This window comes from Sphaerotilus uruguayifluvii (genome assembly GCF_013294065.1).
GTDB classification, from domain to species: domain Bacteria; phylum Pseudomonadota; class Gammaproteobacteria; order Burkholderiales; family Burkholderiaceae_C; genus Sphaerotilus; species Sphaerotilus uruguayifluvii.
The window spans coordinates 76,274-123,553 of record NZ_JABSNM010000013.1; the positions used below are offsets into that span (position 1 = coordinate 76,274).

The 47,280-nt window shown below is 69.6% G+C and carries 44 protein-coding genes and 2 tRNA genes (1 of these 46 running past the window's edge); 26 read left to right on the forward strand and 20 right to left on the reverse strand.

Annotation, left to right across the window (positions count from 1 at the left end; genetic code table 11):
- Together HNQ01_RS14725 and HNQ01_RS14730 are read left to right on the forward strand one after the other, a co-directional pair.
- Positions 1-548, forward strand: partial view of a toll/interleukin-1 receptor domain-containing protein gene (locus HNQ01_RS14725; protein WP_173806206.1) — the 3' portion only. The gene continues 247 nt to the left of window position 1, outside the view; only the last 548 of its 795 coding nucleotides appear in the window; its start codon lies beyond the left edge, outside the window; the stop codon is at positions 546-548.
- Positions 549-725: 177 nt separating this feature from the next.
- On the forward strand, positions 726-1,304 hold the full coding sequence (locus tag HNQ01_RS14730; protein ID WP_173806207.1) for a hypothetical protein: 579 nt from the start codon (positions 726-728) through the stop codon (positions 1,302-1,304).
- A 78-nt stretch (positions 1,305-1,382) separates the two neighbouring features.
- On the opposite strand, the gene HNQ01_RS14735 is transcribed toward HNQ01_RS14730, so the two are convergent.
- On the reverse strand, positions 1,383-1,682 hold the full coding sequence (locus HNQ01_RS14735; protein ID WP_173806208.1) for a hypothetical protein: 300 nt from the start codon (positions 1,680-1,682) through the stop codon (positions 1,383-1,385).
- Between the two features lie 477 nt (positions 1,683-2,159).
- Here HNQ01_RS14735 and HNQ01_RS14740 point away from each other — a divergent pair, with 477 nt between their 5' ends.
- The 5 genes from HNQ01_RS14740 to HNQ01_RS14760 all read left to right on the forward strand — a co-directional run bounded on the left by HNQ01_RS14740 (position 2,160) and on the right by HNQ01_RS14760 (position 4,145).
- Positions 2,160-2,357 carry an MFS transporter gene (locus tag HNQ01_RS14740; protein ID WP_173806209.1) on the forward strand — a complete coding sequence of 66 codons (198 nt, stop codon included), beginning with the start codon at positions 2,160-2,162 and terminating at the stop codon, positions 2,355-2,357.
- Positions 2,358-2,411: 54 nt separating this feature from the next.
- A complete protein-coding gene (locus HNQ01_RS14745; protein ID WP_173806210.1) occupies positions 2,412-2,804 on the forward strand; it encodes a VOC family protein in 393 nt (130 codons plus the stop codon).
- Between the two features lie 19 nt (positions 2,805-2,823).
- Positions 2,824-3,237 carry a hypothetical protein gene (locus HNQ01_RS14750; protein WP_173806211.1) on the forward strand — a complete coding sequence of 138 codons (414 nt, stop codon included), beginning with the start codon at positions 2,824-2,826 and terminating at the stop codon, positions 3,235-3,237.
- A 47-nt stretch (positions 3,238-3,284) separates the two neighbouring features.
- A complete protein-coding gene (locus HNQ01_RS14755) occupies positions 3,285-3,827 on the forward strand; it encodes a hypothetical protein (protein ID WP_173806212.1) in 543 nt (180 codons plus the stop codon).
- A gap of 180 nt (positions 3,828-4,007) precedes the next feature.
- A complete protein-coding gene (locus tag HNQ01_RS14760; protein WP_173806213.1) occupies positions 4,008-4,145 on the forward strand; it encodes a hypothetical protein in 138 nt (45 codons plus the stop codon).
- A 102-nt stretch (positions 4,146-4,247) separates the two neighbouring features.
- On the opposite strand, the gene HNQ01_RS14765 is transcribed toward HNQ01_RS14760, so the two are convergent.
- The 4 genes from HNQ01_RS14765 to HNQ01_RS14780 form a co-directional block, all read right to left on the reverse strand.
- Entirely contained in the window at positions 4,248-7,355 is a 3,108-nt protein-coding gene (locus HNQ01_RS14765; RefSeq protein ID WP_173806214.1) for an efflux RND transporter permease subunit, read from the reverse strand.
- Positions 7,352-8,545 carry an efflux RND transporter periplasmic adaptor subunit gene (locus HNQ01_RS14770; RefSeq protein ID WP_173806215.1) on the reverse strand — a complete coding sequence of 398 codons (1,194 nt, stop codon included), beginning with the start codon at positions 8,543-8,545 and terminating at the stop codon, positions 7,352-7,354. Before HNQ01_RS14770 ends, HNQ01_RS14765 begins: the two co-directional genes overlap by 4 nt.
- Positions 8,546-8,643: 98 nt before the next feature.
- The gene (locus HNQ01_RS14775) at positions 8,644-10,320 is read right to left on the reverse strand and encodes a TRAP transporter large permease (RefSeq protein ID WP_173806250.1); all 1,677 of its coding nucleotides are present in this window, start codon (positions 10,318-10,320) and stop codon (positions 8,644-8,646) included.
- On the reverse strand, positions 10,320-10,922 hold the full coding sequence (locus HNQ01_RS14780; protein ID WP_173806216.1) for a TRAP transporter small permease subunit: 603 nt from the start codon (positions 10,920-10,922) through the stop codon (positions 10,320-10,322). The genes HNQ01_RS14775 and HNQ01_RS14780 overlap by 1 nt, the downstream gene beginning before the upstream one ends.
- A 305-nt stretch (positions 10,923-11,227) precedes the next feature.
- Here HNQ01_RS14780 and HNQ01_RS14785 point away from each other — a divergent pair, with 305 nt between their 5' ends.
- Entirely contained in the window at positions 11,228-11,695 is a 468-nt protein-coding gene (locus HNQ01_RS14785) for a YbjN domain-containing protein (protein ID WP_173806217.1), read from the forward strand.
- 22 nt (positions 11,696-11,717) lie between these two features.
- On the opposite strand, the gene HNQ01_RS14790 is transcribed toward HNQ01_RS14785, so the two are convergent.
- From HNQ01_RS14790 to pedF, 8 genes are all read right to left on the reverse strand, one after another.
- Positions 11,718-12,347: a response regulator transcription factor gene (locus HNQ01_RS14790; RefSeq protein ID WP_286180834.1), complete on the reverse strand. Its 630-nt coding sequence runs from the start codon at positions 12,345-12,347 to the stop codon at positions 11,718-11,720.
- Positions 12,310-13,809, reverse strand: a complete 1,500-nt coding sequence (locus HNQ01_RS14795) for a cache domain-containing protein (protein ID WP_173806219.1) — start codon at positions 13,807-13,809, stop codon at positions 12,310-12,312. Before HNQ01_RS14795 ends, HNQ01_RS14790 begins: the two co-directional genes overlap by 38 nt.
- 6 nt (positions 13,810-13,815) lie before the next feature.
- Complete coding sequence (locus HNQ01_RS14800) at positions 13,816-14,163, reverse strand: protein tyrosine phosphatase family protein (protein WP_173806220.1); 348 nt, start codon at positions 14,161-14,163, stop codon at positions 13,816-13,818.
- Between the two features lie 71 nt (positions 14,164-14,234).
- Positions 14,235-14,681, reverse strand: a complete 447-nt coding sequence (locus tag HNQ01_RS14805; RefSeq protein WP_173806221.1) for a GatB/YqeY domain-containing protein — start codon at positions 14,679-14,681, stop codon at positions 14,235-14,237.
- A gap of 105 nt (positions 14,682-14,786) precedes the next feature.
- A complete protein-coding gene (gene rpsU, locus HNQ01_RS14810; protein WP_037482088.1) occupies positions 14,787-14,999 on the reverse strand; it encodes a 30S ribosomal protein S21 in 213 nt (70 codons plus the stop codon).
- Between the two features lie 191 nt (positions 15,000-15,190).
- Entirely contained in the window at positions 15,191-16,423 is a 1,233-nt protein-coding gene (locus HNQ01_RS14815; RefSeq protein ID WP_173806222.1) for a BaiN/RdsA family NAD(P)/FAD-dependent oxidoreductase, read from the reverse strand.
- A 49-nt stretch (positions 16,424-16,472) separates the two neighbouring features.
- On the reverse strand, positions 16,473-17,360 hold the full coding sequence (locus tag HNQ01_RS14820; RefSeq protein WP_286180835.1) for a transporter substrate-binding domain-containing protein: 888 nt from the start codon (positions 17,358-17,360) through the stop codon (positions 16,473-16,475).
- A gap of 120 nt (positions 17,361-17,480) precedes the next feature.
- Positions 17,481-17,957: a cytochrome c-550 PedF gene (pedF, locus tag HNQ01_RS14825; RefSeq protein WP_173806223.1), complete on the reverse strand. Its 477-nt coding sequence runs from the start codon at positions 17,955-17,957 to the stop codon at positions 17,481-17,483.
- 334 nt (positions 17,958-18,291) lie between these two features.
- Here pedF and HNQ01_RS14830 point away from each other — a divergent pair, with 334 nt between their 5' ends.
- On the forward strand, positions 18,292-20,532 hold the full coding sequence (locus tag HNQ01_RS14830; RefSeq protein ID WP_173806224.1) for a sigma-54-dependent Fis family transcriptional regulator: 2,241 nt from the start codon (positions 18,292-18,294) through the stop codon (positions 20,530-20,532).
- Between the two features lie 16 nt (positions 20,533-20,548).
- Here the strand turns inward: HNQ01_RS14830 and HNQ01_RS14835 are convergent, their stop codons facing one another.
- Positions 20,549-21,496 carry a hypothetical protein gene (locus tag HNQ01_RS14835; RefSeq protein WP_173806225.1) on the reverse strand — a complete coding sequence of 316 codons (948 nt, stop codon included), beginning with the start codon at positions 21,494-21,496 and terminating at the stop codon, positions 20,549-20,551.
- A gap of 357 nt (positions 21,497-21,853) precedes the next feature.
- Here HNQ01_RS14835 and HNQ01_RS14840 point away from each other — a divergent pair, with 357 nt between their 5' ends.
- The 10 genes from HNQ01_RS14840 to HNQ01_RS14885 all read left to right on the forward strand — a co-directional run bounded on the left by HNQ01_RS14840 (position 21,854) and on the right by HNQ01_RS14885 (position 30,203).
- Positions 21,854-22,699 carry an MBL fold metallo-hydrolase gene (locus HNQ01_RS14840; protein ID WP_173806226.1) on the forward strand — a complete coding sequence of 282 codons (846 nt, stop codon included), beginning with the start codon at positions 21,854-21,856 and terminating at the stop codon, positions 22,697-22,699.
- 133 nt (positions 22,700-22,832) lie between these two features.
- Positions 22,833-23,546 carry an ABC transporter ATP-binding protein gene (locus tag HNQ01_RS14845; RefSeq protein WP_173806227.1) on the forward strand — a complete coding sequence of 238 codons (714 nt, stop codon included), beginning with the start codon at positions 22,833-22,835 and terminating at the stop codon, positions 23,544-23,546.
- Between the two features lie 41 nt (positions 23,547-23,587).
- Complete coding sequence (locus tag HNQ01_RS14850; RefSeq protein WP_173806228.1) at positions 23,588-24,580, forward strand: PQQ-dependent catabolism-associated beta-propeller protein; 993 nt, start codon at positions 23,588-23,590, stop codon at positions 24,578-24,580.
- A gap of 14 nt (positions 24,581-24,594) precedes the next feature.
- A complete protein-coding gene (locus tag HNQ01_RS14855; protein ID WP_434801510.1) occupies positions 24,595-25,788 on the forward strand; it encodes a type 1 periplasmic-binding domain-containing protein in 1,194 nt (397 codons plus the stop codon).
- Positions 25,788-26,633, forward strand: coding sequence for an ABC transporter permease (locus HNQ01_RS14860; RefSeq protein ID WP_173806229.1), 846 nt, complete (start codon positions 25,788-25,790; stop codon positions 26,631-26,633). Before HNQ01_RS14855 ends, HNQ01_RS14860 begins: the two co-directional genes overlap by 1 nt.
- 1 nt (position 26,634) lies before the next feature.
- On the forward strand, positions 26,635-27,348 hold the full coding sequence (locus tag HNQ01_RS14865; RefSeq protein WP_173806230.1) for a MotA/TolQ/ExbB proton channel family protein: 714 nt from the start codon (positions 26,635-26,637) through the stop codon (positions 27,346-27,348).
- A gap of 1 nt (position 27,349) precedes the next feature.
- Positions 27,350-27,952, forward strand: coding sequence for a hypothetical protein (locus HNQ01_RS14870; RefSeq protein ID WP_173806231.1), 603 nt, complete (start codon positions 27,350-27,352; stop codon positions 27,950-27,952).
- A 1-nt stretch (position 27,953) separates the two neighbouring features.
- Positions 27,954-28,454 carry a hypothetical protein gene (locus tag HNQ01_RS14875; RefSeq protein ID WP_173806232.1) on the forward strand — a complete coding sequence of 167 codons (501 nt, stop codon included), beginning with the start codon at positions 27,954-27,956 and terminating at the stop codon, positions 28,452-28,454.
- A 1-nt stretch (position 28,455) separates the two neighbouring features.
- Positions 28,456-29,169, forward strand: coding sequence for a hypothetical protein (locus HNQ01_RS14880; RefSeq protein ID WP_173806233.1), 714 nt, complete (start codon positions 28,456-28,458; stop codon positions 29,167-29,169).
- A complete protein-coding gene (locus HNQ01_RS14885; protein ID WP_286180836.1) occupies positions 29,160-30,203 on the forward strand; it encodes a tripartite tricarboxylate transporter substrate binding protein in 1,044 nt (347 codons plus the stop codon). Before HNQ01_RS14880 ends, HNQ01_RS14885 begins: the two co-directional genes overlap by 10 nt.
- A gap of 25 nt (positions 30,204-30,228) precedes the next feature.
- Here the strand turns inward: HNQ01_RS14885 and HNQ01_RS14890 are convergent, their stop codons facing one another.
- The 5 genes from HNQ01_RS14890 to earP form a co-directional block, all read right to left on the reverse strand.
- The gene (locus tag HNQ01_RS14890; protein ID WP_173806234.1) at positions 30,229-30,636 is read right to left on the reverse strand and encodes a hypothetical protein; all 408 of its coding nucleotides are present in this window, start codon (positions 30,634-30,636) and stop codon (positions 30,229-30,231) included.
- A 284-nt stretch (positions 30,637-30,920) separates the two neighbouring features.
- The gene (locus HNQ01_RS14895; protein ID WP_173806235.1) at positions 30,921-31,265 is read right to left on the reverse strand and encodes a zinc ribbon domain-containing protein YjdM; all 345 of its coding nucleotides are present in this window, start codon (positions 31,263-31,265) and stop codon (positions 30,921-30,923) included.
- Positions 31,266-31,320: 55 nt separating this feature from the next.
- Positions 31,321-34,461 (reverse strand): DEAD/DEAH box helicase, encoded by a 3,141-nt coding sequence (locus tag HNQ01_RS14900; RefSeq protein ID WP_173806236.1) that lies wholly within the window; start codon positions 34,459-34,461, stop codon positions 31,321-31,323.
- Positions 34,462-34,549: 88 nt separating this feature from the next.
- Entirely contained in the window at positions 34,550-35,104 is a 555-nt protein-coding gene (gene efp / locus HNQ01_RS14905) for an elongation factor P (RefSeq protein ID WP_173806237.1), read from the reverse strand.
- 127 nt (positions 35,105-35,231) lie between these two features.
- Positions 35,232-36,467 (reverse strand): elongation factor P maturation arginine rhamnosyltransferase EarP, encoded by a 1,236-nt coding sequence (gene earP, locus HNQ01_RS14910; RefSeq protein WP_173806238.1) that lies wholly within the window; start codon positions 36,465-36,467, stop codon positions 35,232-35,234.
- Positions 36,468-36,500: 33 nt separating this feature from the next.
- Here earP and uvrC point away from each other — a divergent pair, with 33 nt between their 5' ends.
- From uvrC to HNQ01_RS14940, 6 genes are all read left to right on the forward strand, one after another.
- A complete protein-coding gene (gene uvrC, locus HNQ01_RS14915) occupies positions 36,501-38,591 on the forward strand; it encodes an excinuclease ABC subunit UvrC (protein ID WP_173806239.1) in 2,091 nt (696 codons plus the stop codon).
- 55 nt (positions 38,592-38,646) lie between these two features.
- Positions 38,647-39,213 carry a CDP-diacylglycerol--glycerol-3-phosphate 3-phosphatidyltransferase gene (gene pgsA, locus HNQ01_RS14920; RefSeq protein WP_173806240.1) on the forward strand — a complete coding sequence of 189 codons (567 nt, stop codon included), beginning with the start codon at positions 38,647-38,649 and terminating at the stop codon, positions 39,211-39,213.
- Positions 39,214-39,282: 69 nt separating this feature from the next.
- A tRNA-Val gene (locus tag HNQ01_RS14925) sits at positions 39,283-39,358 on the forward strand.
- A gap of 96 nt (positions 39,359-39,454) precedes the next feature.
- Positions 39,455-41,395, forward strand: a complete 1,941-nt coding sequence (locus HNQ01_RS14930; RefSeq protein WP_173806241.1) for a SurA N-terminal domain-containing protein — start codon at positions 39,455-39,457, stop codon at positions 41,393-41,395.
- A gap of 87 nt (positions 41,396-41,482) precedes the next feature.
- Positions 41,483-41,558, forward strand: a tRNA-His gene (locus HNQ01_RS14935).
- Between the two features lie 172 nt (positions 41,559-41,730).
- On the forward strand, positions 41,731-43,005 hold the full coding sequence (locus HNQ01_RS14940) for a tyrosine-type recombinase/integrase (RefSeq protein ID WP_173806242.1): 1,275 nt from the start codon (positions 41,731-41,733) through the stop codon (positions 43,003-43,005).
- A gap of 448 nt (positions 43,006-43,453) precedes the next feature.
- Here HNQ01_RS14940 and HNQ01_RS14945 read toward each other — a convergent pair whose 3' ends face one another.
- On the reverse strand, positions 43,454-46,228 hold the full coding sequence (locus tag HNQ01_RS14945; RefSeq protein WP_173806243.1) for a conjugal transfer protein TraG N-terminal domain-containing protein: 2,775 nt from the start codon (positions 46,226-46,228) through the stop codon (positions 43,454-43,456).
- A 246-nt stretch (positions 46,229-46,474) separates the two neighbouring features.
- On the opposite strand from HNQ01_RS14945, the gene HNQ01_RS14950 reads away from it, so the two are divergent.
- Positions 46,475-47,280, forward strand: an 806-nt coding sequence (locus tag HNQ01_RS14950) for a transposase zinc-binding domain-containing protein (protein WP_173806244.1), incomplete at its 3' end; no start/stop codon positions are given.

Below are 47,280 nucleotides of genomic sequence, written 5' to 3' on the forward strand. Positions count from 1 at the left end.
GGCCGAGCCCGGTCGCTCGGGTTCTATCAGTCACCTTGGGTGAGGTGAAGGCCGCCGAACTACCTCAGTACCTGCAGGCGGCAACCATCCTGAGCATCTCGGGCAACGCCGCCGCTGAAGTTCGCGCATCGGTCGACTCCCTACTTGGGGAGCTCAAGCGCCGTCGCCTTAGAAGGTACGCGATTGCTGCAGGCCTGATCGCACCCGCGGCGATCGCCATTCCCGCCGTGGGCATTGGCTGGCCGCCTTGGCTGCCCAGCAACAAGTGGTCGCATTTTACCTACGAGACTTTCTTCAAGGGACCAACGAGTTGGAGCGGAGAATTTCGGCGGGAGAGCAACGGACAGTGGCTGGAGTTCAATCGGGAACATCAGACCTCCCGTCGATGGAATGAAGGAACCTCTTCGACGCTCGGTCGTATTCGCCTAACTGACGGCAACGCGATCATTGAAATCGCTCCAAAGGAGAAGACTATCTACTACACCGATGTCGGCTCACCTGGGTATCCGCTTCTGAAGCCAATATACAGAATTCTCGACGGGGCATAGGTCACGCCCCCTGCGTGTCCGCGCTGCCACGAAGCGCCCTGCTGCCTAACAGGTCGTTCAACCGGACGCGCTACGGCAGCCGTCGCCTGGCCGCTCCGGGCCAGGTCGGTTATCGTCCCTCCGCGGCCAGGCGCCATCTGCCTCCGCACGCCGGTTAACTCTGCGTTAGGCGGCATGATGAACGGGGTAGCGAAAGTTGCGCGCGTGATTACTTGGGGCGTCTTCCTGCTCGTTTCACTGATCACTGCTGGGCTCAGCCTCGCACCTGAAGACGAACGCCACATTGCCGGAATGTTCCAAGCGGCATTGTTCTTCTCTGGTGTTCCAGTTGTGGCGGCTGCCGAGTTCCATATACAACGGTTCGAGTTAAGGCAAGGAGCCACACCCGGCAGCCTAGTGCTTGTGCTTGGTGCGCTACTTATGAGCTATCTAGCTATCTCCGTCATGGCGGCACACTCCGAGCCCACAATGGGCTGGGGGCTTCTGTTGAGTTGGCTATTCGTCTTCGTCGGTCTAGGCTCGTTGCGCCCAAGCGCACATCTTGAGCGGCGTCTCCTCTTGGGAAGTGCGGGGTTCATCAGTTTGGGCGCTGCTTTGCTCCTACTTCTCGGTCTTTGGCTTTGGCCCGAGTTCTACTACGGCTACCTAATGCAAAGAGGACACCTTGAATGGACACCGTATTTCATGTCGTTGCTCGGCTTCGTATTCTGGGTGGCACTATTGGCGTTTAATGTCCGGGTTAAGCGTGCCGCCTAACTGGTTGGTCAAGCTGACGCCAAAAGGCTCTGCCTTTTGGTGCCCTCCGCTTCGCTGCGGCGCAGCTTACCGCGGGCGTTAGGCCCCACATTGCGAACGAGAAGCGTCATCCTTGCTATCGCAGCCTGCGGCTTCGGCCTCTGTGCTGCGTTGCTGCTCGCGGACGCGCCCGCACCCGCCGAAACTGCAGGAGGCCAGGTACTGGGCAATTTCAGCGTCTCCGGCGCCGCTGATCCCCCAGCGAACTTCTCGGAGAAGGCGAATGCGTTTCGGGCAGGAGGTGCGCTCTACGTCGAAAAACTGGAGTTCTTCCACAATCCCGGTACGGTGCCCCCGGTCAAGCTGACGAAAGACGAAGGCGGCGTAGCCGTTGTTCATGTCTGGGCTCATCGACCCCTTGTCCAACTCGCAAGCACGAAATGTGAGTTCGCCAGAACCGTTCGCTTCGCAATTCCCACCACGTTGCTGGTCGGCGTTAAACGCGTACTCATCGTCAATCACGACACCGAGTCTCGACAGCTCCTATTTGAGAACGAGGAGTTGGCCAGTCTTCTACGGGAGCCGGAACCTGCCTCGGCCGCCGCTGCTTGGAAGGAGCCCTTGCCCGTGTCCGGCAATGGGTGTGGGGCCTAACCCTTCGCTCGAGCCGACCCGCTCCGGCAAGGCACCCTGGCCGCCAAGAGCCCTTTACTATGTTGCTCTCGTCGGCCAGGGCGCCTTGCCTCCACGGTCGGCTCAGCTCAAACGTTAGGCCTCGCGGGTGACATGGCGGCTAGCCGACAGTCCTAAGCGGCGACCTGGGGTCATCTGGCGGGCTGGACTTCGGTCCGACCGCGCTGATGGTGTCGGCGGCCTGTGGGCCGCTGCGTCGAGTATTTCGTCGACGAGACCTGGGTCGAGCACCTGCGCCGCCTGGAGCGCTTCACCGCCGCCGACGTGCAGCTGCGCGAGCGCCGGCTGGCCTTCCACGTCGGCGGGCAGCCCCCGCGCGTCAGGCGCTATGTGGGCGAGGCGCTCGAGGGCGGGCGCGCCGCGGCCTCGCTACACTCGTGAGCGCCTTCGGGCCTTTCACTGCCGATTCCGGCGCCTTCTTCAGGAGACAGGACGATGTTCAGCCATGTGATGGTCGGATCCAACGACATCGAGCGCTCGAAGCGCTTCTACGACGCGGTGCTCGGCGTGCTCGGGGCCGGCGAGGCGATGGAGAACCGCAACGCGGCCGGCCAGATGCGCCTGTTCTACCGCCACGGCGGCTCGAGCTTCTGCGTCACCGAGCCGATCGACGGCGAGCCGGCGACCTTCGCCAACGGCGGCACGATCGGCTTCAAGTGCGAGTCGCCCGAGCAGGTCACGCAGTTCCACGACGTGGCGGTCGCGCACGGCGGCACCTCGGTCGAGGATCCGCCGGGGCCGCGCCAGGGCGCGCTGGGCACGATGCATCTGGCCTACGTGCGCGATCCGGACGGCAACAAGCTCTGCGCGCTGCACCGGCCGAAGTGACCGGTCCCGGGGCCTGCCCGTGTCCCTGTCCGTGCGCCGCCTCGCCGTTGTGCTCGTCTGCCATCTGCTGTCGGGCTGGGCGCTGCTGGCGAGCCTGGCGCTGGCGGGCGGGCTGATGGTCATGGAGCGAAGGCAGCCGCTGGCGATGGGGGTCGGTGTGCTGGTGCTGCTGGCCTGGGTCTGCCATCTGTCGATGAGCCTGAGCTGGGTGCTGGACCGGCGCATGGGCCGCGGCGTCCCGGGGGTCGGCACGCTGGCCGCGCTGGGCAGCGCGCTGTCGTGGCCCTGGGTCTTTCCCTGGGATGCCCGCTCCGACGCGGGCGAGCTGCTGGCGGCCTCGGGCCTGGGGATCGTGCTGGCGCTGCCCAGCGTGCTGCTGGCGCTCTGGCTGCTGCGCTTTCACGTCCGGCGTCCCGGCAGGCTCGCGCGCTGAGCCACAATCGGCTCATTCCGCGGATTTCGCCTGCCTGTCGAGGAACCATGCTGCTGCCTGTCGTCCTGCGGCCTTGCCGCGCTCCGTCCTGGCTGACCGCCGCGCTGATGCTGGCGGGCGTGCTGTCGTCCCCGCTGTCGTCCGCGCAGGCGGCGCCGCTTCTGGAGCTGCATTTTTCCGGCACGCCTGTGCCGCCGCCGAAGGGCGTGCACGTCGACGACGAGGGGCCCTGCGGCCCGGTGGTGGTGCTGCGTGTCTCGGCCATGCCCCGCAAGGCGCCGTGGTTCGTCGCCGACGAGGTCCAGGAGCTCGATGCGGCCGGCCGGGTGCTGCGCAGCTGGCGGGTGCCGCTCGATCATGTGCCGGTCGCGCTCGACGGGGACGTGCTGTCGCTGAGCGTGTGGTCGCGCAAGGATTCGATGCTGACGGTGACGCCCGACGGGCGCCTGGGCGTCAGGAAGGGCGTGCCGCCCGGCGATCTGCCGGGCGGGCGCTGCCCCGGCGCCACCGGACAGGATGATCGCTGGTGCGTGCGCATCGGGCAGGGCGCGGACCGGCATGTGCTGGCGTATCCGCCGATCTGTTCCTGATCCGCTGCCCTGATCTGCCACGACTTCAGGCGCCAGAGTCGGTCGTGATGCATTTCGCGTGTGTTTGGAGCGACGGCTGCGAACGGTTGCAGCTTGATGCCCCGGCTCGTCCCTAGAATGCCCGATCCGTCCGGCGTGTCTGCCGGGCGGCTCACCCGCAAGCTCTCGAAGGAGATTCCGATGTCCCGTTTTGTTGCCGCCATCGCCGCCGTGCTGCTGGCCACCGGTGCCCTGTCGGCCCACGCCGCCACCAAGAAGCACCACCACAAGCCGGTCCACAAGGTGGCCAAGCACGCGCACAAGCATCACGTGAAGTGATGCGCCTGCACGGTCGGCCGGTCTCCGGCTGATCCTGCGCTCCCGGGGCGACCGCCGGGCGGACTCGAACATCGACTCCGTCTGCCGGTCGCCCCGGTGTCTTCAGGGCCGATGCGGCGTCGATGCGGCCGCCTCGTCGGAGACTGCTCCGCCGCGGCCGCGCCGCAGCAGCCGCGCGCCCAGCGCGAGCAGGTCGTCGACCCCGGTGAACACCACCGGGATCACCAGCAGGCTCAGGAAGGTCGAGGTGATCAGGCCGCCGATCACGACGATGGCCATCGGCGCGCGGAAGCTCGGGTCCACCCCCAGGCCCAGCGCGATCGGCATCATGCCCGCGCCCATCGCGATCGTCGTCATGATGATCGGGCGTGCGCGCTTGCGGCAGGCGTCGAGCACCGCCTCCAGCCGTCCCAGGCCGTGCTCCTTGCGCGCCAGCACCACATAGTCGACCAGCAGGATCGAGTTCTTGGTGGCGATGCCCATCAGCATGATCAGGCCGATCATCGAGGGCATCGACAGCGCCGTGTGCGTGACGAACAGCGCCAGGAAGGCGCCCGGAATCGACAGCACCAGCGCGGCCAGGATGGTCGCCGGCTGGATGAAGTCCTTCAGCAGCAGCACCAGCACGATGTAGATGCACAGCACGCCGGTGAGCATCGCCAGGCCGAAGCTCTCGAACAGCTCGGCCATCGCCTCGGCGTCGCCGACGGTGGTCTGCATCACGCCCGGCGGCAGGTTCTTCAGGCTGGGCAGCGCCAGCGCCTGGCGCTCGACCTCGCCGAGCGGCTGGCCGTTGAGCTCGATCTCGAAGTTGACGTTGCGCTGGCGGTCGTAGCGGTCGATCTGCGCCGGGCCGCTGGAGAGCTCCAGCGTGGCCACGCTCGACAGCCTCACCGGCCCGCGTGCACCGGGCACCGGCAGCCGGCCGAGCAGGTCGAGGTCGCTGCGGGCCTCGGCGGGCAGGCGCACGACGATCGGCACCTGGCGCTGCGAGAGGTTGAGCTTGGGCAGCGACTGGTCGTAGTCGCCGCGGGTGGCGACCCGCAGCGTGTCGGCGATCGCCGCGGTGGTCACGCCGAGGTCGGCCGCGCGCACCGGGTCGGGCCGCACCAGCAGCTCCGGGCGGACCAGGCTGGAGCTGGAGGTGACGTTGCCGATGCCGGGGAGCGTGCGCAGCTCGCGCTCGACCTGGCGCGCATGCGCGGCCAGCGTCTCGCCGTTCTCGCTGGCCAGCACCAGGATGTACTTGTCGTTGGAGCCGCCGAAGCCGACCTTGATGCGTGCGCCCGGCAGCGCCTCCAGCCGCTGGCGCAGCTCGGCCTCGATGGCCTGCTTGCTCAGGCCGCGGCGCTCGCTGCGGTGGGTCATGTTGACCGTCAGCACCGCCTTGCGCACCTCGGCCGCCCCCTGCGGCGCGAACGGGTCGGCGCCGGCCGCGCCGCCGCCGATGGCGGTGTAGATCATCTTCACCTGCGGATGCGCGCCCACCAGCGCGCGCGCGCGCTCGGCCGCGGCGGTCGTCTCGGCCAGCGTCGAGCCCGGCGGCAGCGTGATGCTGACCTGGGTCTGCGACAGGTCGTCGGGCGGGATGAAGCCGGTGGGCAGCAGCGGCACCAGCATGAAGGAGCCGACGAAGAAGGCCGCGGTGGCCAGCATCGTCAGGATGCGGTGCTTCAGGCACCAGGCGGCCATCTTCAGGTAGGCGCCCATCCAGCGCGGCGGCGTCTCGGCGTGCGCGACCGGGCGCAGCAGGTAGGCGGCCATCATCGGCGTGAGCATGCGCGCCACCACCAGCGAGAAGAACACCGCGATCGCCGCGGTCCAGCCGAACTGCACGAAGAACTTGCCCGCCACGCCGCTCATGAAGGCGGTCGGCAGGAAGACGGCGATCAGCGTGAAGGTCGTGGCGATCACCGCCAGGCCGATCTCGTCGGCCGCCTCCATCGCCGCCTCGAAGGGCGTCTTGCCCATCGCGAGGTGGCGCATGATGTTCTCGATCTCGACGATGGCGTCGTCGACCAGGATGCCCACCACCAGCGACAGGCTCAGCAGCGTCACCACGTTGACGGTGAAGCCCAGCAGGTGCATCAGCGCGAAGGTCGGGATGGCCGACAGCGGCAGCGCCACCGCCGAGACGAAGGTCGCGCGCCAGTCGCGCAGGAAGAACCACACCACGATCACCGCCAGCACCGCGCCCTCGTAGAGCAGGTGCATCGAGCCCTCGTAGCCTTCCTGGACCGGATCGACGAAGTTGAAGGCCTCGGTGACCTGGATGTCCGGATGCTCGGCGCGCAGCGCCTCGAGCCGCGCGCGCACGCCGCGCGCCACGTCGACCTCGCCGGCGCCCTTGCTGCGGGTGATCTCGAAGCCGACGACCGGGCGGCCGTCGAGCAGCGCGGCCGAGCGGCGCTCGGCCACCGTGTCGCTGACGCGCGCGATCTGGTCCAGGCGCACATGGCGGCCGTCGGAGAGCACGATGTCGAGCCGCGCCAGCTCGTCGGCGCTGCCCACCGTCGCGATGGTGCGCACCGCCTGCTCGGCGCCGCCAAGATCGCTGCGCCCGCCGGGGGCGTCCTGCTGGATCTGGCGCAGCTGGCGCGAGACGTCGGAGGCGGTCGCGCCCAGCGCCAGCAGCATTGCCGGGTCGAGCTCGATGCGCACCTCGCGGCTGACGCCGCCGACCCGCGAGACGGCGCCGACGCCGCGCACCGCCAGCATCTGCTTGGTGACGGTGTTGTCGACGAACCAGCTCAGCGCCTCGTCGTCCATGTGTCCGGACGAGACGGTGTAGGTCAGGATCGGCGAGCCGGCCAGGTCGACCTTCTGCACCACCGGGTCGCGCAGGTCGCCGGGCAGGTCCGAGCGCACCCGCGCGACCGCGTCGCGCACGTCGTCGACCGCCTCCTGCGTCGGCTTCTCGAGCCGGAACTCGGCGGTGATCGTGACGGCGCCGTCCTGGACCTGGGTGTAGAGGTGCTTGAGGCCCTTGAGCGTGGCCAGCGAGTTCTCGATCTTGCGCGCGACCTCGGTCTCGAGCTGCGCCGGCGCGGCGCCCGGCAGCGCGGCGCTGACGGTGACCGAGGGCAGGTCGATGTCGGGAAAGTTCTGCACCGTCATCGCCCGGAAGCCCATCAGGCCGGCGAGCGTCAGCAGCAGGAACAGCAGGATCGCGGGAATCGGGTTGCGGATCGACCAGGCGGAGACGTTCACTGGGCGGCTCCGGTGGCGGCGGCCGGGCCGGGCGCGGCGACGATCCTGACCCGGTCGCCGTCGGCCAGGAAGCCCGCCCCCTGGCCGACGACCCGGGCCTGCGCGTCGAGCCCGTCGAGGATCTCGACGCGGTCGCCGCTGCGCCGGCCGGTGCGCACGACCGTCTCGCGCACCCGCTCGTCGCTGCCGACCTGCATGACGATGCTGCGGCCCTCGCGCAGCAGCACCGCCGACTGCGGCAGCGTCAGCGCCTCGCTCTGGCCGAGCAGGAAGGTGCCGCGCGCCAGCATGCCCGGGCGCGCGGCCGTGGCCGTCTCGCCCGAGGCGGGCGCGCCTGCGCGCAGGTCGACATGGACCAGGCCCTGGCGGGTGGCCGGATCGACCGTCGGCGCGATCTGGCGCACCCGGCCCTCGAGCACGGTGGCGGTGCCCGCCGGCGTCAGCCGCACCGCGGTGCCGGGCGCGACCCGGGCCATGTCGGCGCCGGGCAGCTCGGCGCGCCATTCCAGCCGGCCCTGGCGGATCAGCCGGAAGAGCTCCTGCCCGGGCTGGACGACCGCGCCGAGCGTGGCCGCGCGCGCCGAGACGATGCCGTCGTCGGGCGCGAGGATGCGGGTCTGCGCCAGCCGCAGCTCGTCGGCCTGCAGCCGCGCCTTCAGCGCCTGCAGCCGCGCGCGTGCGGTGTTCTCGGCCGTCTGCGTCTGCTGCAGCTGCTGCGCGCTGACGGCGCCGCCGGCCTGCAGCGCGCGGTCGCGCTCGGCCTCGAGCCGCGCCTGCGCGAGCACCGCCTCGGCCTCGGCGATCGAGGCCTGCGTGGCGGCGCGGTCGGCCGCCAGCGTGTCCGACTGCAGCCGCGCCAGCAGCTGGCCGCGGCGCACCCGGTCGCCCACCTGCACGCCCAGCTCGACCAGGCGCAGGCCCTGGGCCTCCGCGCCGATCACCGCCTCCTGCCAGGGCGCGATCGCGCCGCTGGCCTCGAGCGTGCGCGCCATCGGCTCGCGCCGCGGCTGCACCGTGCTGACGCTCAGCGCCGCACGCGCGGCCGGGGCGGAGGCCGCCGGTGCGGCCAGGGCCGGCCTCGGCAGCGCCGCCGGCAGCAGCGCCAGGGCCAGCGCCAGCCGCAGCACGCGGCCGGGGCGCCGGACGACGACCTCGGGATCGAACGGAAAAGAAGAAGGGCGGGCACGCATTCCGTGAGCTTATCAACGAATGCGGGCCCGCCCGTGGCGGAGGTTTCCACCGGCCGGGGGATGGCCCCGGCCCTCATCACGGCCTCACGGCCTTGAGGTCACTTGGCGTCGGACGCCGCTTCCATGCCCTTGAAGGCGGCCATCGGATCGTCCTCGGCCTTGGGCGTGTCGGCCTGCATCTCGATCTGCACGTCGTCGACGTTGACCTCGGCCTTCTTGTCGAGGCCGCCCGAGACCAGGTTCGGGAAGGTGATGATCAGGCCGACCATGATGATCTGGATGAGCACGAAGGGCACCGAGCCCCAGTAGATCTGGCTCGTGGTGATCTTCTCGACCGTCTTGCCGGTGACGCGGTCCTTGTAGTCCTTGGTCGGCGCGACCGAGCGCAGGTAGAACAGCGCGAAGCCGAAGGGCGGATGCATGAAGGAGGTCTGCATGTTGACCGCCAGCAGCACGCCGAACCAGACCAGGTCGATGCCCAGCTTCTCGGCCACCGGGCCCAGCAGCGGGACCACGATGAAGGACAGCTCGAAGAAGTCCAGGAAGAAGGCCAGCACGAACACCAGGATGTTCACGACGATCAGGAAGCCGAGCTGGCCGCCGGGCAGGCTGGTGAGCAGGTGCTCGACCCACTTCGGACCGTCGACGCCCTGGAAGGTCAGGCTGAACACCGTCGAGCCCACCAGGATGAAGACCACGAAGCACGACAGCTTCATCGTCGAGTCCATGGCCTGGCGCAGCAGGTTCATGCTCAGGCGGCCGCGGCTGACGGCCATCAGCAGCGCACCCACGGCGCCCATCGCGCCGCCTTCGGTCGGCGTGGCGATGCCCAGGAAGATCGTGCCCAGCACCAGGAAGATCAGGCCCAGCGGCGGGATCAGCACGAAGGTGACGCGCTCGGCCATCTTCGACAGCAGGCCCAGCTTCATCGTCTTGTTGATCACCGACAGCACGAAGGCCACGCCGACGCCGACGCACATCGACAGCACGATGGTCTCGTCCAGCGGGGCGCTGTCCGGACGGGTCTTGGCGAAGCCGACGGCCAGCGCGACCGACAGCGCGGTCAGCGCGCCCAGCGAGGGCAGGCCCGAGGAGCCGTTGTCCTCGCGGATCGAGCGGGCCTCGGGCGGCAGCGCCGGCACCATGTGCGGACGCAGCACCGCCACCAGCACGATGAAGCCGACGTACAGGCCGGTCAGCACGAAGCCGGGAATGAAGGCGCCCTTGTACAGGTCGCCGACCGAGCGGCCGAGCTGGTCGGCCATGATGATCAGCACCAGCGAGGGCGGAATGATCTGCGCCAGCGTGCCCGACGCGGCGATCACGCCCGAGGCCACGCGCCGGTCGTAGCCGTAGCGCAGCATGATCGGCAGCGAGATCAGGCCCATCGAGATCACCGAGGCCGCGACGACGCCGGTGGTGGCGGCGAGCATGGCGCCGACGAAGATCACCGCGAAGGCCAGGCCGCCGCGCACCGGGCCGAAGAGCTGGCCGATGGTGTCGAGCAGATCCTCCGCCATCCCGGACCGCTCCAGGATCAGGCCCATGAAGGTGAAGAAGGGAATGGCCAGCAGCGTGTCGTTCTGCATGATGCCGAAGATGCGCAGCGGCAGCGCCTGCATCAGCGAGGCCGGCAGCAGCCCCATCTCGATGCCGACGAAGCTGAACAGCAGGCCGCAGGCGCCCAGCGAGAACGCGACGGAATAGCCGAGCAGCAGGAAGAGAATCAGCCCCAGGAACATCACCGGGGCCATGTTGGCCGACAGGAACTCGATCACTTGGCGTCTCCCTTCTTGGCGGCTTCGGCGGCCAGGATGGCTTCGGCCAGTTCTTCCTCGGCCGACTTGGCCTGCTTCTTCTCGGTCGGGTCCTCGATCAGTCCCTGCAGGAAGGCGAAGCGCTTGATCAGCTCCGACACGCCCTGCAGACCCAGCAGCGCGAAGCCGGCGGGCACCAGCGCGAACACCGGCCAGCGCACCAGGCCGCCGGCGTTGGACGACATCTCGTGCGTCTCGAAGGCCTTGATGACCAGCGGCGTGACCATCGCGATCACGGTGATCACCAGCGGGAACAGGAAGCAGACGATGCCGAAGATGTCGACCTTGATCTGCGTGCGCTTGGAGAAGCGGCCCAGGATCACGTCGATGCGCACATGTTCCTGGCGCAGCATGGTGTAGCCCGCGCCGAGCAGGAAGATCGCGGCGAACAGGTACCACTGGATCTCGAGCAGCGCGTTCGAGCTGGTGTTGAAGGCCTTGCGGACGATGGCGTTGCCGGCCGAGATCACGACGGTGATCAGGACCAGCCAGGCGACGCTGCGACCGACGCGTTCGGTGAACGCGTCGATCCATCTCGACAGTTGCAGTAGGGCAGTCAAGGGCTTGTCTCCGGAGAATGGAAAGGCGACGGCAATGGCGGGGGGAGGGCGGGCCGGACCTGCCGGGGAGGTCCGGCGCGCAGTGGTCCGACATTGGCGCGTATCACACTCGAAAACCCTGAGCCGGCCCATCGGGTGTTACGACTACGCGGCACTACGCAGTCCCGCGTGGCAGGGTTCACGAACCCTGCCGTGCCGTGCGGCCGTCGAGTGTCCGGGCGGCGCGCTCGGGCGTCTTTGATCTCTCATGAGGCCGTGGCATCATGCACATGACGGTATGAGTATTCGCAGGGATGGGAGAATCCATGAGGAAATTCGTGGTGGCTGGCCTGGCGGCTTTTGCCATGGCGGTGCCGGGCATGTCCGGAGCGGTCGAACTGGTGACCGCGAAATTCCCCCAGACGATCTTCCAGATCGCCCGGGGATATGGCAGCGCCGAGCTGAGCAAGGATGCTTCCGGCGATCCCAGGATCATCGGGCGCATCAACGGCATCAAGTACGGGATCTATTTCTACGGCTGCACCAACGGCGAGAACTGCGTCGACATCCAGTTCCTGTCTTCCTGGTCCGGCGCCAGCGTCTCCCAGTCGGACATGAACGACTGGAACCGGACGAGAAGGTTCGGCAAGGCCTATCTCGACCGGGAGGGCGACCCGGTGCTGGAAATGTCCGTGAACCTCGATCAGGGCGTGACGAAGGAAAATCTCGAGAAGACCTTCGAATGGTGGTCCCGGATCACCACGCAGTTCAAAAAGGACAAGCTCGGGCAGTGAGCTGCGGCGCGCGGCGCGGCGTTCAGCCCGCGGTGCGGCAGTGCTCGACCGCGTAGCGGATCAGCTCGGCCTGGCCCTCGATGCGCAGCTTGCGGCGGATGTTCTGGCGGTGCGTCTCGACGGTGCGCACGCTCAGGTCGTACTCGGCGGCGATCTGCTTGCTCGACAGCCCGCGCGCCAGGCAGGCGAGGATCTCGGCCTCGCGCTCGGACAGGATCGGGCGCGCGCTGTCGCTGCGCGCGGTCGGGCGCGACACGCTCGCGCTCAGGAAGGTGTCGCCGGCGGCGACCGCACGGATCGCGTCGGCGATGTCCGACGAGGGCGCGTCCTTCAGCACGTAGCCGCGTGCGCCGGCCTGCATCGCCTGGTGCACGTATTCCGGGTTGTCGTACATGCTCAGCACGATCACGTCGATCTCCGGCCAGCGCTCGCGGATCCGCGCGGTCAGCGCGATGCCGTTGACCTGCTTCATGCCGATGTCGGTCAGCACCAGCTGTGGCAGGCAGCGCTCGATCGCCTCGAGCGCGCTGTCGGCGTCGGCGGCCTCGCCGACGACCTGGAGGTCGGGCTGGCTGCTGATCAGCGTGCGCACGCCTTCGCGCACGAGCGGGTGGTCATCGACGATCAGGATTCGCATCGGGACGGCGGACATCGGTGGGGGACGGAAGGGACGCGGCGGACACGGCGGACGGCGCGGGCTGGGCCGGGGGCGGCGTCAGCCGGCGGATGGCGTCGGCGCCGATCTGCGCGACGACGCGCGTGGCGCCCGGGCGCGACTGTACCCGGAACTCGCCGCCGATCGACTCGATGCGCTCGCGCATGTTGAGCAGGCCGATGCCGCGGCGCGGATCGGCACGGATCGCGGCGGTGTCGAAGCCGTGGCCGTCGTCGCTGACCGTCAGCCGCACGTCGCCGCCGCGGTAGATCAGCCGCAGGTCGACCCGGCCGGCGCCGGCGTGCTTGTCGATGTTGGTCAGCGCCTCCTGCGTGATGCGGAACAGCACGGTGTTGACCGCCTCGGGCAGGTCCTGCTCGAGGCCGCCGATGCGCATGAAGAAGGCGAGCTGCGCATGCTCGGCGAACTCCTCGCCGAGGTGGCGCAGCGCGCTGGGCAGGCCCAGCGTGTCGAGCACCACCGGACGCAGCCGGTGCGAGATGTCGCGCACCTCGCCCAGCGCCTCGTCGATGCGACGGCGCGCACGCTCGAGCGAGCCGGGCACGCGGCCGTGCTCGCGGCGCAGCTGCTCCATCGTGCTGTCCATCAGCAGCTTGATCGACACCAGCGTCTGGCCGGTGCCGTCGTGCAGCTCGCGCGAGAGGTGGGCGCGCTCGTTCTCCTGCGACTGCACCACCTGGCGCGCCAGCAGCTGCAGCTGCGCGTCGGCGGCGCGGTACTCGCTGAGGTTCATCGCCAGCGCGCTGCCGCCCACCAGCACCAGCGCCAGCAGCGCGATGCCGGCGATCCAGCCGGTGGTCTTGTCGATGTTGGCGCGGCCCTCGCGCTCGAGCGCGTCGAGTGTGGCCTGCACGTCGTCGAGGTAGATGCCGGTGCCGACCATCCAGCCCCAGCGCTGCAGTCCGACGACATAGCCCAGCTTCGGCGCGACCTGGCGCGACGAGGGCTTGTTCCAGACGTAGCGGAAGTAGCCCTGGCCCTGGCGGGCCCGTGCGACCAGCTCCTGCACCACCGGCAGGCCGTCGCGGTCGCGGATGTCCCAGAGGTTCTGCCCGACCAGCTCGGGCTGGTGCGGCAGCACTAGGCAGCGCCCGCTGTAGTCGTAGACGAAGAAGTAGCCGTCGCCGCCGTCGTAGTCGAAGGCGGCCAGGATGCGCGCGGCCTCGGCCTGCGTGGCGGCGTCGTCGCGGCCGCTGTCGTAGAGCGGACGCACCATGTTCATCGCCATCTCGACGTGATGGCGCAGCTCGGCCTCCTTGCTGGCGAGGTAGGCCGACTCGACGAGCTGGCGCTCCTCGCGCGCGAGGTCCTGGGCCTGCGAGCGCACCGCCAGCGCGATCAGCGCGATGGCCGCCAGCAGCGGCAGCACCGCCAGCAGCAGGATGCGCCGGCGCAGCCGCCGCGGGCCGTGCGGCTCAGGCGCGGTGGCCGCGGGCATGGCGCATCAGGCCTGCGTGGCCTGGGCGTGCAGCTTGGCCGCGCGCGCGCCGCTGCGGCAGAAGGCCAGCAGCGGGCGCGGCAGCGTCGCCAGCAGCTCGGCGAAGCGGGCGATCTCCTCGGGGCTCTGGTAGCCGCCGGCCACCGGCAGGTGCACGTACTGCAGGCCCGCGGCGCGGGCGGCCGTCTCGATCTCGGCGCTGGTGGGCTGGTCCGGACCGTGCTCGAAGTCGGGGCGGTTGTTGACGACGCTGCGGAAGCCCGCCGCGGCCACTTCGGCCATCGCGGCCGGGGTGAGCTGCGGCGCGACGCAGAAGTCCTCGGTGACGCGCTGGATCGGCAGGGAAGTGCTCATCGGAAACCTCGCTTGGGGCGGGAGTGGGAAAAGAGGGCCGGGGCCGTCCGGCGCCGGCGCGAGCGGGCGGATCAGCCCGCCAGCGCGCGCTTGACCGCGGCCGACACCAGCGCCATGTCGGCCTTGCCGGCGAGCTGCTGCTTGACCGCGCCCATGACCTGGCCCATCGCGCCGGGACCGGTGGCGCCCAGGCCGGCGACGATGGCCTGCACGGCGGCGTCGATCTCCTCGGCGCTCAGGCGCTGCGGCAGGTAGACCTCCAGCACCTTCAGCTCGGCCGACTCCTTGTCGGCCAGGTCGGTGCGGCCGGCGGCCGTGAACTGACCGATCGAGTCCTTGCGCTGCTTGATCAGGCGGTCGACGACCGCGACGACGGCCGCGTCGTCCAGCGTGATCTGCTCGTCGACTTCCTTCTGCTTGACCGCGGCCAGCAGCAGGCGGATGGTGCCCAGGCGCTCGCTGTCCTTCGCGCGCATCGCATCCTTCATGTCGGCGGTGATCTGGTCCTTGAGGCTCATGGTGGGTTCCTTGATGGTCTGAAAACGACAAAACCCGCGACGGCGTCCCGCGCGGGTTCTGGCAGTGTCTGACGGGACGGGTCCGCGCGGGGCGGACCTTGTCGATCAGTACAGGCGCTTGGGCAGCTGCATCGAGCGCACGCGCTTGTAGTGGCGCTTGACGGCCGCGGCCTTCTTGCGCTTGCGCTCTGCGGTCGGCTTCTCGTAGAACTCGCGCGCGCGCAGCTCGGGCAGCAGGCCCAGCTTCTCGATCGTGCGCTTGAAGCGACGCAGGGCAACGTCGAACGGCTCGTTTTCCTTGACTCGGATGGTCGTCATGAACTGAAGGATCCTTCGGTTGTGTCCTCGGTGGCCGGCGCGGGGTTTTCCGGAAACCCAGATGTCGTCGACTCGATCGGACTTCTTTGCCAGCAAAGCCGCGGATTGTAGCCCAGGTTTTGCCGACAGTGGTGAATTCGTGAGTGTAGCAGCTGGAGGGCGCTCCGGCGCCGTCCGGAGCCGCTTTTCCGTCATCCGGCGCGCGCGCCGGCCTGCGTGGCCGCCATCGCGTCGGCGCAGGCCGCGGCGCTGGCCCAGGCCCACTGGAAGTTGTAGCCGCCGAGCCAGCCGGTCACGTCGACCACCTCGCCGATGAAGTGCAGGCCCGGCACCTGGCGGCTCTCGAGCGACTGCGAGCTCAGCTCGCGGGTGTCGACGCCGCCGGCCATGACCTCGGCCTTCTTCCAGCCGGCGTCGCCGGCGGGCTGCAGCGACCAGGCGCGCGCGCGCTGCGCCAGCGCCTGCAGGTCGCGGTCGCGGCATTCGGGCATCGGGCGGGCCGCGTCCAGGCCGGCGCCGGCCAGCCAGGCCTCGGCCAGCCGGGCGGGCAGCAGCGTGGCGAATTCGTTGCCGAGCTGGCGGCGCGATCCCTGCTTGGCCTGCATCAGCCGCGCGGCCAGGTCCAGCCCCGGCGTCAGGTCGATCTCGATCGGCTGGCCCGGCCGCCAGAAGCTGGAGATCTGCAGGATGCCGGGGCCGCTCAGGCCGCGGTGGGTGAAGAGCAGGTCTTCCAGGAAGGTGGTGCGCGCCTTGCCGGTGCCGCAGGAGATGCCGGCCGGCAGCGCGATGCCCGACAGGGCCGCGAACGGCGCCCAGGCCTGCGCGTCGAAGGTGAGCGGCACCAGCGCCGGCCGCGGCGCGATCACGCCCAGGCCGAACTGCTGCGCCACCTTCAGGCCGAAGTCGGTCGCGCCGATGGCCGGCACCGGCAGGCCGCCGGTGGCGATGACCAGGCGCGGCGCGGTCACCGGGCCGGCGTCGGTGTCGAGCTCGAAGCGGGGCGTCTCGCCCTCGGTGCGGCGGATGCCGTGCACGCCGCAGGGCTGGCGTCGGATGACGCCGCCGGCCTCGCCCTCGCGCAGCAGCATCGCGATGATGTCCTCGGCGCTGCGGTCGCAGAAGAGCTGGCCCTTGTGCTTCTCGTGGAAGGCGATGCGGTGGCGCTGCACCAGCGCGATGAAGTCGGCCGGCGTGTAGCGCGACAGCGCCGAGCGCGCGAAGCGCGGATTGTCGGAGAGGTAGTTGGCGGGACCGGCGTCGCGGTTGGTGAAGTTGCAGCGCCCGCCGCCGGAGATGCGGATCTTCTCGGCGACCCGGTCCGAGTGGTCGAGCAGCAGCACGCGCAGGCCCTGCTGGCCGGCGCGCGCCGCACAGAAAAGGCCGGCAGCGCCGGCCCCGACGATGATGGCGTCGAAATGTTCCATCGCGCGGATTATCCCGGAGCCGGGCCGCGCGACTGCGGGCGGACCCGGCTCAGACCGGGTGCCAGTCCAGGTTGGCCCGGGCGAACATCGCCTTGAGCGCGCCGCTCTCGGCCAGGCCGTTGACCGCGCCCTGGAGCGCCTGCGCCAGGTCGGTGGCGGACTTCTTCGTCGCCATGCCGACGGCCCAGCCGTCCTTCGGGGCCCGCGGCATCGGGATCGGCTCGATGGCGTAGCGGCTGTCGCCGCGCAGCACCGTCTCGAGCTCCGAGCGCAGGCCGGCCGCGGCCACGACCTCGCCGCGCTGCAGCATCTGCGCCGCGATCACGCCGTTGTCGATCTTGGTCGTCAGCGTGTCGCGCAGCATGCCCGACTCCGCGCCGATCATCAGCCAGCCGGCCAGCGACTGGCCCGGCACCGCGATCTTCTGGCCCTTGAGCGGCTCCAGGCTGTCGAGCACCGGCACCTTCGACAGGTCGCGTGCGACGACGACGCGCTCGCGCCAGTACGGGCCGAAGATGCTGACCTGCGGGTTCTCCTGCATCAGCGGGCGGTCGACCGGGACATGCAGCAGCACGTCGGCCGGGCCGTAGCCGAGGTAATGGCCCTTCCAGACCATGTTGCGCAGGTCGTCGTTCATGTTCTCGTCGGCCGTGAACGGCAGCAGCGAGACCTTCACGCCGAGCGACTGCGCCAGCGCGCGCGCCAGCTCGATCTCGATGCCCTGGCCACGGTCGTGGAAGGGCGGCAGCTCGTTGTACAGGCCGACGCTCAGGCGGCCGAGCGTGCGCACGCGCTCGAGCGCGCTGGGCGCGCCGTCCTGGGCCTGCGCGCCCTCGATGCCGAGCAGCGCGCCCAGGCCGAGCGCGGTGCCGCGACCGAGCAGGCCGCGGCGGCTCATCGGGGAGGAGGGCGTGGAGGGGGAACGGTTGGACGTCATGTCGATGTCTCCTGGATGTCCGGCCCGGTCCTGTCGTCCGTGGAGGACACGGACGACATCCGGCGAGGCCGTGATTGTGCTGCGACCGGCGTCCCGGGCCGGCAGGGGGCCCGAATCCGCTCAGTCGTTGATCGGCTTCTCGCGGCGGTTTTCCAGATAGGCCTTGATCGCCCAGAAGGCTTCCTGGGTCAGCATGCCCTCGAACGGCGGCATGTAGACGGCACCGTTGCGCACCTTGCCCTTGCGCACGCTGGTCAGGAAGTACTCGTCGATCTCGGCGACGCAGGCGGCACGGCGCTTGGCGTCAGCCACGCCGGCGCAGTCACCGTCGAGCTTGCGCAGGTCCGGGGCGATGCCGCCGGAGATCGCTTCCAGGCCGTGGCAGCGCGCGCAGTTCTGGTTGAAGGCCGAGGCGCCGATCGCGATCGCCTTGTCGTTCTTGCGGTACGGGTTGGTCGCACGCCATTCTTCGCCCAGCTGCGGCAGGCTCGAGGTGTCGACGGCCTGGGGCGTCACGTCGCCATGGGCCAGGGCCTGGCCGCCGAGGGTGGCGAAAGCAGCCAGGATCGCTGCGCGGAAGAGGTTGCCACGTGCCATTCGTGTCTCCGTTGGGTTCGGGATGCGGGGTCGCATCGGTTGTTCGGGTTGGGTTGGCATCGTTTCTGCAATCACTGTGCCAAGCCTGAAAACAGGCGTGGATGCGGTGGCAAAACCAGGGTCTGTCCGGAGCTGGAGCGTTCCGGGTGCTTCCGATTTGCGCGGCATCATGGTGATTTCCCGCGGTCTGTGACAAGTGAACGGGCGGCGTGTGCGAATTGATGACAACCCGGGGCCCGGTGCGCGCGCTGATCGCGAACACTTCGACCCTTCGGGGGAAGCGCGCGACAATGGCGTCTCGCGCCCACCCCAGAAAGACACACCAGGAGACAGCATGGCAGGTCCTTACACCCCCGCGTCGGCAGGCTTGCGCATGCGGGCGGGCAGCAGCGAACTGCGTCGTCCGATCGCGTCGGCGCTGCCGCTGGATCACGAGCATGTGAACACGATCGACCAGTCCCACCAGCGCTGTGCCGCCTTCGGGCTGACGCGCATCGAGCGGCTGGACTACTCGCCGCTGGGCCGCTCGGACCTGGGCGTGATCCGCGAGCGCAACCAGCGCCTGTACGCGCATGCGGCGCCGGTCATGGAGATGCTCTACGAGCAGATCGTCAACAGCGAGTCGATGGTGCTGCTGTGCGACGCCACCGGCACGATCATCCACTCGATCGGCGACTCGGACTTCATGTCGCGCGCGTCGAAGGTGGCGCTGCAGCCCGGCGTGAACTGGTCGGAGCAGTCCAAGGGCACCAACGCGGTCGGCACCGCGCTGATCGAGGAGTCGCCCACGCTCGTGCATGCCGACGAGCACTACATGCACGCCAACCACTTCCTGACCTGCTCGGCCGCGCCCATTCTCGATCCGCGCGGCAACATCCTGGGCGTGCTCGACGTGTCCGGCGACCAGCGCAGCTACCACCAGCACACGATGGGCCTGGTGAAGATGAGCGCGCGCATGATCGAGAACCACTGGCTGACCGACGACTACCGCAACGTCATGCGGCTGCACTTCCACAGCCGGGTCGAGTTCATCGGCACGCTGATGGAGGGCATCCTGGCGGTGAGCCAGGACGGCAAGCTCGTCGGCGCCAACCGCGGCGCGCTCGAGCAGCTCGGCCTGTCGGGCGCGGCGCTGCGCATGCACACGATCTCGTCGCTGTTCGGCACCACGGTGGCCGCGCTGGTCGACCGCTTCCGCTCGCCGCTGGCCACGCCGCAGCCGGTCGAGCTCTCCAGCGGCCGGCAGTTCCATGTCTACGCACGCTTCAACTGGCCGGTCTGGCACGGCATGGGCATGGGCGGCGACGCCGCGGTGGCCGCGCCGGCGGCCGCGGAGGGCGGACCGTCCGCGACCGAGACGGCCCCGGCCTCCCCGTCCGCCTCGGGCAGCGCCCCGTCCGGCAGCGCCGGCGAGGGGCTGGGAGGGGCCTCGCGTGGTGGCGAGGGCGGCAACGGCGGCGGCCTGGCCAGCCTGAGCCTGGGCGACACGCAGTTCGCCTCGCTGATCGACAAGATCCGCCGTGTCCTCAACCGCGACATCCCGATCCTGATCCTCGGCGAGACCGGCACCGGCAAGGAGCTGCTCGCCCGCGCGATCCACCAGGATTCCGAGCGTGCCCGCCAGCCCTTCGTCGCGGTCAACTGCGCCTCGATTCCCGAGACGCTGATCGAGGCCGAGCTGTTCGGCTACGAGGAGGGCGCCTTCACCGGAGCGCGCCGCAAGGGCGCGGTCGGCAAGATCGTGCAGGCCAACGGCGGCACGCTCTTCCTCGACGAGATCGGCGACATGCCGATCAGCCTGCAGGCGCACCTGCTGCGCGTGCTGCAGGAGCGCCAGGTCACCCCGCTGGGCAGCGCCAAGTCGGTCTCGGTCGACGTGATGCTGGTCTGCGCGACCCACCGCAACCTGCGCGAGATGATCGAGCAGAAGAGCTTCCGCGAGGACCTGTACTACCGCCTCAACGGCCTGGCGGTTCGGCTGCCGGCGCTGCGCGAGCGCTCCGACCTGATGGCGCTGGTCGAGCGCATTCTCGACCGCGAGAGCCCGGAGCGGCGCCTGCGCCTGAGTCCGGAGGTGGTGCGGCTGTTCCAGGGCTACCACTGGCCCGGCAACGTGCGCCAGCTCTTCAACGTGCTGCGCACCGCCTGCGTGATGGCCGCCGGCGAGGCGACGATCACCCGCGATCACCTGTCGGACGACTTCATCGAGGACGCCCGCCGCATCGCCCAGCAGCGCAGCGCGGCCGCCGCGGCCGCGCCGGTGGTGGCCGCCCCGCCGATGCGTGCGCCGCTGTTCGCGCCGGCCGAGGCGCCGTCGGAGCCGATGCGCATGCCGATGCCGGCGGCGCAGCCGGCCGAGCCGATGGCGGCGCTGCCGCCGCTGACGATGCCGCAGCCGGCGATGGCCGCGCCCGCCGAGGAGCTCGCGCTGTCGCTCGAGGACATCGAGCTGCGCACGATCCAGCAGGCGGTCGATGCGGCCGGCGGCAACATCTCGGTCGCCGCCAAGCGGCTGGGCATCAGCCGCAACACCATCTACCGCAAGCTGCGCTGGCGCAACGAGCCGCGCGGCTGATCGCGCAGCCGTCGGCTCAGCGCGGCGCCGGCGCGCCGGCCTCGAACCAGCGCTGCTCGGCCTCGCGCCAGGCCAGCTGCCAGTTCAGCGCATGGCGCGCGCCGCGCGCGAACCTCGGTGCCTGCGGCGCCGGGGGCGGGTCGGTCTCGAGCGTGCCGTCGGCCTGCGCCTGGCCGGCCTGGCGCTGCAGCGTCTCCAGATAGTCCAGGTGTTCGGCGACGCCCGCGTCGTCGAGCGGCTCGCCCTGCTCGGGCACCCAGGTCCAGCCCGGACCGGCCGCGGGCTCGCGCAGCGTCTGCAGTGCCTGCAGCGACGACTGCATCGACGCGATCCGGCTGTCGCGCAGGTCGGGCGCGCCATCGCTCCACAGCAGGCCGTGCGCGGCGCCGATCCGCTGCGCGGGCAGAAGCCACACCGTGACCGCGGTCTCGTCCGAGCGCCGCAGCCGCCGCCACTGCCACGGCCCGAGCTGGCCGGACTCGCCCTGCAGCAGCCGGTCGGGCAGCACGATCGGCTGGCGCGGCGCCTGCGCCGGGCGGCCGGTGCGCTCGGCCAGGCGCGCGATGCAGCGCGGGCAGCGCTCGCGCATCGCCGCGGCCACCTCCGCATGTGCCCAGCGCCGTGCCGCGGGCAGTCCGGCCTGGCCGAGCACCAGCTCCGGCCGCGGCCAGGGCGCGATCACGTCGCTGACCGTGCGTCCGGTCCGCCGCGCCAGCCGGCAGTCCAGGGCCCGCGCGAAGGCCGCGTCGGGGCCGCTGCCGAGCAGCCAGAGCCGAGGGCCGTCGCGCACCGCCAGCAGGTTCGAGATGCGGCCGTGGTTGTCCGGCGAGCTGTCGCCGGCCGCGCCCTCGATCCGCCAGACCTGCGGCGCCAGCCGGGTGATCGACGGCTCGGGCGAGATCGGCGAGCAGCGCGGCGCGGCCGCCGCGGCGTCGGCGGGCCGCGCCGGCAGCAGGGCCGCCATCACCGCCGCACCGAGGCAGGAACGCCACGTCGGGACCCGGCGGGCAGGGTGTTTCGCATCTGACAAACGCATTCGGGTTGCCCCTGTGCCACGGTGGTCATCGAGATGTCACGGAATGGAACACTCCGGTCCGCCTCGCCGACGCGGCGCGGCAGGGCGGCTTCCGGGCCGCTTCCGGTGACGGGATCGTGGTGCAAATCCGGATCGTCGCGGGTGGCCAGCGTCGCCCAGGCGACATGATGGAACCCGGATTCGAACCGGCATGGCTCTTGCAAAAGACGGTTGAAAAAGCGATCCCATCATGACCGAACTCGAAACCGACGACACCGCCCGTGTCGCCCTGATCCCGGAGATGCCATGAAGCTGGTCGTCCTCAGGGGGGGCAACGAGGCCATCCCGTTGAACCCGATCACGCGCAGCGGCGCGTCCTCGACCCGCGCGCCCGGCGCGCTGGCGATCTCCGGCGACCAGCAGCGCTGGGTGCTGGTCAACATCTCGCCCTCGGTGGCCGAGCAGCTCGGCTCCGACGCGCGGCTGCTGCGCCACCGCGGCCTGGCCGATGCGCCGGTGCGCGCGGTGGTGCTGACCGACGCGCAGGTCGACCATGTGACCGGGCTGCTGAGCCTGCGCGACGGCGCGCCGATCCATCTCTACGCCACGCCGGCGGTGTTCGAGGAGCTGACGCACACGCTGCCGGTGCTGCCGATGCTCGAGCACTACTGCGGCGTGCACTGGCATGTCATCCCGGTGGCGGGCGAGTCGCGCGAGGCGGTGTTCCGCGTCGAGGGCCAGCCGACGCTGGAGTTCACCGCGATCGCCACCGACGGGCCGCTGCCGCCGCATGCGGCCAGCCCGGCCGCGCCGATGGTCGGCGAGACGATCGCGCTGGCGGTGCGCGACGTCGTCACCGGCCAGCGCCTGATGTGCGCGCGCAGCCTGTTCGAGGCCGGCGCGGACGCGATCGAGTGGATGCAGCAGGCCGACTGCCTGCTGCTCGGCGACGACCAGGCCGACCTGCGCCTGGACGCGGCCGAGCAGATCGACGCCGGCCAGATGCTGCTGTCCGAGCTCGACCGCGTCGGCGCGCGGCGCAAGCTGCTGATGCCGATCCCGGAGACCGGCCTGAGCTCGGCCGTGCCCACCGGTCTGCTGGCGCGCCACGGCATCGAGCTGACCGCCGACCGCATGGAGATCGATCTCTGAGCGGCCCGGAGCGTTCCGGCCGGGAAGAATTCCTCAGTGAAAGCACGGGTGCGACAGTCGCGCGCCGGACCGGTACAAAGCGGCCCGAGATGACGACTTCCTTCCTGTTCCCTTCCGTTCCGGTGATTCCGACATGCTGCAGATCCAGGGCCTGATCAAGCGCTACGGCGAGCGCACCGCGCTGGCGGGCCTGACGCTGGTGCTGCCCGCCGGCCAGTTCGTGGCGCTGCTGGGGCCCAACGGCGCCGGCAAGTCGACGCTGTTCCAGGTGCTGACCGGCCTGTTCGTCGCCGACGAGGGCGAGGTGACGGTGGCCGGGCAGTCGCTGCGCCATGCGGCGGTGCGCGCGCTGGCCGACATCGGCGTGGTCTTCCAGCAGATGTCGCTGGATCTGGACCTCTCGGTCGAGCGCAACCTGCGCTTCCACGCCGACCTGCACGGCCTGCCGCGCCGCGTCGCCACCGAGCGGCTGACGGCGGGCTGCCAGGCGCTCGGTCTCGAGAAGGACCTGGGCCGCACCGTGCGCGAGCTCTCGGGCGGCAACCGGCGCAAGGTCGAGCTGGTGCGCGCGCTGCTGCACCGGCCGAAGGTGGTGCTGATGGATGAGCCGACCGTGGGGCTGGATCCGAAGTCGCGCCGCGACCTGCTCGCCGCCATCCGCGCCGACATCGCCGAGCGCGGCACCACCGTGCTGTGGGCGACGCATCTGGTCGAGGAGGCCGAGGCCGCCGACCGCGTCGTCGTGCTGCACAAGGGCCGGCTGCTGGCCGACGGTTCGCCGGCCGCGGTCACGGTGGCGCTGGGCGGCGACGGGCTGGAAGAGGCCTTCATCCGCGCCACCCACTGATCGCCCCCTGATTTCCGCCGATCCTCCAGGAGACAAGAACCATGAATGCTCGCCGCCTTCCTTTCCTGCCGTCCGTCCTCGCGTCGGCCACGCTGGCCGCGCTGCTGGCCGCGGTCGCGCCGGCCCAGGCCCAGACCGCCTTCGTCTCGAGCGAGAAGGATCACACGCTGACGGTGGTCGACCTGAAGACGCAGGCCGTCACCGGCACGGTGGCCACCTGCAAGCGCCCGCGCCACCTGCAGCTCACGCCGGACGGCAGGCAGCTGATGGTGGCCTGCGCCGAATCGAACGCCGCCGACGTCATCGACCTGGCCACGCGCAAGTCGGTCGGCCGGCTGCCGATCGGCGAGGACCCCGAGGCCTTCGACCTCTCGCCCGACGGCAAGACGCTCTACGTGTCCGAGGAGGACGACGCGGCGCTGGGCTTCTTCGACATCGCGACCAAGAAGTTCACCCGCCACGTCGAGGTCGGCAAGGAGCCCGAGGGCGTCAAGGTCTCGCCGGACGGCAAGACGGTCTGGGTGACCTCGGAGGTGGCCAACCTGGTCCACGTGATCGACACCGCCTCGGGCAAGGTGGTCAAGAACGTCAAGGTCGGCAAGCGCCCGCGCCGCTTCGCGCTGACGCCCGACGGCAGCCAGCTCTGGGTCACCAACGAGATGTCGGCCAGCGTCACGGTGCTGTCGACCAAGGACTGGTCGGTCGTCGACACGGTGAAGTTCGAGGTCAAGGGCGCGCGCTCGACCGACATCACGCCGGTGGGCATCACGATGACGCGCGACGGCAAGCGCGCCTTCGTCGCGCTGGGCCGCGCCAACCATGTCGCCTTCGTCGACGTGGCCTCGCGCAAGACCACCGACCTGGTGCTGGTGGGCAAGCGCGCCTGGAACGTCACGCTGGACAAGGCCGAGTCGCGGCTGGTGGTAGTCAACGGCCTGTCGGACGACATCACGCTGGTCGATGTCGCCGCGGCCAAGCCGCTCAAGAGCATCCCGGTCGGTCGCGTGCCCTACGGCGCGGTGATCGTCGAGTGACGCGGGCGGGGGGCATGATGACGCGCACGCAGGCCAAGCAGGCCATGAACGCCCTGCGCCGCGGCGCGGTCGTGCTGGCGCTGGCCGGCACGGGCGCGCTGGCGCAGGCGGCGACCTTCAAGGTCACGCTGCTGCAGCCGGTCGACGACGCGCGGCTGGAGCGCAGCCGGCTGGAGCGCGCCTACCTGGGCCACCCGGGCGGGCCGGCCGCGGACGGGCTGCAGGTGGCGCTGAAGGAGGCCAAGTTCGAGCTGGAGGCCGCCGGCGCCGCCATCGTGCTCGACACCGTGCCGGTGGCCTCGGCCGCAGCGGCGCGCGAAGCGGCCGCCAGGGCGGAGAAGGGCGGCGCCGCGGTGGTGCTGGCCGATCTGCCGGCCGACTGGCTGCTGGCCGCGGCGGATGCGGTGAAGCTGCCGGTGATGAACCTCGGCGCGGCGGAGGACCGGCTGCGCGAGGCCGACTGCCGCGCGCGCCTGCTGCACCTGATCCCCAGCGAGCGCATGCGCGCCGACGCGCTGGCGCAGACGCTGACGAGCCAGCGCTGGTCGAGCGTGCTGCTGCTGACCGGGCCGTCGGCGCAGGACGCGCAGCGCAGCGCGGTCGCGCAGGCCGCGATCAAGCGCTACGGCCTGAAGCTGGCCGCGGCCAAGCCCTTCAAGCTCTCGGCCGATCCGCGCGAGCGCGACCTGGCCAACCCGCGGCTGCTGACCGGCAACCTGCAGTACGACGTGGTCTGGGTGGTCGACAGCGACGGCGAATTCGCGCGCGCGCTGCCCTACCGCACCGCGCTGCCGCGGCCGGTGGTGGGCGACGCGGGGCTGACCGCGCAGGCCTGGTCGGCGCAGTTCGAGCGCTTCGGCGCGCCGCAGGTCTCGCGCCGCTTCGCCAAGGCCGCCGGCCGTGCGATGACCGCGCACGACTGGTCGGCCTGGATGGCCGGCAAGGCGCTGGTGGCCGCCGCCAGCGAGGTGCCCAAGGGGCCGGCTGCGGCGCTGGCCCAGGCGCTGGGCACGCTGGAGTTCGACGGCTCCAAGGGCGTGCCGATGAGCTTCCGCGCCTGGGACGGCCAGCTGCGCCAGCCGATGCTGATGACCGACGGCCAGGGCGTCGTCGCCACCGCGCCGGTCGAGGGCGTGCAGCATCCCAGGAACAGCCTCGACACCCTCGGCGCCGATGCGCCCGAGAAGCTCTGCAAGGCGGTGCGCTGATGGCCGGCCCGATGCATGCGCTGCAGGCGATGCGCGCCATCGTCGGCCGGGAGGTGGCGAAGTTCGTGCGCCAGACCGGGCGGCTGGTGTCGGCGCTGGTGCGCCCGCTGCTGTGGCTGGCGGTCTTCGCCGCGGGCTTTCGCAACGTCTTCGGCATGTCGGTGGCCGAGCCCTACGACACCTACATCCCCTACGACGTCTACATCGCGCCGGGGCTGATCGGCATGGTGCTGCTGTTCAACGGCATGCAGTCGAGCCTGGCGATGGTCTACGACCGCGAGATGGGGCTGATGCGCCTCTTGCTGACCGCGCCGCTGCCGCGCTGGTGGATCCTGTTCTGCAAGCTCGCCGCCACCGCGGTGCTGTCGCTGGTGCAGGCGCTGGCCTTCGTGGTCATCGCCCGCCTGATCGGCACCGACCTGCCGCTGTGGGGCGCGCACACGCCCCACCTGCTGCTGGCGGCGGTGGGCTCGGCGCTGATGCTCGGGGCCCTGGGCCTGCTGCTGAGCGTGCATGTCAAGCAGCTCGAGAACTTCGCCGGGACGATGAACTTCGTCATCTTCCCGATGTACTTCATGTCGACCGCGCTCTACCCGCTGTGGAAGCTGGAGGAGTCGGGCGCGACCTGGGTCTGGCAGATCGCCCGCTTCAACCCGTTCACGCATGCGGTCGAGTGGATGCGCTACGCGATGTACGGCAAGGACGCGGGCCTGTCGCCCTGGATCGTGCTGGGCACGCTGGCGCTGTGCTTCGCGCTGGCGGCCTGGGGCTATGACCCGCAGCGCGGCTTCGGCGCGCTGACGAAACGCGGCGGCGGAGGTCCGCCCGGCGGCGCAGGAGGCTGACATGTCCGGTTTCTGGCAATCGATGCGCGAGCGCAATCGCGCAGGCACGGACCTGCCCGCGGACTACGCGCCGCCAGGCCGGGCGACCGCGGTCCCGGCGGATCTGCCGGCGCTGGCGCAGCGCCTGTTCTGGGGCTGGGCGCTGCTGGCCGGCGTGGCGGTCTTCTTCGCCTGGTGGATGCAGCGCCACGGCTGGTGGCGTGCGCTGGTCGACGGCGACCCGAGCGGCATCAGCGTGGTGATCGCGCTGCTGGGCGCGGTCGTCACCGGCTGGTGCGGGCTGCGCGCCTGGCGGCTGCAGGCCGAGGCGCAGCCCGGCCTCGCGCAGGGCTGGCGCGCCACCCATCTCGACGAGCTGCGCCGCGGCCAGCCCGAGGCGACCGCGCTGCTGTCCGAGCGCACCCACGGTCCGCACGAGACCGCCTGGTGGTTCACGGCAGCGTCGATCAAGCTCGGCCTGCTCGGCACGGTGGTGGGCTTCATCCTGATGTCGCTGCAGCTGGGGCAGTCGCAGAGCTTCGAGCTGGCCGAGGTGCAGAAGCTGCTGCAGCAGATGACCGGCGGCATGGCGATCGCGCTCTACACCACGCTGGTCGGGCTGGTGGTCAACCTGTGGCTGGGGCTGCAGCTGCTGCTGCTCGACCGGCTGGCCGACCGGCTGGCGGCCGACATCCTCGCCGACGCGGCCGCCGCCGGCGCCGCGCGCGGAGCCTGACATGGCGGTGCTGCGCCCGCGTCGCACCGACGAAATCGATCCGTTCAGCGACCTGCTGTTCAACACGCTGCTGATCTTCGTGATGCTCTTCGCCATCGCGATCGTGGCGATGAACCCGAAGGCCAGGACCGGCGTGATCGACGCCAAGGCCGAGTTCATCATCACCGTGACCTGGCCGGACATGAACCCCAACGACATCGACACCTGGGTCGAGGATCCGGGCGGCAACCGGGTGTGGTTCCGCCAGCGCGAGGGCGGAATGATGCACCTCGACCGCGACGACCGCGGCCTGGCGAACGACTCGATCGTGGTCAACGGCCAGCAGGTGGTGAACCCGCTGAACCAGGAGGTGGTGACGATCCGCGGCTTCGCGCCGGGCGAGTACGTCGTCAACGTCTTCTACTACGACAGCAAGAACGGCGAGCCGGTGCCGGTCAACGTCTCGGTGGTGAAGGTCAATCCGCGCGCCGAGGTGGTCTTCTACGGCACCGTGAACCTCGCTCGCAAGGGCGACGAGGCCACCGCGGTGCGCTTCTCGGTGGACCGCGACGGGCGCGTCACCGGGGTCAACACGCTGGCCAAGACGCTGGTGGAAAGGATCTGAGATGGCGATCACCGATGCGGTGCTGTGGGCCTTCGTCGCGGTGCTGTTCGTGCTGGGGCTGGCGCTGGTGGCCTCGCGCTGGCCGGTCTGGGCCAAGGGCCTGCTGGTGGCCGGGGTGACCGCGCTGTATTTCTGGAGCGATGCGGCGCTGGAAGGGGTGTGGGGCTGGCCGAGCCGCCATGCGCTGCCCGAGCGCTTCGTGCTGCTGGCGGCCGTGTTCGACGAGCCGGCCAAGGGGCGCGAGGGCGCGCTCTATGTCTGGGTCAACGCGATCGAGAACGGCAAGCCCTCGGAGCAGCCGCGCGCCTACCGGCTGCCGTACTCGAAGGACCTGCATGCGCTGCTGGGCGAGTCGATGAAGAAGGTGCGCCAGGGCGTCAGCCAGCTCGGCCAGGCCGAGCCCAGGCGCGGGCCGAAGGGCCTGAGCTGGCTGCGGCCCGGCTCGGACGAGCAGGTGGTCAAGATCCGCGACCTGCCCGCGCCGCAGCTGCCGGAGAAGTGAGATGAGCCGCCGCCGTCTTCCCGTCCTGGCCGGTGCGGCCGTGCTGGCGCTGCTGTCGGGCTGCAAGGAGCCGCCGGGCAGCGCGCTGTTTCCGCTGGAGTCCGGCCGGCGCTGGACCTACCGCCTGACCAGCGAGTGGGAGAACGACACCCGCGAGCGCGAGACGATCGTGCTCAGCAACGAGGGCCGCGACGGCACGCTGGAGTCCGGCAGCGCCTGGCGCCGGCACAGCGACTCCGGCATCGACTACTGGCTGCGCAGCGACGACACCGGCATCTACCGCGTCGCGACGAAGACCGAGCTGGACGATGCGCCCCGGCCGGACGAGAAGCCGCGCTACGTGCTGAAGATGCCGCTGGCCGCCGGCACGCGCTGGCAGACGACGACGACGACCTATCTGCTGCGGCGCAACTCCGAGTTCCCGCCGGAGATCCGCCACGGCCATCCGTCGATCCCGGTCAACTGGACGATCGAGGCGCTGGAGCAGTCCGTCGAGACGCCGGCCGGACGCTTCGAGCACTGCGTGCGGGTGCGCGGCGACGCGCTGGTCAAGCTGTTCGCCGACCCGGTCAACGGCTTTCGCGACATGCCGCTGACGACCCTGGAATGGTATTGCCCCGGCGTCGGGCTGGTGCGGGTGGAGCGGCGCGAGCCGGCCAACTCGACCTTCCTGACCGGGGGAACGATGACGATGGAGCTGATGGAATGGCAATGAAGGACAGGGCGCAGGCCGGGGCGACGAGCCCGGAGCGCCGGCGCCTGCTCGGGGCGATCGCGGCGGCGGTGGCCGCCGGGCCGGCAGGCGTGCTGGCGGCGCGGGCCCAGCCCGGCGGGGCGGCTTCCGGCAGCAGCGACACCCGCTTCCCGGTGCGCCCGATCACGCTGTGGGTGCCGTGGCCGGCCGGCGGCGCCACCGACCTGACGATGCGGCTGCTGGCCGATCTGGCCGGGCGCCAGCTGGGCCAGAAGGTCATCGTCGAGAACCGCTCCGGCGCCGGCGGCACGCTGGCGATGCCGATCCTGCAGCAGGCCGCGCCCGACGGCTACACCATCGCGCAGCTGCCGCACCCGGCGCTGCGCGCGCCCCACATCCAGAAGGTGCTGTGGGATCCGATCCGCGACACCACGCCGATCATCCAGATCTCCGGCGTGACCTTCGGCCTGCTGGTGCCCGCCGGCAGCCCGCTGCGCAGCTTCGAGGATGTGGTCGCCTTCGCGAAGGCGCGCCCGGGCGAGCTGACGGTGTCGACCAATGGCGTCGGCACCACGCCGCATGTGGTGATGGAGGAGCTCGCCGCGCGGCGCGGCTTCAGCTACGTGCATGTGCCCTACAAGGGCACCTCCGAGCAGATGCTGGCGGTGGCCTCCGGCCAGGTCACGATGGGCATCAACTCCAACGGCTTCGCGCCCTTCGTCGATTCCGGCCGGCTGCGCCTGCTGGCGACGCTGGCCGAGCACCGCAACCGCCGCTGGCCGAACGTGCCCACGCTCAAGGAGCTGGGGCAGGGCGTGGTCGCGACCTCGCCCTATGGGCTGGTCGGGCCGCACGGCCTGCCGCCGGCCGTCGTCGCGACGCTGCACGAGGCCTTCCGCACCGCGATGCATGCGCCGGCCCATGTGGCCGAGCTGGCCAAGTACGACCAGGAGCTGGACTACCTGAACCCCGAGGACTACGGCCGCAGCCTGCGCGAGAGCTACGCGGCCGAGAAGCGCGCGGCCGAGCGCATGGGGCTGGGCCGCGGCGGCTGAGGCGGCGCGGCGGCCGCGGGCCGCTTCAGCCGCCCTGCGCGTCCGGGGCGGGATGCGGTCGGCGGCCGCTGTAGCGCGGGATGTGCATGCCCAGGATCCACTCGGCATGGCTGACATGGCCGGGACGCGGGCTGATGGCGCGATAGCCGTCGCGGATGAGCCGGCGCAGGTGCCGCCTGTTGGCCATCGGCGCGACCATCACCTGGCCGATGACCGGCAGCACGATGCACAGCAGCATCAGCCCCCAGTCGCCGCGCCGGGCCAGCTCCAGCGGCCCGAGCAGCAGCACGGCCCGCGACGGGCCCACGCCCACCTCGTGCTCCTGACCGGAGTCCGGGTGCCGCATCAGGATCGTGTGCGGCGGCGCGCTGCCGGCGGCGTTCCGCTCGCCCGTCTCGGGCGACCCGTCGATCCGCTTGGCGAATCCGTTCATCTTCTCTTTCCCCCGCCTGCGCCTGCAGGCGTCAGCGCATCACCCTGATTGCATCTTGTTGCGCTGGTACCGGGAGATCCGTGACGGATTCCATGGACTGATCCGGTCCGTCACCTTGCGGACGTGACCCGATCTCGCGCTGTCGTGCTGGCCATCGTAGTGATTTTCACTTCGGGGCAAAAGTGAGAAAAAGGAAACAGGCCGGTCTTGTTGCGTGATTGTCAATGAATCGGGAGGCTGCGATAGCCTGGGTGCACAAGACCGGTGCACGCCGGGCCGGGCCGTCAGGCCTTGCGGACGAACTCCGACTTCAGCTGCATCGCGCCGACGCCGTCGATGCGGCAGTCGATGTCGTGGTCGCCCTCGACCAGCCGGATGCCGCGCACCTTGGTGCCGACCTTGATGACCAGCGAGGAGCCGCGCACCTTCAGGTCCTTGATCAGCGTGACGCTGTCGCCGTCGGCCAGCACGTTGCCGTTGGCGTCGCGCACCACCCGCGCGGCCTCGACCTCGGGCGCCGCCTCGGCGGCCTGGGCCGACCACTCATGGCCGCATTCGGGGCAGACGAGCAGCGCGCCGTCCTCGTAGGTGTAGGTGGACTGGCATTGGGGGCAGGGGGGTAGCGTCATGGTGGAGTGGGCTTGATGCGGGAGGAAAAGGCAGGACTGTACGTGAGCCGATTTTTCAAACATCGCGCAGCACACTGAACTCGCGGAACAGCCGCACTGGCAGCGGCTCCACCAGCTGCCAGACGACGCTCATCGGTCGACTGCCTTCGGCGGACACAAGGTGCACTGGGCCGCAGGCGCGGTAAGGCGTTCCAGGGCGCGATCTGACAAACAGCTGGAACTGCCAGCCCGACGCGGCAGACGTGTCCGCGCTGAGATAGCGCCGGCCTGCGGCTGTGTCGGGTCCGGCGCTGTTCTGGCTCTGCCAGTGAAATTGCGTCGTGCTGATCGCATGGTCGCGGTAGGCGATGCGGTCGTGATAGCCCTCGCTTTTGTCGAGCGTGACAAACAGCAGTTCGGTACGGCGGTCGTGCAGCGGCAAGACGCCGGCCTGGAAGGGCGAACGCCGCGAGGCGCTGAGCCAGCCGACAGCGGTCAGGATCTCGCGGATGCCATACGCCGCATGCAAGCACAGTGGCGTGTCTTCCAGGCCGGGCAGTGTTCGGCTTGGCAGTGTGCTACGGGCCTGTAGCAGCGCGGCCAGTTCACCCAGTTCCTGCCGGATGTCTGGGTGAGCCGCCAGCCGTTCCATCCAGGCTTGCGGTGTACCGGTCTGGTGGTGCTGTCCGTCGATTTGATAGGCCAGCATCTGCACCGTTAACGCATCGGCATGCTCTGTGCGGTCCGGGTGCGCCAGTGCCGCCATCGCCTCCAGGCGTCGTGTGTCCTCGATGTGAAGCAGATCCCCGAAGCGCCGGCTGAAATAGGCCTCTTCCGGGCCAACCGCCGAGTTCAGCAGGCCGGCATCGCGGCGCAGTGCGGTCCAGCCGCTGGGACTGCTGCCGGTGGCCTGGCGGTAGATGTCCTCCAGGCTGAGGAGCTGATCGCGCAAGAAGGTGCTGAGTTGCAGCGGCGTGCCTCCTGGGCGCTGCGCCGCATGGGCCTGCAACTCGGCACGCAGCCGTGACCAGCGGTTGTTTGCCGCTTGACGCAGGCTGGCCAGAACACGGTCGCGTGTCTGACGCTGCAGTTGCACATGGCAGCCCGCAGGCAGCGAGCCGAAGCCGTGTTCCACGCTGTCGATCAGTTCGCGCCGGGATTGACCGGTCAGCGCCCCGAGCAGGCGATCGAAGCGGAAATCGGCGCGGTGCTGGCCGACGAAGTCCAGCACCAGACAGCTTTCCTTGTTCGGGCTGAGCCTCAGCCCGCGGCCGATTTGCTGCTGGAAGACCACGGCGCTTTGTGTCGGACGCAGCAGCAGCAGGGTGTCGACAAAGGGCAGGTCCACGCCTTCGTTGTAGAGATCGACGGTGACCAGCGCGCAGAGTTCGCCTTGTTCGAGCCGGCGCGGTGCGCGGCGACGTTCTTCGTGATCGGTATCGCCGACGATGCAGGCCGCCGGCAGGCCGGCTGCATTGAAGTGGTGGGTCATCAGCTGCGCATGGGCCACCGAGACGCAGAACACCAGGGCGCGGCTGCGGCGTGCGTCGGCGGCCAGCCGACCCCATTCGCGGATGACGGCCCGGGCCCGCGCATCGTTGCCGGAGATCAGCCGATCGAGTTCGGCCCGCTCGCCCGCACGGTCCCAGGGGACGGCGCTCAGATCGGTTTCGTCGTCGCAGGCGTAGTACTCGAAGGGCGCCAGCAATTGCAGGTCCAGCGCATGCCACAGCCTCAGCTCGACCGCAGGCGAGCCGTCGCCGCGGAGGTCGAAGTAGGGCGTCAGGGGCTGGCCATCACCGCGCTCAGGCGTGGCTGTCAGTCCCAGCAGGATGCGCGGCCGGATCTGGCGCGCCAGCCGGTCGAAACGCTCACCGGCGAGGCGATGGCACTCGTCGATGATGACGGTGTGCCAGTGCCCTGGGCCAGGGCGGGTCAGCAGATCGCGGCTGTCGATGCTGTCGATGGTGGCGAAGAGATGGTCCGGGCTGTCGGGCTCATGGCCACCGGCGAGCAGGTCGCCGAACTCGGGGTCACGCAGCACCTCGCGAAAGGTGCGCAGGGCCTGGCGCAGGATTTCCTCCCGGTGAGCGACAAACAGCAGCCGTGGACGGCCGCCGTATTGCTGGCAGCTGCGCCGGTAGTCGAATGCCGCGACAACGGTCTTGCCGGTGCCGGTGGCTGCGACGACCAGATTGCGCCACCGACCCTGCTCGCGCTCGATGGCGAGCTGCTCGAGCATGTCCTGCTGGTAGCTCTTGGGCTGAAGATCAAAGAACCCGATGCGTGTGCCTGAGGTGGGGGTCTCGCCGGATTCGGTGCGCAGGGCACTCCTCAGCGCCGCCCGATGCATCGGGTCATCTGGGTCATAAGGCTGGAATTCGCTGTCGGACCACAGCGTTTCGAAATGCGCTCGGGCCTGTTCGAACAAGGCTTCCTGCGCGCGCTGAGTCAGCTTCACCGTCCATTCCAGCCCCCCGCTGAGCGCAGCGCCCGACAGGTTGGCACTGCCGATATAGGCCGAGCCGAAACCCGTGCAACGCCGGAAGATCCAGGCCTTGGCGTGCAGCCGGGTGCGTCTGCCGTCCAGAGAAATGCGCACTTCGCAGCCGGGCAGGCGCGCCAGCTCATCGAGCGCTTTGGCTTCGGTTGCGCCGGTGTAGGTGGTGGTCAGAATGCGGATTGGCAGACCGGACCGGCCGTCGGCGCCCACCGCGGTGGCTTGTACCAGCACATCGCGCAGCTTGCGCACACCCGACACGGTGATGAAGCTCACCAGGATGTCGACCTGATCTGCCGAGGCCAGCTCGCGGCGCAGCTCCTGCAGCAGAGACGGCGAGGCCTTGCCGGCGGTGAAAAGCCACGGGGCCATCAGACCGGTTTGGGGTGCCAAATCCCGATCTAGGCTTCGGTGGTGTTCGACGGCCTTGAGCAGTCGCGGGGGGACCGCAGCCAGATCCACGCCGAGACCCAAACGCTGGCGCAGCGAGATCAGCAACTCATTAACCAGCGCCAGCTGCTGATGCGCCCGGCCCTGGGGATCGCCCGGCAGGTCCTGCAGCACCTGACTGAGCTGGCGAGCGACCAGATCGATCAGTGCATCGGTGGCATCAGTCTGCAAGGACTGACAGTGGGCTTGTGCCCCGCTGGTCTCGATCTGTCGCGACAGGGCCTCGGTGAGAATCTGGTCGTACAGACCGTGGGGCAGGAAAGACATCCCGCCAGGCTAAATCAGAAAACAAAAAAGCGGCCCTCAGGCCGCTTCTTCATGTCCCGCGATGGATCGCGGGTGGGGCACCGTGCGCTCAGACGCGCTTCTTGTACTCGTGCGTGCGGGTGTCGATTTCGATCTTGTCGCCATCGCCGACGAACAGCGGCACGGCGATCTCGAAGCCGGTCGGGACGATGCGGGCCGGCTTCATGACCTTGCCCGAGGTGTCGCCCTTGACGGCCGGCTCGGTGTTGATCTCGCGGACCACCGAGGTGGGCATTTCGATCGAGATGGCCTTGCCGTCGTAGAAGGTCACTTCGACCTGCATCTCGTCGAGCAGGTAGTTCAGGGCGTCGCCCATGTTCTCCGCTTCGACTTCGTACTGGTTGAACTCGGTGTCCATGAACACGTACATCGGGTCGGCGAAGTAGGAGTAGGTGCACTCCTTCTTGTCGAGGATGATCTGGTCCATCTTGTCGTCGGCCTTGAAGACCACTTCGGCGCCGCCGCCGTTGAGCAGGTTCTTCATCTTCATGCGGACGGTGGCCGCGCCACGGCCGCCGCGGCTGTACTCGGTCTTCAGCACGACCATCGGGTCCTTGCCCTGCATGATGACGTTGCCGGCGCGGATTTCCTGTGCGAGTTTCATAGACGACTTTCGGTGGAAGCTGGGGCCGGGGTCTGGCGGGTGCGCCCGGCCGGGCATGGCGGTGATGGCGGTGAGCTGACATCGACCCGCCACACCGCGAAACCCGCCATTCTAGCCTGCTCGTGCGTCAGGACGTCGCCGGCGTGCCGTGCCCGCTGCGCGCGAGCGCCTCGGCCAGCAGCGCGCTGCCCAGGTCGGGCTGAAGCGCCCAGCGCGCGGCGCGCTGGCGGCAGGCCGCGCCCCAGCCCTCGCGCAGCAGCGGCCAGAGCTGCGCCCACACCGCCGGCAGCCGCGCCGGCGACTCCAGCCCGTTCCAGAGCCGCATCATCTCGGCCACCGGCCGCGCCAGCGGCGCGGGCATGCCCTGCAGCGCGAGATCCAGGAAGGCCTCGAGCTTGGGCGCATGCGCGCCGTCGTCCTGGCGGTAGAGCTGCCACAGCATCGGCCGCCCGGCCCAGATCGCGCGCACCGCGCTGTCCTCGCCGCGCACCAGGTTCAGGTCGCAGGCCCACAGCAGGCGGTCGAACTCGATCTGCGAGACATGCGGCAGGAAATGCAGCCGCAGCGCGCCGACCTCCAGACCGGCCTCGCTGCGGTGCAGTCCGCGCGCGGCCAGCCAGGCGCGCACCTGGCGCTCGCTGTGGCCGGGCGTGACCAGCAGCGTGGTGGTGATGCCGCGCGACGGCCGCACGGTGCCGCCGTGGCCGTCGGCCAGCAGGTCCAGCCAGGCCGGCAGCAGCGGCTGGGCGTAGCCGAACAGCAGCATCAGCGCGTGGTCGGCCGGATCGTCGGCGCCCAGGCGCAGGCCCAGCCGCGCCAGCGTGGCCGCGCGGTGGTGCGCGTCGCGGCGCGCCAGCAGGCCCGGCTCGCGCAGCAGCCCGCCGGTGCGCTCGGTGAAGCCGGGATAGAAGAACCACTTCGTCAGCCCGCGCCCCGGACCGCTCCACTGCGGCGAGGCCAGCCGGTGCGAGCGCTCGACATAGGGCTCGGCGCTCAGGTACTCGAGGTTGAACCACAGCGGCGCCGGCGCGCCGGACGCGGCCCGCGCCGCCATGCGCGCGACGAAGGCCGCCGGCGGATCGCAGCCGAAGGCCTCGACCACCACGTCGCCGGGCACCTCGTCGTCCAGCGGATCGCGCCAGGGCAGCACCTCGACGCCGGGCGCGCCCTGCGGCGCCATCCAGTTCAGCGCCGAGGCGTCGTCGATCCACAGCCGCACCTCGGCGCCGCGCCCGGCCAGGTCGCAGGCCAGGCGCCAGCACACGCCCAGGTCGCCGTGGTTGTCGATGACGCGGCAGAACAGGTCCCAGCGGCGCAGCGCGGCCGGAATGGACAGCAGGGGGGCAGGGCTTTCCTCGGTCATGGCGCGATTATCCCGGGCGGCACAATCGTGACCATGACGACGCCGCAGAAGAAGACGCAGACGCCCGAGACATCGCCCGGACCGGTCGCCGAACCGGTCGCCGAACCGGTCGCCGCACCGGGGCCCGACGAGGCTGCAGCCGCCGCCGCGCTGACCGCCGCCGCGGCCGCCGCCCGCGAGCGGCTGCTGGCCGAGGTGGCCGCGCTGCCGCTGCTGCCCGGCGTCTACCGCTACTTCGACGCCAACGACCAGCTGCTCTACGTCGGCAAGGCCAAGCTGCTGCGCCGGCGCGTCTCGAGCTATTTCCAGCGCGATCACGGCGGCACGCGCATCGGCCACATGGTCTCGCGCATCGTGCGGCTGGAGACGACCGTGGTGCGCTCCGAGGCCGAGGCGCTGCTGCTCGAGAACAACCTGATCAAGACGCTCAACCCGCGCTACAACATCCTGTTCCGCGACGACAAGAGCTATCCCTACCTGAAGTTCGTCAGCCACGACTTCCCGCGGGTCGTCTACTACCGCGGCGCGGTCGACCGCCGCCACCGCTACTTCGGCCCCTACCCGAGCGCCTGGGCGGTGAAGGAGGGCATCCAGCTGATGCAGAAGGTCTTCCGGCTGCGGACCTGCGAGGACAGCGTCTTCGCCAACCGCAGCCGGCCCTGCCTGCTGTTCCAGATCCGGCGCTGCTCCGGCCCCTGCGTCGACCTGATCAGCCGCGAGGACTATGCGCACGACGTGCGCGAGGCCGCGCGCTTTCTCGGCGGCGAGACCGAGCAGGTGCTCGCCGGCCTGCAGCAGCGCATGATGGACGCGGCCGAGCGCTTCGAGTACGAGCGCGCCGGCGAGATCCGCGACCAGATCGCCACGCTCTCCAAGGTGCTTCAGCAGCAGGCGGTCTTCAACCTGGACGACCGCGACGTCGACATCCTGGCGGTGAAGGTGCAGGGCGGGCGCGCCTGCGTGAACCTGGCGATGGTGCGGGGCGGCCGCCATCTCGGCGACCGGGCGCATTTCCCGGCGCATGTCGAGGACGCGATGGCGCTGCAGTTCGACGAAGTCGAGGAGAGCGCCCCCCCCGAGGCGGCCTCCGAGGCGGTCGCCGACGCCGCGCCGCCGGTCGAGCTGCGGGTGCTGGAGGCCTTCATCGCCCAGCACTACCTGGGCACCGACTGCCCGTCGCTGCTGGTGACCAGCCACGCGGTGTCGCGCGAGCTGCTGGCGGCGCTGTCGGAGCAGGCCGGGCGCAGGGTGGCGGCGCAGCACCAGCCGCGCGAGCAGCGCCGCGCCTGGCTGGACATGGCGATCAAGGGCGCCGAGCTGGCGCTGGCACGGCTGCTGGCCGAGGAGGGCTCGCAGCAGGCGCGCACCCGCGCGCTGGTCGAGGCGCTCGATCTCGCGCCCGAGGGGAGCGACGGCGGGCTGGAGTCGCTGCGCATCGAGTGCTTCGACATCAGCCACACCGCGGGCGAGGCCACGCAGGCGTCCTGCGTGGTCTTCGAGGGCCATCGCATGCAGCCCTCGCAGTACCGCCGCTACGACATCCACGGCATCACCGGCGGCGACGACCACGCGGCGATGCGCCAGGTGCTCGAGCGCCGCTACGGCAAGCTGGCCGAGGCCGCGCGCGAGGACGGCGGCGCCGCGCCCCCGCGGCGCAGCGGCCAGGCCCGGCTGCCGGACCTGGTGCTGATCGACGGCGGGCGCGGTCAGGTGGCGATGGCGCGCGAGGTCTTCGAGCAGCTGGGGCTGGACCTCTCGCTGATCGTCGGCGTCGAGAAGGGCGAGGGCCGCAAGGTCGGCCTGGAGGAGCTGGTCTTCGCCGACGGCCGCGAGAAGGTGTATCTCGGGCGCGACTCGGCCGCGCTGATGCTGGTGGCGCAGATCCGCGACGAGGCGCACCGCTTCGCCATCACCGGCATGCGCGCCCGGCGCGCCTCGGTGCGCACCGGCGCGGGCTCGAGCCGGCTCGAGGAGATCGCCGGCGTCGGCCCGAAGAAGCGCGCGCGGCTGCTGCAGCGCTTCGGCGGCGTGCGCGGCGTGGCCGCGGCCAGCGTCGAGGAACTGGCCTCGGTCGAGGGCATCTCGCAGGACCTGGCCGAGGCGATCTACCAGGCGCTGCGCTGACCCCGCGGTACCGCGTTGTCAGCGGCGTCATGCGGCCAGCAGGCACAATGCGTGCATGTTCTGGACCCTGCCTACGCTGCTGACCTGGGCGCGCATCGTCGCCATCCCCCTGATCGTCGGGATCTACTACCTGCCCGTCGACATGGCGCAGCGCAACCTGATGGCCACCGCGCTGTTCGTCGTCGTCGCGCTGACCGACTGGCTCGACGGCTGGCTGGCGCGCCGGCTCAACCAGACCTCGTCCTTCGGCGCCTTCCTCGATCCGGTGGCCGACAAGTTCCTGGTCTGCGCGGCGCTGCTGATCCTGCTGCAGCTCGACCGGGTCAACGCGCTGGTGGCGCTGGTCATCATCGGCCGCGAGATCGCCATCTCGGCGCTGCGCGAGTGGATGGCGCAGATCGGCGCCTCGCGCAGCGTGGCGGTGCACATGATCGGCAAGCTCAAGACGACCGCGCAGATGGTCGCCATTCCCTTCCTGCTCTACGACGGCCGGCTGCTGGGCGTCGTCGACACCCGGCTGTGGGGCACGGTGGCGATCCTGGGGGCGTCGGTGCTGACCATCTGGTCGATGGTCTACTACCTGCAGAAGGCGCTGCCGGAGATCCGCGCCAAGGCGCGCTGAAGCGGCAGATCCCGGCAGGGGGCGCCCATCTGATACAGTCACGGTCCTGCCGGACGTGCGGGTCGCACCGGGTGCTTAGCTCAGTTGGTAGAGCGGCGCCCTTACAAGGCGTAGGTCGGGGGTTCGAGCCCCTCAGCACCCACCAGCATCTTCCCGGTGCCCACGGTGGCGCCCGACGATCACGGCAGCATCATCAAAGGCGAACCCCGGTTCGCCTTTTTCATGTCGCAAGGAAGCGTCGATGTTCGATTTCGTCCGCCGCCACAACCGGATCCTGCAGTTCATCCTGCTGCTGCTGATCGTCCCGTCCTTCGTGGTGTTCGGCATCCAGGGCTACAACAAGTATTCCGAGGGCCGCAACCATGTCGCCCGCGTCGACGGTCAGGACATCTCGCAGTCCGACTGGGACGCCGCGCACCGCAACCAGGTCGAGCGCATGCGCGCGCAGATGCCCGGCGTCGACGTGAAGATGTTCGACACGCCGGAGATCCGCCAGCGCGTTCTCGAGGATCTGGTGCGCGAGCGCGTGGTCTTCGCCGCCGCGCGCGACCTGCACCTGAGCCCGACCGAGGAGCGCCTGGACCGGCTGTTCAAGACCGATCCGCAGTTCGCCGGCCTGCGCAATCCGGACGGCAGCGTGCGCAAGGAGCTGCTGGCCGCGCAGGGCATGAACTCGGCGCTGTTCGCGCAGCGCCTGTCGCAGGACCTGGCGATGCGCCAGGTGCTGTCGGCGATCGGCCTGTCGGCCTTCGCGCCGGAGTCGGTCGCGCGCGCCGCGGTCGATGCCTTCTACCAGCGCCGCGAGATCCGCGTGCAGCGCTTCGACGCCCGCGAGCAGCTCGGCCGCGTCCAGGTGGGCGATGCCGACCTGCAGGCCTACTACGACGACCCGCGCAACGCCGCGCGCTTCCAGGCGCCCGAGTCGGTGACGATGGAGTACCTGGTGCTGGACCTGCCGGCCGTCGAGCGCGGCATCAGCGTGCCCGAGGACGACCTGCGCAAGTACTACGGCGAGAACGCCTCGCGCTACGAGCAGCCGCAGGAGCGCCGCGCCAGCCACATCCTGGTCAAGGCCGAGGCCGGCGGCCCGGCCGACGCGCGGGCCCGGGCGAAGGCCCGGGCCGAGGCGCTGCTGGCCGAGGTGAAGAAGAACCCGGCCGGCTTCGCCGACCTGGCGCGCAAGAACTCCGACGACCCCGGCTCGGCCGCCAAGGGCGGCGATCTGGACTGGTTCTCGCGCGGCGCGATGGTCAAGTCCTTCGAGGAGGCCGTCTTCGCGCTGAAGAAGGGCGAGATCAGCGGCGTGGTCGAGAGCGACTTCGGCTACCACGTCATCCAGCTGACCGACGTGCGTGGCGGCGAGCGCCGCGGCTTCGAGTCGGTGCGCGCCGAGATCGAGGCCGAGGTGCGCAAGTCGCTGGCGCAGAAGCGCTTCGCCGAGACCGCCGAGCAGTTCACCAACCTGGTCGAGCAGGAAGACTCGCTCAAGCCGGTGGCCGAGCGCCTGCACCTGACGCTGCGCCGCGTCGAGGGCTTCACCCGCGGCTTCCAGCCGAAGGAGGCCAAGGCCGAGGACGCCGCGGTGCTGGCCAGCCCGAAGCTGGCCGAGCTGGTCTTCCAGTCCGAGACGCTGGCCGGCAAGCACAACTCGCAGGCCACCGAGATCGGCGCGAGCCAGATGGTGGCGGTGCATGTGTCGGCGCACCAGCCCGCGCGCAAGCAGGCGCTGGCCGACGTGCGCGAGGCGGTCAAGGCCGCGGTCACGCAGGCCCGCGCCGCCCAGGCCGCCCGCACCGAGGGCGAGGCCCGTCTGGCGCAGTGGAAGGCCAGGGCGCCGGACGCCGCGTCGCTGCCGGCGGCCGTGACCCTGTCGCGCGCGCGCTCGCAGGACCTGCCCAAGGCGCTGGTCGACGCGGTGCTGAAGGCCCCGGCCGAGAAGCTGCCGGCCTGGGTCGGCGTCGACCTGGGCGGCGACGGCTACGCGGTCGTGATGATCGAGAAGGTGCTGCCGGCCGACGTCGCCGACACCGGCCCGATCGACAAGGTGCGCCAGCAGTACGCCGCGATGTGGGCCGGCGCCGAGTCCGAGGCCTACCTGGCGGCGCTGCGCAAGCGCTACAAGGTCGAGATCACCGGCAAGGCCAAGGCCGCCGAGGAGCCGGCCGGCGCCGCCTCGAAGTGAGCTGAATAAAAAACGGCTCGAAATGCTTGCACGATAGAAAAGAGTCGTACTACAATTCAATTCTTCGCTCAGCAAGCGAACGCAGCGGTGGCTGTAGCTCAGTTGGTAGAGTCCCAGATTGTGATTCTGGTCGTCGTGGGTTCGAGTCCCATCAGCCACCCCATCCCAGCGTTTCATCAGGTCCCATGCCGGACCGAACTTCCCGCCAAATCAACGACTTAGCCGGTCGCTTGAGTCAGGAAGGTTCCTGCCGTCCCACGGCAGCGCAGCGCAAGTAGGGGAACATGTAGGGGAACAAGTGGCGTTCGTCATGCCATTTGGAGCTTTGTTCCCCTATGCTCACCGACAAGCAGTGCAAGAACGCGTTCTGCCCAGAGGGCAAAGCCCGCGCACGGGCGACCGATTCAGGTGGTCTCTACCTCGAAGTTGCCGGCGCCGGGTCCAAGCGTTGGTTCTGGAAGTACTACTTCGACGGAAAAGAGAAGCGCCTCTCCTTGGGTTGCTACCCTGAGGTCAGCCTCAAGGATGCTCGGGCCGCTCGAGACGATGCGCGGAAGCAACACCAATCAGGCATCGACCCGGTGCTCGCAAGGCAGGTCGACCGTCTCAGTTCCCGGTTCGACGCCAACGCCAGCTTCGAGGTGACCGCGCGCGAGTTCCACGCGACAAAGAAGGTCGGCTGGAGCGATCACTACGCCAAGCGCTGGATGGAGCGCCTCGAGAAGGACATCTTCCCCTGGCTGGGCAAGCTTCCGCTCTCCCAGATCGGCGCACCGATGCTGCTGCAGACGCTGCGGCGCGTCGAGGCACGTGGCACGCGCGAACTGCCTCACTCTCTGCTGGAAGCCTGCGGGCAAGTGTTTCGATACGGCGTTGCGACCGGACGTTGTGAGCGCAGCCCCGCTTCGGATCTGCGCGGCGCACTGAAGCCGGTGCTGACGAGGCACGTCTCGGCGATCGTCGAGCCGGATCAGGTCGGCGACTTGATGCGCGCGATCGACGGCTACCACGGTCACCCCGTCACCCGGGCGGCACTGCTTCTGTCGGCACTGCTCTTCCAGCGGCCAGGGAACATCCGGCAGATGGAGTGGGCCGAGCTGGATCTCGAGGCAAGGATGTGGGCGATACCCTCCGCCAAGATGAAGCGGACAATGCGGGAGAAGATCAACGGAAGGCCGCATCTGGTTCCGCTCGCCACCCAGGCTGTAGACGCTCTGAAGGACCTGATGCCGCTGACCGGCCGAGGGCGATACGTGTTTCCGTCCCTGATCAGTGCCAAGCGGCCGATGAGCGAAAACACGGTCCGCGTTGCCCTGCGCCGGCTAGGCTTCGACAACGAGACGATGACTCCGCATGGATTCCGGGCGATGGCCCGTACCGTGATGGTGGAGCGGCTCAACGTGGCGCCGGACGTGATCGAGGCCCAGCTGGCACATGGGAAGTCCGGCCCGCTGGGCGCTGCCTACGACAGGGCGGAGTTCATCGAACAGCGGCGCGACATGATGAGCGCCTGGGCCGACTACCTGGACTCCTTGAAGAACTGCCGAACTCCGGGGCAGCGTCCCGCTGTGCCCTGCGAGCCCACGCGGGAGAGCACCACGGAAGCCTGATGTTTGTGTAGGCTTCCTCCGGACCGACCAGAGACGGCTCAGGTGTTGGCCCTCAAAGGTCGTTTCGGACACAGGCTGCAACAGCGTGAAGCTCGAAGACTAGGACACTGTCTTCCGTGAGCTTGAGTTGACCTCACTTCAAATGCGAATGCTGGCCTTCTTGGTGCTTGTCCTTGCGGGTGCCCTGGCCGGGTGGGCGATATGGCAGGACGAAGCTTTGGCCACGCGGCTTGTCCTCGCGGCGGTCGGCGCCCTCGTGGGGGCTGCAGTGGGGGGTGCGCTGCTCAAGATTGGGCGGGGGCAGGTGTCTCGATCGCTCACAGCCAATCCCATTCCAGGTTCCGGCGTGACTTCCGAGGACCTCGCGGCCAACTACTGGCGCGACAAGGGACACCCACCCTTCATGAAGCCGCCTGAGGGGGACCCGCCATCTCGCGGGCAAGATTGACTACCGCTTGATGATCCCCTTCACTGCGTCTTTGGCATCTTGGAAGGTCTCGGCCGCGTCCCGAGCCACTTGCCTTGCGGTGCCTTTGAATAGCGACTGCCGTGGGGAAATCGTGCCGTCGTCGGCGCGCCCGGGGCTCCGCTCGTCATCGAACTCTTGCCGTCGAGCAGCAGTCCGGCCACGGAGATCGTCCGACGACGTCTGAATCTGCTGGCGAGCGTCGCTTGGTTCGGGCGCAGGTTGTGCCGGTGGAGCGACTGGAAGAGGAGCCTGACGAACTGCGCCCGTCGCTCTTCGATATGTAGCGTCAATGTCCGGCGTGATGCGCGGGTCACCGCTGTTGGTCGTGTACAGATGGCGGACGTCGTCGAAGGATGACGGCATGCCAGTGCCGTCGCTGAAGTTTCGGGTTGGAGCCAGCGCCTGTCGGGCAAGTTCAGCGCTCAGCAGTTGTTGAGCGGACGCGCTGGTACCACCGTACTGTTCAGCGTACCGAGTGAACATCGCCAGGTTGTAGGGATCCTGCGCAATGTCGATTGAAATCGAATCGCCTCTCTCCCTGGCCACGGCAAGCCGCTCAGAGAACGCGGCGCGATCGGCAAGGGAAGCATCTGCGCGGGCGGAGCGCGCGGTTGTGGTGGCGATCCTCGACGACAGTTCGCGTGCTTCGCGAGCATCGGTGGCTACAAGGCTCGCGACGGAACTGTCGCGCGACACACGATCGCCGAACTGCTTGAACTCCGAGGCCTGCTCGGACGTGAGCGCACCAAGCACCTTCCGCTCGTCTGCACTCAGTCCGGACAGGTAGGTCTTGTCTGCACTCGCGTTCAGTTGGGCGCCAACGAACCGCGCATTGAATCCGGCGTGACCTGTAACGCCAAGCGCAATGCGAGCAACCTGAGACTGTGTCAGCCCAGTGGACTCGGAAACACTTCGGGAGATCTGATCCAGCCGATCGATGGTCTGCCCCAACTGCTCGAAGCTGCTGGATGTCGATCCTGTGCTGCTTCGCGATGACTTCAGCTTTGCCAAGCCCTTGCTGAATGCCTCGGACAGCACCGCCGAACGTTCGGTGCTGGCGGCAACGGCTTCGCTTCGGGCTGCGTCGACCTGGCGGCTGGCGTCCTGTACGTCCTGCTCGCTCACGCGCATCGATACGACCCGGGACGCGTAGCCCTGGTTGCGCAGCAGGCTCACGGCGGTCCGGCCGGTCAGCATGTTCGACGAGAAGGTGTTGCCGCTGATGTCGTTCTGCCAGTTGCTCATGAATGCGGACGTCCTGTTCGGCGCGAGCCGGATCTGGTCCATCGAGACATTGCCCATGCTCAGATTGCCCGCGGCGGCACCTGCCGTGGCGCCGGCCACCATCGACTGCAGGCCTGAGAGACCGCCCACCAGCGCGGTGCCAAAGGTCTCCATCCGCTTGAGCGCGGCCCAGGCGATGAACGGGATGCTGATGGCGAGGTAGCCGACAACGGCCTCGCCGGAGATCGCCCGGGAGTAGATCGTCGATGCCGTCTGCAGCGACAGAGCCTTGGCGCCGCTGCCAAGGTCGGCTGCTGCCGCGAGGTCGTAGGCGGCATAGATGGATGCCATGTAGTTGAGCACGGCGTACAGCGGTGGCCAAAGCTGGATCCAGATCAGCACCGCGGCGTAGCCCTTGAAGGCCAGCATGGTCTCGCGCCCGCTGGTCAGCAGCATCAGCAGGACGAGCAGGGGGAACAGCGCGTAGGTGATGGCCTCGATCACGTTGCGGAACACGGGCAGCGCCTGCTCGGCGACCTTGCCGGCGTTCAGCCAGGCCGCGTTCTGCTGCGCCACGGACTGCGCCCGTCCGACGGCCAGCACCATGGCCGCCGGGTCGTTCACCTTCTGACCGATGATGTTGCTCGTGTCGTTGATCGCATTCAGCACCGCGTTCTGGCGGATCAGGTCGGCCGCTGTCGCTGCCGCGGTCGCGATGCTGTTCTTCAGGTAGGCCTGCTGGATCTGCCCGGCGATGGCGGCATTGGCGGCCGCAGCCGGCAGCGTCGGATTCAGCTGGAAGGCGAGCTTGCCCTGGATGCGGGTCAGTTGCGCGGGAAGCCGGCCGTTGAGGTTCGTGTAGGCGTTCGGGCAGGTGTCGACGGTGATCGAGCCGCCAGCGCTTGTCAGGGTCGTGAAGCGGGCCGGGTTGGGAGATGCCATCAGCGCCCACACGTCGTCCGAACTCGAGAACGTGCCCGGATCGACCGTGCCGTCGATCAGGTCGTACATCGTGCAGTTGTGGATGAAGTTGACCAGGTCCGTGCGGAAGTTCGGATCCTGGAAGGCGACGCCGCCTGTCTCCCGGATGAGGCGGTTGCCGAACATCAGGCCGTTCTTCTCGTAGCTCAGTTCGCTCGGCAGGGCGCCGACACCCGGGATGACCTGGAAGGCCGTCTCGAACAGGCCCGTGAGCGTGTGCCCGACCGTACTGGTGACACTGCCGAGAAAGGCCACGCCGAAGGGGACGTTGGCCACCACCTTGACGGCGGATCCGCCGGTCTTGTCGACGACGCCCACGGTCACCCGCGGCACGATGAGGACGGAGAACACCAGCAGCACCGTGGCCAGCCACTTCCAGCCCTGCAGCTTCTCGGGCGCGAAGGCGTAGGCCACCAGCGCCGCGATGAACCCGCAGAAGGCCACGGCGGCGACCGCCGCCATGTAGTCGCCAGAGCCGTGGATGGTTGCCGCAGCGTTGAAGATGCCGAACAGGCTGTCGGCGTTCTGGTAGGCGTAGATCTCCCACATGCGTCGCTCCAGGGGGAGCGTGGATCCTGAAGCGATGTGACGATGGCGTCGGCCAGGAACGACCTCAAAAGCACGGGGATATCGGCACTAAGGTGAACGACGGACTCCCGCCGGGGCTGGCCCACCCCAACCGGCTGCACCCGGTGGAGGGCCATCTTCTTGCACCCACAAGCCCGACCGAAGGGCGATGGCGAGTGCAGGGCGATGCTGGGACGGTAGAGGTCCCCATCGAGTCCTCTGCATGCCGTGCACGCCGCCCGCCAGCCCGGTTCCTTACCCGGCTTGGCCAGCCGGCTCCACTACGAACGCCACCGACCGGAGCAGACCACGCTGTACCGCCTGGTCCAGCAGCATGCGGCCAGCTTCATCGCCCACACCGAGGCCAGCACGGACGCCGAGTTGCCGCGGTTCATCAAGGACGAGTTCGACGCCTTCCTCGAGTGCGGCATCCTGGCGCATGGATTCCTGCGGCTACGCTGCGGCGAGTGCGGCCACGACAAGCTGCTGGCCTTCAGCTGCAAGCGCCGGGGATTCTGCCCCTCTTGCGGCGCCCGGCGCATGTCGCAGACCGCTGCGCACCTGGTCGACCACGTCATCCCGCACGTGCCGGTGCGGCAATGGGTGCTGTCGCTGCCGATCCCGCTGCGCGTGCTGCTGGCCGCGCAGCCGGAACTGGTCACGCCGGTGCTGCAGGTGGTGCAGCGCGTGGTCACGCGACATCTGCTGCGGCAGGCGGGGCTCAAGGCTGACGAAGGTCACGGCGGCGCCGTCACGCTGATCCAGCGCTTTGGCTCGGCCGCCAACCTCAACATCGACCTGCACTGTCTGGTACTGGACGGGGTGTACTGCTGCGACGCCGATGGTTCGCCGGCCTTCATTGAGGCGGATGCGCCCACCGACGACGAATTGCACGCGCTGCTGCAGACCGTCATCGCCCGGCTGATGAAGATGCTCACGCGCCGGGGCGTGCTGGTCGAAGACATGGGCCAGACCTACCTGGCCGAGCCGGATGCCGACGGCGAGGAGGCGCGCACGCTGCGGCCGCTGCAGGC

Bases quoted from the DNA above. Each gene is read 5' to 3' on its own strand.
- HNQ01_RS14860 (WP_173806229.1), top strand. From the start codon at position 25,788: ATGGCCGGCCCGATGCATGCGCTGCAGGCGATGCGCGCCATCGTCGGC.
- HNQ01_RS14945 (WP_173806243.1), bottom strand. From the start codon at position 46,228: ATGTGGGAGATCTACGCCTACCAGAACGCCGACAGCCTGTTCGGCATC.
- HNQ01_RS14755 (WP_173806212.1), top strand. From the start codon at position 3,285: ATGCTGCTGCCTGTCGTCCTGCGGCCTTGCCGCGCTCCGTCCTGGCTG.
- HNQ01_RS14835 (WP_173806225.1), bottom strand. From the start codon at position 21,496: ATGGCGGCCCTGCTGCCGGCGCGGCCCGCCGACGCCGCGGCGGCCGCG.
- HNQ01_RS14760 (WP_173806213.1), top strand. From the start codon at position 4,008: ATGTCCCGTTTTGTTGCCGCCATCGCCGCCGTGCTGCTGGCCACCGGT.
- HNQ01_RS14850 (WP_173806228.1), top strand. From the start codon at position 23,588: ATGAATGCTCGCCGCCTTCCTTTCCTGCCGTCCGTCCTCGCGTCGGCC.
- HNQ01_RS14820 (WP_286180835.1), bottom strand. From the start codon at position 17,360: ATGACGTCCAACCGTTCCCCCTCCACGCCCTCCTCCCCGATGAGCCGC.
- HNQ01_RS14795 (WP_173806219.1), bottom strand. From the start codon at position 13,809: ATGCCCGCGGCCACCGCGCCTGAGCCGCACGGCCCGCGGCGGCTGCGC.
- HNQ01_RS14735 (WP_173806208.1), bottom strand. From the start codon at position 1,682: ATGAACAACGGCTACGCCGCCTTCGTCTTTCGTCAGCTTGACCGGGGG.
- HNQ01_RS14845 (WP_173806227.1), top strand. From the start codon at position 22,833: ATGCTGCAGATCCAGGGCCTGATCAAGCGCTACGGCGAGCGCACCGCG.
- HNQ01_RS14865 (WP_173806230.1), top strand. From the start codon at position 26,635: ATGTCCGGTTTCTGGCAATCGATGCGCGAGCGCAATCGCGCAGGCACG.
- HNQ01_RS14900 (WP_173806236.1), bottom strand. From the start codon at position 34,461: ATGTCTTTCCTGCCCCACGGTCTGTACGACCAGATTCTCACCGAGGCC.
- HNQ01_RS14875 (WP_173806232.1), top strand. From the start codon at position 27,954: ATGGCGATCACCGATGCGGTGCTGTGGGCCTTCGTCGCGGTGCTGTTC.
- HNQ01_RS14870 (WP_173806231.1), top strand. From the start codon at position 27,350: ATGGCGGTGCTGCGCCCGCGTCGCACCGACGAAATCGATCCGTTCAGC.
- HNQ01_RS14895 (WP_173806235.1), bottom strand. From the start codon at position 31,265: ATGACGCTACCCCCCTGCCCCCAATGCCAGTCCACCTACACCTACGAG.
- HNQ01_RS14855 (WP_434801510.1), top strand. From the start codon at position 24,595: ATGATGACGCGCACGCAGGCCAAGCAGGCCATGAACGCCCTGCGCCGC.
- HNQ01_RS14785 (WP_173806217.1), top strand. From the start codon at position 11,228: ATGAGGAAATTCGTGGTGGCTGGCCTGGCGGCTTTTGCCATGGCGGTG.
- HNQ01_RS14745 (WP_173806210.1), top strand. From the start codon at position 2,412: ATGTTCAGCCATGTGATGGTCGGATCCAACGACATCGAGCGCTCGAAG.
- efp (WP_173806237.1), bottom strand. From the start codon at position 35,104: ATGAAACTCGCACAGGAAATCCGCGCCGGCAACGTCATCATGCAGGGC.
- HNQ01_RS14940 (WP_173806242.1), top strand. From the start codon at position 41,731: ATGCTCACCGACAAGCAGTGCAAGAACGCGTTCTGCCCAGAGGGCAAA.
- HNQ01_RS14800 (WP_173806220.1), bottom strand. From the start codon at position 14,163: ATGAGCACTTCCCTGCCGATCCAGCGCGTCACCGAGGACTTCTGCGTC.
- earP (WP_173806238.1), bottom strand. From the start codon at position 36,467: ATGACCGAGGAAAGCCCTGCCCCCCTGCTGTCCATTCCGGCCGCGCTG.
- HNQ01_RS14890 (WP_173806234.1), bottom strand. From the start codon at position 30,636: ATGAACGGATTCGCCAAGCGGATCGACGGGTCGCCCGAGACGGGCGAG.
- HNQ01_RS14805 (WP_173806221.1), bottom strand. From the start codon at position 14,681: ATGAGCCTCAAGGACCAGATCACCGCCGACATGAAGGATGCGATGCGC.
- HNQ01_RS14730 (WP_173806207.1), top strand. From the start codon at position 726: ATGAACGGGGTAGCGAAAGTTGCGCGCGTGATTACTTGGGGCGTCTTC.
- HNQ01_RS14930 (WP_173806241.1), top strand. From the start codon at position 39,455: ATGTTCGATTTCGTCCGCCGCCACAACCGGATCCTGCAGTTCATCCTG.
- HNQ01_RS14880 (WP_173806233.1), top strand. From the start codon at position 28,456: ATGAGCCGCCGCCGTCTTCCCGTCCTGGCCGGTGCGGCCGTGCTGGCG.
- pgsA (WP_173806240.1), top strand. From the start codon at position 38,647: ATGTTCTGGACCCTGCCTACGCTGCTGACCTGGGCGCGCATCGTCGCC.
- HNQ01_RS14840 (WP_173806226.1), top strand. From the start codon at position 21,854: ATGAAGCTGGTCGTCCTCAGGGGGGGCAACGAGGCCATCCCGTTGAAC.
- HNQ01_RS14830 (WP_173806224.1), top strand. From the start codon at position 18,292: ATGGCAGGTCCTTACACCCCCGCGTCGGCAGGCTTGCGCATGCGGGCG.
- HNQ01_RS14790 (WP_286180834.1), bottom strand. From the start codon at position 12,347: ATGTCCGCCGTCCCGATGCGAATCCTGATCGTCGATGACCACCCGCTC.
- rpsU (WP_037482088.1), bottom strand. From the start codon at position 14,999: ATGACGACCATCCGAGTCAAGGAAAACGAGCCGTTCGACGTTGCCCTG.
- pedF (WP_173806223.1), bottom strand. From the start codon at position 17,957: ATGGCACGTGGCAACCTCTTCCGCGCAGCGATCCTGGCTGCTTTCGCC.
- HNQ01_RS14815 (WP_173806222.1), bottom strand. From the start codon at position 16,423: ATGGAACATTTCGACGCCATCATCGTCGGGGCCGGCGCTGCCGGCCTT.
- uvrC (WP_173806239.1), top strand. From the start codon at position 36,501: ATGACGACGCCGCAGAAGAAGACGCAGACGCCCGAGACATCGCCCGGA.
- HNQ01_RS14770 (WP_173806215.1), bottom strand. From the start codon at position 8,545: ATGCGTGCCCGCCCTTCTTCTTTTCCGTTCGATCCCGAGGTCGTCGTC.
- HNQ01_RS14885 (WP_286180836.1), top strand. From the start codon at position 29,160: ATGGCAATGAAGGACAGGGCGCAGGCCGGGGCGACGAGCCCGGAGCGC.